At 53.4% G+C, this 57,671-nt stretch carries 26 protein-coding genes (2 of these 26 running past the window's edge); 10 read left to right on the top strand and 16 right to left on the bottom strand.

The features are described 5' to 3' along the window. From J4E05_RS21630 to J4E05_RS21610, 5 genes are all read left to right on the top strand, one after another. Positions 1-1,273 carry the 3' portion of a type VI secretion system Vgr family protein gene (locus J4E05_RS21630; RefSeq protein WP_085594627.1) on the top strand. It extends 833 nt beyond the left edge of the window, so only the last 1,273 of its 2,106 coding nucleotides appear in the window; the start codon falls outside the window, past its left edge; the stop codon is at positions 1,271-1,273. A 3-nt stretch (positions 1,274-1,276) separates the two neighbouring features. Further along, on the top strand, positions 1,277-1,534 hold the full coding sequence (locus J4E05_RS21625) for a PAAR domain-containing protein (RefSeq protein ID WP_085594629.1): 258 nt from the start codon (positions 1,277-1,279) through the stop codon (positions 1,532-1,534). Positions 1,535-1,820: 286 nt separating this feature from the next. Further along, positions 1,821-2,909: an AraC family transcriptional regulator gene (locus tag J4E05_RS21620; RefSeq protein ID WP_349600055.1), complete on the top strand. Its 1,089-nt coding sequence runs from the start codon at positions 1,821-1,823 to the stop codon at positions 2,907-2,909. A gap of 707 nt (positions 2,910-3,616) precedes the next feature. Further along, the gene (locus tag J4E05_RS21615; protein ID WP_349600053.1) at positions 3,617-29,437 is read left to right on the top strand and encodes a filamentous hemagglutinin N-terminal domain-containing protein; all 25,821 of its coding nucleotides are present in this window, start codon (positions 3,617-3,619) and stop codon (positions 29,435-29,437) included. 89 nt (positions 29,438-29,526) lie between these two features. Beyond that, a complete protein-coding gene (locus tag J4E05_RS21610; protein WP_349600051.1) occupies positions 29,527-31,320 on the top strand; it encodes a ShlB/FhaC/HecB family hemolysin secretion/activation protein in 1,794 nt (597 codons plus the stop codon). An 81-nt stretch (positions 31,321-31,401) separates the two neighbouring features. Here the strand turns inward: J4E05_RS21610 and iolG are convergent, their stop codons facing one another. The 10 genes from iolG to J4E05_RS21560 all read right to left on the bottom strand — a co-directional run bounded on the left by iolG (position 31,402) and on the right by J4E05_RS21560 (position 43,352). After that, positions 31,402-32,394, bottom strand: a complete 993-nt coding sequence (iolG, locus tag J4E05_RS21605) for an inositol 2-dehydrogenase (RefSeq protein ID WP_349600049.1) — start codon at positions 32,392-32,394, stop codon at positions 31,402-31,404. Positions 32,395-32,405: 11 nt separating this feature from the next. Beyond that, positions 32,406-33,908 (bottom strand): CoA-acylating methylmalonate-semialdehyde dehydrogenase, encoded by a 1,503-nt coding sequence (locus J4E05_RS21600; protein WP_349600046.1) that lies wholly within the window; start codon positions 33,906-33,908, stop codon positions 32,406-32,408. Between the two features lie 44 nt (positions 33,909-33,952). Next, the gene (iolB, locus tag J4E05_RS21595; protein WP_349600043.1) at positions 33,953-34,756 is read right to left on the bottom strand and encodes a 5-deoxy-glucuronate isomerase; all 804 of its coding nucleotides are present in this window, start codon (positions 34,754-34,756) and stop codon (positions 33,953-33,955) included. Continuing rightward, on the bottom strand, positions 34,756-35,661 hold the full coding sequence (gene iolE / locus J4E05_RS21590; RefSeq protein ID WP_349600040.1) for a myo-inosose-2 dehydratase: 906 nt from the start codon (positions 35,659-35,661) through the stop codon (positions 34,756-34,758). The genes iolB and iolE overlap by 1 nt, the downstream gene beginning before the upstream one ends. A gap of 6 nt (positions 35,662-35,667) precedes the next feature. Continuing rightward, positions 35,668-37,497 carry a 3D-(3,5/4)-trihydroxycyclohexane-1,2-dione acylhydrolase (decyclizing) gene (gene iolD / locus J4E05_RS21585; RefSeq protein ID WP_349600037.1) on the bottom strand — a complete coding sequence of 610 codons (1,830 nt, stop codon included), beginning with the start codon at positions 37,495-37,497 and terminating at the stop codon, positions 35,668-35,670. Then, entirely contained in the window at positions 37,494-39,404 is a 1,911-nt protein-coding gene (locus tag J4E05_RS21580) for a bifunctional 5-dehydro-2-deoxygluconokinase/5-dehydro-2-deoxyphosphogluconate aldolase (protein WP_349600034.1), read from the bottom strand. The genes iolD and J4E05_RS21580 overlap by 4 nt, the downstream gene beginning before the upstream one ends. Beyond that, on the bottom strand, positions 39,404-40,183 hold the full coding sequence (locus J4E05_RS21575) for an ATP-binding cassette domain-containing protein (RefSeq protein ID WP_085594025.1): 780 nt from the start codon (positions 40,181-40,183) through the stop codon (positions 39,404-39,406). The genes J4E05_RS21580 and J4E05_RS21575 overlap by 1 nt, the downstream gene beginning before the upstream one ends. Further along, a complete protein-coding gene (locus J4E05_RS21570) occupies positions 40,183-41,280 on the bottom strand; it encodes an ABC transporter permease (RefSeq protein ID WP_085594027.1) in 1,098 nt (365 codons plus the stop codon). Before J4E05_RS21570 ends, J4E05_RS21575 begins: the two co-directional genes overlap by 1 nt. 88 nt (positions 41,281-41,368) lie before the next feature. Then, positions 41,369-42,319: a sugar ABC transporter substrate-binding protein gene (locus J4E05_RS21565; RefSeq protein WP_085594076.1), complete on the bottom strand. Its 951-nt coding sequence runs from the start codon at positions 42,317-42,319 to the stop codon at positions 41,369-41,371. Between the two features lie 208 nt (positions 42,320-42,527). Then, positions 42,528-43,352, bottom strand: coding sequence for a MurR/RpiR family transcriptional regulator (locus J4E05_RS21560; RefSeq protein WP_349600029.1), 825 nt, complete (start codon positions 43,350-43,352; stop codon positions 42,528-42,530). 101 nt (positions 43,353-43,453) lie between these two features. Between J4E05_RS21560 and J4E05_RS21555 the strand changes: the two genes are divergently transcribed. The 4 genes from J4E05_RS21555 (at position 43,454) to torA (ending at position 49,849) form a co-directional block, all read left to right on the top strand. Then, positions 43,454-44,584 (top strand): Gfo/Idh/MocA family protein, encoded by a 1,131-nt coding sequence (locus J4E05_RS21555; RefSeq protein WP_085594031.1) that lies wholly within the window; start codon positions 43,454-43,456, stop codon positions 44,582-44,584. A 407-nt stretch (positions 44,585-44,991) separates the two neighbouring features. After that, positions 44,992-46,683, top strand: coding sequence for a c-type cytochrome (locus tag J4E05_RS21550; RefSeq protein WP_349600026.1), 1,692 nt, complete (start codon positions 44,992-44,994; stop codon positions 46,681-46,683). Continuing rightward, complete coding sequence (locus tag J4E05_RS21545; RefSeq protein ID WP_349600024.1) at positions 46,680-47,342, top strand: TorD/DmsD family molecular chaperone; 663 nt, start codon at positions 46,680-46,682, stop codon at positions 47,340-47,342. Before J4E05_RS21550 ends, J4E05_RS21545 begins: the two co-directional genes overlap by 4 nt. A gap of 20 nt (positions 47,343-47,362) precedes the next feature. Further along, the gene (torA, locus tag J4E05_RS21540; RefSeq protein WP_349600022.1) at positions 47,363-49,849 is read left to right on the top strand and encodes a trimethylamine-N-oxide reductase TorA; all 2,487 of its coding nucleotides are present in this window, start codon (positions 47,363-47,365) and stop codon (positions 49,847-49,849) included. 317 nt (positions 49,850-50,166) lie between these two features. Here torA and J4E05_RS21535 read toward each other — a convergent pair whose 3' ends face one another. Further along, positions 50,167-50,631 carry an Lrp/AsnC family transcriptional regulator gene (locus J4E05_RS21535; protein ID WP_085594037.1) on the bottom strand — a complete coding sequence of 155 codons (465 nt, stop codon included), beginning with the start codon at positions 50,629-50,631 and terminating at the stop codon, positions 50,167-50,169. Positions 50,632-50,773: 142 nt separating this feature from the next. Between J4E05_RS21535 and hppD the strand changes: the two genes are divergently transcribed. After that, positions 50,774-51,886 carry a 4-hydroxyphenylpyruvate dioxygenase gene (hppD, locus tag J4E05_RS21530; protein WP_349600019.1) on the top strand — a complete coding sequence of 371 codons (1,113 nt, stop codon included), beginning with the start codon at positions 50,774-50,776 and terminating at the stop codon, positions 51,884-51,886. Positions 51,887-51,949: 63 nt separating this feature from the next. Here hppD and J4E05_RS21525 read toward each other — a convergent pair whose 3' ends face one another. The 5 genes from J4E05_RS21525 to J4E05_RS21505 all read right to left on the bottom strand — a co-directional run. Further along, on the bottom strand, positions 51,950-53,578 hold the full coding sequence (locus J4E05_RS21525; protein WP_349600016.1) for a WG repeat-containing protein: 1,629 nt from the start codon (positions 53,576-53,578) through the stop codon (positions 51,950-51,952). Then, positions 53,575-54,747, bottom strand: a complete 1,173-nt coding sequence (locus J4E05_RS21520) for a hypothetical protein (protein WP_349600013.1) — start codon at positions 54,745-54,747, stop codon at positions 53,575-53,577. The genes J4E05_RS21525 and J4E05_RS21520 overlap by 4 nt, the downstream gene beginning before the upstream one ends. 187 nt (positions 54,748-54,934) lie before the next feature. After that, positions 54,935-56,248, bottom strand: a complete 1,314-nt coding sequence (locus tag J4E05_RS21515) for a TRAP transporter large permease (protein WP_349600011.1) — start codon at positions 56,246-56,248, stop codon at positions 54,935-54,937. After that, positions 56,248-56,784: a TRAP transporter small permease gene (locus J4E05_RS21510; RefSeq protein ID WP_085594046.1), complete on the bottom strand. Its 537-nt coding sequence runs from the start codon at positions 56,782-56,784 to the stop codon at positions 56,248-56,250. The genes J4E05_RS21515 and J4E05_RS21510 overlap by 1 nt, the downstream gene beginning before the upstream one ends. Further along, positions 56,781-57,671: the 3' portion of a TRAP transporter substrate-binding protein gene (locus J4E05_RS21505; RefSeq protein WP_085594048.1), read on the bottom strand. The gene runs 168 nt beyond the window's last position; 891 of the gene's 1,059 nt are visible here — the last part of the coding sequence; its start codon lies beyond the right edge, outside the window; it ends in the stop codon at positions 56,781-56,783. Before J4E05_RS21505 ends, J4E05_RS21510 begins: the two co-directional genes overlap by 4 nt.

The raw sequence follows: 57,671 nt of genomic DNA, 5'->3' as shown, positions 1-57,671 counted from the left end.
GCGCTACAAGGACCCGCGTGTGGGGGCACCTTTTACCAAACATCGGATCGAAAGTGTACGGGTAGACGCAACCACCGGTCACGGTGAAACCAATAATATTCAGCTTTGCCCCGGTTTTCATTTTGAACTGACCGGGCATGATGATGGTGGTGCAAACAGCCGCCATCGCATTCTTTCTGTCCAGCATAGTGGTACACAATCGGCAGCCCTGGAAGAAGATGCGGGCGGGGGGGCGACAACCTACAAGGCCAGTTTCACCACCATGCCGGGGCATTTGCCCTATCGCCCGCCGCTGGCGCAAAAACCTTTGGTCGATGGCCCGCAAATTGCCCATGTGACCGGTCCGGAAGGCGAGGAAATTTACTGTGATGAATTTGGGCGCATCAAGGTCTGGTTTCCATGGGATCGTTACGGCGAGAAAAATGAAAATTCATCGTGCTGGATTCGCGTTAGCCAGAACTGGGCCGGTGGTGCATGGGGCCACATGGCCATTCCGCGTATTGGTCATGAGGTCATTGTTGATTATCTGGAGGGGGACCCCGATCAGCCGATTGTAACGGGGCGAACCTATCATGCCACCAACCGCCCGCCCTATGGCTTGCCCGAAAACAAAACCCGGATGACGATAAAATCCCAAACCCATAAGGGCGAGGGCTATAACGAATTTCGTTTTGAAGATGAAGCTGACCGCGAAGAAGTCTTTATGCATGCGCAAAAAGACCACAACACCATTATTGAAAATAACGAAACCCATCAAATCGGCAATGACCGGTCCAAAACTGTGGCGCATGACCAAAGCGAAAGCGTTGGTAATGACAAAACCATTACGGTCAAAAACGACCATACCGAGAATATCGGCAATGATATGACCTATTCGGTGGGGCGCAACCAACAGGAAAAATACGGCAAGGATCATATCCATACGGTTGGAAACATTCATAAACAATCGATTTATGCGGATCATTTATATGAAACCGGCCGTAATTATGAAGGTTCCGTTTCCGGGGCGTATAAGCTGGATGTCGGTAAAACCATTACCACCAATACGGGCACTCATACCCTGATGGCATTTGAGAAATTTGTCATTAAGGGGCCGGGTGGCAAGATCGTGATTGATTCATCGGGCATCACGCTGGAGGCGGCCAAAATTAACCTTAAGGGGGCTGTTTCAATGGGAGGTTCCGGCTCGGCCCAGGTTCCCACCCTGTCGATGGCAGCCAACGAAGGTCTGCCGATTTGTGAGGAATGTGCCAAAAAAGCAGCGGAGGAATAACAGATGAAACCGGTTGCTCGCGTTGGCGACAAGGTTGATTGCTCCAAACATGGCAGCGGTACAATTACAGCAGGCGGTCAATCTATTGTTGATGGCAAACCGGTTGCCCGGGTTGGCGATAAATGCAGTTGCGGCGGGAGCATTACCCAGGGTTCCAGCCAGTCGATGGATAACGGCAAACCCATTGCCTATGTTGGCTGTGCAATCAGTTGTGGTGGCACCGTTGTTTCAGGTTCGCCCACAGCAAAGGTAAAGCCCTGATTATGAACGATGTCGTTAATGTCTTGATAATATGCCGCCTAAGGCAGGGTTGTTCTATTGCGCGCGACGGCGGCAGTTCGGTTTTCTGATTTATTCTTCCGTATGCATCGCGGATTTTTAAGGATAGACCGAGCCATCAACGATGCCGGGACTTGATAAATGGTTGCCGGAAATTGGCCGATAATGGTAGAAAAGGTAACAAATAATAAGTCACCAGACCAAGTAGGTGTGTGACAGGTTGAAGCGATCAGACTGTGTAGTTTAACAGTTTTGACGGAAGGGGCCTATGCCCGCACAAGTGATTGAGAAATCGGTATTCGATACAGGAAGTATCGAAGAACGGTTGCGCTATGACGTTTGGCGCGAAAGTATTTCGTGTATTTTTAGTGTTGATGCCCCAAAGGAGCTGCGTGATCCGCGGCGCTTTAATGCTGTTATAAGGGCATTGCGCGTTGGCAACCTGATGCTGGCGGAAACGGCCACTGTCGCCCAGTGCTGGAAGCGACGCCCACTGGAAATTGCCCGCGACGGACTGGATCATTTTATGGTTCAGCTTTTCGTTAGTGGAAATATGACCTGGGCGACCCCGTATGGTGACCAAACGGCAGGGCCCGGCGACCTGGTGGTGTTTGATCTGGCGCGCGAAATGCAAAGCCAGACCAGTGATTTTAACCATCTGTCGCTAATTATACCCCGATCCAGACTGGTGCCGGTGCTTGATCATCCTGATCATCATCATATGCAATTATTGCCTTCTTCCTTGCCGTTAACCCGGATGCTGGCCGATTATATCGTGCTGCTCAATCGTAACCTGCCAACGCTGGAAGACGGGTGCGCCATTGATTTGATGCCCGCAGTCATTTCAATGGTGGCTGCTTGCCTTAATACTGCCGGGCCAGCAGGGGCGGCGAGACGACAGGATGGATTGGCTGTTGTTGACGATCTGATTGATGTGCGTATTCGATCGTTTATTCAGCAAAACATGGCTGATGCCGATTTGGATGTGAACCGGATTTGCGATGAATGCGGAATTTCACGCAGTGCACTTTATCGGCTTTTTCGGGAAGAAGGTGGTGTGCGCCATTTTTTGCGGGAACAACGGCTTGGCAAGGCCATGCGGGAATTATTGTTTGATTCTGAAACCCAGGTGTCCAGCATCGCGCGTGCGAACGGGTTTAGCCATGCCAACGATTTCAGTCGTGCTTTTCGCCGCCGTTTCGGGATGACGCCCCGTGACCTGCGGGCCACACAGGCGCGTCATAGCAAATCTGATGCATCCCTGCCTTGCGAGGAAGGACGCGAATACGAACAATGGCTGCGCCAGATTGGCCGAATAGGCAGCCTTGATAGATTTTCTTCTTCGCCCGTTCCTTGAAAACAAAATATTTCGCAAATTGTTTACCGATTGGGCGGCAATGAATGAACTGCGACTGTCATTGCCGCCGGGTGAAATGTTCGATGTTCGTGCTGCGTCTAAAGGTCGGGAAAATTTAAAGAACACCATGTGCCCGCAAATGATTTTTTGTTGGTAAGAAACGGGTGAAATTTGAAATTTTTCTAACAATACGTCCCATATGTTTTTCAATCTTAAAAGAACATTGTATTAGTAAATTGGTATTGAAAAGATGGGGAATGTGCATACAGGGTATAACAGCACAACAACCAGATCCAATCGCAGGGTTGGGTTTTAACGGGTGCTGTACTGTCGGATGAACGGATATTTTTGGCCGTAAATCCGGCAAAAAGGGCTTCTCGTGGGGCCAGGGGCCAGGGGCCAGGGGCCAGTCAGGAAGACTGGATTATTACAGGCAGGTAGGCTGTAGGGAGACAGGGACGCAGAAACATATCGGCTATCCGAAAGGATATCGCCAGGGATGTTGCCATGCGATCCGGTTCCCGCCCTTCAATCAGCTTGTTCCATATATCGATTGGTAAAACCCGTCGGGTTTTACAGGAAGAGTGCATGTATTGCACGACGGGAACGATAAGGGCAGTTGCACGTTAGTGTGTGCCGTCTGGTTGGGTATAGATATTGAAATTCTTGTCACACAGGGTGGTGGCAGGCTTGGGGAGCATGACAAGATGTTGGCGGTCGTTCGGGAAAACAAGCACAAGGTTATCAAACGGGCCTTTGCTTATGCGTTAACTACGACAACGTTTCTTGCCCCTGTTATGGCAAGTGCCACCCCCCAGATTGTGACCGACGGGCAAACCGCCACCAACCTCAATGTCCACGGGTCGGTAACGGATGTCACTACATCAACCATTCAGGGCAACAGCGCGTTAAACTCGTTTAGCAAATTCGATGTCTATCAGGGCAATACGGTAAACCTGTTTGTGCCCGGCCAGGCAGACCATTTGATCAATATGGTCAATGGCCCCAGGTCCCATATTGATGGCATATTGAATTCAATCAAAAATGGTCAGATCGGCGGCCAGGTTTATTTGCTGAACCCTAACGGGGTGGCGATTGGTGCGCAGGGACAGTTAAATGTCGGTAGCCTGACGATCATGGCGCCAAGCGAGGAATTTAGCGGCGCATTTTTTGATGCTCCGGGCCACGCCAATGAAGGCGCGTTACGGCAGCTTCTGGCCGGTAAGGTGCCGTTATCGGAAAATGGGTTGATCACGATTGACGGGTCGGTTCGTGCCACCCGCAAGGCCGCCCTGATCGCCAATGGTGTGCAGGTGGCGGGCAACGTTGTCGTTGGTGCCCAGGCCTTGAATCAGATTGCCTTTTCCGATGTGGTCAATGTCGAAGGCCTTGACGCCGGGCAGGAAGCCGTTGTTGACGAGAGTGGCTATATCGAAATCAAAGGCGGGCTTTCGGGCGTTGGTATTTCGGGTGTTCTGGCGGCTAACGGGGCCGACGGGCAAAATGCCGGCAAGATTGATGTGCGTGCGACCGGCGATATTTCTGTGCGTGCCGGGGCAGATATCTCTGCCCACGGCGTTGGCGCAGATTCCAGCGGTGGGAATATCACGATTTTCGCCGACCATAATGCAAGTTTTGAAACCGGCGCACATATCGATATATCGGGTGGTGACGTTTCGGGCGATGGGGGTTTTGCCGAATTTAGCGCCCTAAAATCAGTTGCGTTGAATGGTGGAACGTTTGCCGGTGGTGCTGTTAATGGCACGGCGGGTACTGTCCTGATTGATCCGGAAAATCTGACGATTTCGTCGGATCTCGCCAGGAATGACGGGACCAACTATGTTTTTGAAGCGGATGATACGATTACGCTTGCAGATGATGTGACGGTCTCGACGAAAACAGTAACGTCAAAGTCGGGCAATATCACTTTGACTGCCCGTAATATCTTCTTGGGTGATAGGTCGACCCTTAATGCCGGTGATGGTGGCGAAGACCATGGGGCGGGTGACATCATCATCAAGGCCGCAGGTTCTACCAGCCATTCCATTTCCATGACAGGCGCGTCGCTGACGGGTGCGAATGTTTCGATTACGGCCACGGCCATAGCTAATGACGGGGATCTGGTCCTTAACCCGCTATCCGATGTTTCGGCAAGCGTCACCCTGACCGATACTGTTATCAATGCATCAGGCAATGTGACGGTGTTGGCAAAGGCCGAGCAGGGCCTGCCAACCCTTACCGGACAAGTGTTTGACGCCCGCAGTGCCACTGCCAGCCTAACCATGACCAATGGTTCAATCACGGCGGGTGGCAATATCAGCCTTGCATCTTCAAGCAAAATAACCAGCGAAGTCATCGGGGCGTTGCTGGTAAGCCCGATCAACGCATCGGTTGCGGTGACAGACAGCACGGCGTCAACTTTGCTGACAGGTTCGGCAACACTGGCCGCTGGCGGTGATGTTGATGTGACATCAACCGCAATTACAGACTCAACAGCCGTTGCCAAATCGGTAGCAGCAGCCGTTGGTGTGACCACGGCAGTTTCCGTGATTGATAACAGCGCCACTACCCGCATGACGGGGACCGCCAAAATCACGCAGGCGAATGCCGTAACCGTCAGGGCGACGGGCAAAACACAGGTTGATACCATTGCTGATGCTGCCACCGTTGAAAGCGGCGGTTCCGGCGCGTCCATCGGTGTGGCAATTTCCGATGTCAGCGCCACAGCGATTGCCGAAATTGGCGAAGGTGCCACTGTTTCGGGTGCTAGCAGCCTGACGGTGAATGCACAAAATGTAACAACCCAGAATACCGCGTCCCGTGCCGGTGTGGCAGACGGGGCCGGTACGGCGTCAGGCCTGTTTGGCGATGCGCTGGACAAAACCGGGCTGGGCGACACTGAAAAAGACGAGCTTTCAGACCTGTTTGACGGCGTTTTGGGCCAGATAACCGACAAGCTGTCGGAAAAACCCAAAGAAGGAGAAGAAGGCAGTGGCGGCGCGCAGGTTGCCGGGGCGCTTTCCTATGTTTCAAGTGATTTTGACACGCAGGCCCTGATTTCGTCGAACGCCGATAAAACGCTGTCGCTGACAGGGGCGCTTGCCGTTAATGCCGAGGCCATCGCGCGTACCAATACCCTTGCCAGCGGAATTACGGCAGGCGGCAAAGCCGGTGGGGGGGCTGGTGTTGCTATCCAGACGGTGGACAACAAATTACTGGCAAGCATTGCGGCTGATAACACCAAAACGCTAACAGTTAATGCCAAGGGTGTTGCGGTGAACGCAACCACCAAAAGTATCGATACAGATATTACCGATGAAGATGGCAATTCGTTTGGCGTGCAAGCCTTTGCCGGGCAGGAAGCCGAAGACGTTGGTTTCGCCGGGGCCCTGGGCCTGTTGATTGTTAATTCCAACAGTTCCCTTGCGGAAATTGGCGATAACGTTGCCGTGGATGGTAAAGCCGGATCCATTGAAATTGTTGCGACCGGCGGCGCAGACGCCGGTGTGGTCGCCGATGGTGCGCCCGATGATGAAACGGTTATTGGTGCCTTGTTCGAGGCCTATGAAACCTATACCGAAACCGAAGAAGACGAGGACGCATCGCCCAGTGTCGGCATTGGTGCGGCCATCGCCATTAACATTTCCAATAGTACGGTTGATGCGGCATTGCGCGGCGGTGCCACCTTAACCAATGCGTCGGGGTTGACGGTATCGGCGGTGTCGAACGGGTCGGTTAAAACAACGGCCAATTCGGCAGGGGCCGGTGGTGTGGCGCTTGTCCCGGTTCTGGCGCTTTCTGTTGCGAATGATCATGTAACAGCAGGTATTGAAACATCGGATGCGGCTTTGTCGCTGGCCGGTGCCGTATCGGTAAAGGCCGAGCAAAATCTGGCAGTGTTGTCGGTTGGCAAGGCCGCAAGCGGCGATGCTGATGATGCGTCAAAAGTTGCAATTGGTCTGACCGTTGGCATTAGCACGGTTAACGCTGATGCAACCGCGATGCTGGACCGCGATTTGACAACCACGGGCGATTTGACCATTTCGGCAAAATCCGCACGCGATATTCGAACAGGGGCGGCTGCCGGCACAAATACCGACCCGGGCGATACCGGGACCGAGGACGAAGATTCCAGCGATTCAGCAAAAAGCGATGTTCTGGGAACCATCAAACAGGCCGCCGCCTTTGGGAACCTTTATTCCGCCGACAAGGACAAGGTGGATGGCGATAAGACGGCCAGCAAGGCCAATGTTTCGGCAGACAAGGGCGATGATGCGGACGAAGGTGGCAAGATTTCGGCCGCCGCGGCCCTGGGGCTGACAGTCGCCGACACCAGTACCACTGCTGGAATTGCGGCATCGCGGACCGTTTCGGGCGCAAATATCAAGGTGACATCGGCTGATAACACCGATAGCCAGGCCGCTGCCGATGGCAGTGCCGCCGAAGCGGACAATAATATCGGGGCGGCAGTGGCGTTGAACATCGCCAATGTCAGCAACAGCGCCACAATTGGCTCCAGCACCACGGTAACCGGTACGGGGCTAACCCTGTCGGCCTTAACCAACAGCTTTACTGTGCTGGATGAAGACGGCAATGCTGTTAAGGATGACGATGACAACGATGTTGTGGATGATGCCAATAAATATGTCACATCCGCAGTGGCGGGGGCTGGCGTAGGCAATTTGTCATTGGCCGGGGCGGTTGCCATCTCCCTGATTGATCAGACAACGGCAACCGATATTGGTGCCAATGCCGACATTACTGTTGGGGCAAGTGGTGCAGCGATTAATGCTGCATCCAGCCGCATCATAGAAACGATGTCGTCGGGGGCGGTTGGGGAAAAAACGCCAACGCTGGACGAATTTAAAGATCGTTACACAACACTTGGCGGTATGACGGCCCGAATTAATGGCAAGCTGACATCGCTTGGTGAAAAAATTGAAGCCGGTAAATCTGATTCCGATAGTGGATCGGGCGATGACAGCACGGGTGATAGCGGCGGCGGAAGCGGCAAACTGGGTATAGGGGCGTCGTTTGCCATTACGGTGGATAATACCGTTACCCGCGCGCGCATCAGTGACGGCGCAAAAATGACCACCACCGATACCGGTGATGTTGTGGTTAGTGCCACGTCTGCTGTTGAACAGACAACCCATGCCGAAGCGGCCAGTGCGCCTTCGACCGATCTTTTAAATCTTGAAGAAAAAAGCGATACATCGGCCTATTCGCTGGATGCGGCGGTGGCCATTGCGGTGAACAATGAAACCACCGAAGGCCGTATTGGCACGGATCAGGATACCCTGACATCGGATGGTAAGGTAAACGTTACCGCAAATTCGGATTCCGAAATACTGGTGCAGGCAGACGGCGAAGCCGCAGGCGACAAGGCTGCCGCCGGAGCGTCGCTGGCGCTGGGCATTACCAACAGCACAACCAGCGCATCATTGGCACGTTCGGTTGCGGCACAAGGGGCGATTACGGTTTCGTCTACAGCCCTTAGCAAGGATAGAACGCTGGCCCTGGCAACGGCGCGCGGAACGTTGCTTGAAAGCTATAAAAACAAATTTGTTGGCGCGACCGATGAATTGTTGTTGGCCGGTGATTTTGGCAATGAAGATGGTGGTGATAAAAAACCGCGTAGTGCCCAGGCCCTGACAGATCAGAAAACGTCTGGGAATAACAAAACCAGTTCGGTTGATGAAACGGGCAAAACAGACAGTTCAAAAAGCGGTAAATCGATCAGCATTGCCGCTGCTGTCGGTGTTGGTGTCAACAGCCGTAAAAGCAGTGCCAGTGTTGATGACAGCACCTTGACCGGGGCGTATAGCCTGTCATCGGGCGGCAATATTGATGTTACTGCCAAAAATGATGCCAATGCCCAAACGCAAGGTGTAGGTGCCGCTGTGTTGACCGACACAGCCATTGCGGTTGGCGTTGCGGTAACGGCAACAGACCATGAAACAACGGCCAAACTGGGCGATTACACGAAAATCACCGCATCTACCGGTGTAAATGTTACGGCCGAGGCCACACAAAACCAGTCGGCTGATTTTGCGAATAAACTGATGGCCGAGGCCGTTGCGGGCGCGGGTGCCAAAAAAACCGGTGTGGCCGGTGCGCTTAGTGTGATCAACACTGATAACGATACCGGTGCATCGTTTGGCAAAAATGTCGATGTTACCTCAACCGGTGCGGTCAATATTACCTCGACCGAGAAAAACCACATCGTCGCCCGTGCCATTGCCGCCACCATAAGTGCCGGGGCCGAAGCAAAAGCCGGTGTTGGTGCCACCTTTGCGTTGATTAATGCAGGGAATACCAACAAGGCCCTTGTCGATGAAGGTTCTAAAATCTTAACAACTGGTGATTTGACCGTTTCGGCCAAAAACCTGCGCCAGTCAGAAAGCAGCTTTGGCTTTGACGGTGATTATTCGCTGTTAAACCCGACATCGGTTTTCCAGACATCAAACTATTATACCGAAGCCCTGGCCGGTGCCGCATCCACCGGGAATACGGCCCTTGCCGGGTCATTTTCGGTAACAGTTACGCAGAACGAAACCACCGCCAGTATTGCCGACACGGCAACGGCCAGCGCCAAAGATATCACGCTGGAAGCCGAAAACCGCCAGAATGCCCGCACCTTGGGCGGCGCGATTAGTGCGTCGAAGAAAACCGGGGTCGGCGTTACGCTTAATGCTATGGTTCTGGCTGATACGGTTTCGGCACAGCTTGGCAAAACCGGCAGTGCGTCGGGTGCCAACCTGACCGCAAGCGGCGATGTTGCCATCACCGCCAAGGCCGAACAGGACCTTGGGTCAATACTGGTGGCGGGTTCCGTTGGCGGCAGCGGAACAGCCGTCAGTGGCTCGGTCGGGATCAATGTTATTGAAACCGAAGCAAACGCGCTTGTTTCGTCGCATTCAGCCATTTCTTCAGAAGGCGGCGTTGACGTTGCGGCGACCAGCAAAACCGGCATTTCCAGCTTTGTTGGTGGATTGGCAGTTTCGGGGCAAACCGGTGTTGGTGCCGGGATTGCCACCAACCTTATTTTGGCCGAGACCCGTGCCGGTATTGGCGATAACGCCGAAATTGATGCGGCCAATACCATTGCCGTTAATGCCGATGCCAGCGAGGATATTTCCGCCGCAACGGTAAGTGCGGCCGTATCAAGCGGTGGTACAACAGTTGCCGTTTCGTTAGGGGCCAATACGGTTAAAAGTGACACGACCGCCAGTGTTGGAAATGATGCCAAACTAAATAGCGGAAATACTGCCGGGTCGCGCAGCATTTCGGTTACGGCAAAGGACAAAACCGACATTGGTAATATCATTGGTTCCGGGGCGTTTGGCACGGGCACCGGGGTTGGTGGTGTGCTTGCCAGCAATGCCATTGCCAAAAATACCAAAGCCGTTTTGAACGGTACTGCCACTGCTGATACCAATGTGAATGTCACGGCAACCAGCGAACAAAATATTACGGCGCTGTCCCTTGGTGTTGCTGTGGTTGGTGGTACGGCGATCACCGGTTCGGGTGCCTTGGCCCTGATTGATAACACCACCACTGCTGTGATTGGTGAATTGGCCGAAAACGATGCCGATAACGTATCGCGTGCCACCGTTATTAGTGATGGCAATGTGGCCATCCATGCCAGCGATGAAACCGATGCCCTGATTTTGACCGGTTCGGGCGCCGGGGGTGGTGGCAATGCCGGTGGGGCGTCGCTTGGTGTTTCAACCTTTATTGGCGAAACAACCGCCTATATTGGCCGCAATGCCAATGTTACGGCACGTGGTAATGCCACCGGTCTTGATGTGATGACGGGCGGGGCAACTCTTTCAAGTGCCCTGTTTAACGGTCTTTCGACCCTGGATACGGATACTGCCGGGTCAAAACTGCAAACAACGTCCGATGACGCACTGGCGCTCAAGTCTTCCAGCATTGATGAGCTGAAAGATGGTGCATTCAAAAAAACGCTGACGACGGAAAAACGCAAGGGGCTATCGGTTACTGCCTATTCTGACCAGGATATTGCCAATATTTCGGCAACAGGGGCGGCGGGTGGCGGCACCGCAGTGGCCGGTGCTGTGGCTGTTGGTGTCGTTTCTGATACGACAAAGGCCTATATCGATAATGGTGCCAAAATTAACCAGGCCGCCGGCGCGGCTGGTACCGCCCAAACGGTTACTGTGCAGGCACAGGGCGATACCCTGTCTATTGATGTGGCGGGCGGCGTTGCTATTGGCGGCAGTAACGGCATTGGCGGTTCGATTGACAGTCTTACCCTGAGCAAAACCACCAGTGCCTATATCGGGCAGAATGCCGTAGTGGGGGCGAGCGATGATGTGGTCGTGGCCGCCGATCAGGCGACCCATGCCATTTCGGTTGCCGCCAATGTTGCGGCGGCGGGCAATGCCGGTGTGGGGGCATCGCTTTCGGTGCTGGTCGCTTCCAATGTGACAACAGCCTATATTGACGGGTTTGTTACCACGGATGGCGACATCACCCTTGATGCCAACAGCGATACCACTTTTGTTCAGGTCGCTGGCCAGATCAGCGCAGGTGGCAGTGCCGGGGTTGGCGGGGCGTTGGGTGTATCGGTGCAAGACAACACCACAACTGCCTATATCGACAGCCACGGCCAAACCAATGCCAAAGGCAAAACCACCGTTTCTGCCAGCGGCAAGGAACAGGAATATGCGGCAGTTGTTGCCGGTGCAGGTGGCGGCAGTGCCGGTGTGGCCGGTTCGGTGCGTGTCGGTGTGCATACTTCAACCACACAGGCCTATGTCGCAGGCAAGGTTAACCAGAACGCCGATTATTCGCTCAGTGGCCAAAACGTTAATATCGATGCTGACAGCTTTGTGCGCGTGGTGAGCGTTACCGGTGGGCTTGGCGGTGGCGGCGTGGCAGGTATTGGTGCCGCGGCTGATGTTATTGTTTTGCGCAATAATTCAAATGCCTTTGTTTCCGGCGGCAGCGTTGTTTCTGCGCATGATGACATTTCAATTTCCGCCACGTCGGAAAAACAGTTGCTGCAGCTTGGCGTTGCCGGGGCCGCAGGCGGCCAGGTCGGTGTGGCCGGGGCGTTAACCGTGGCCTTTGTTGGCGGGATCATTGATGATGACGCCAAATCACATCTTTCGAGCAGTGACGAGGACAATAGCGGTGATACATGGTCGGCTGCCGATGAAGCCACCAACAAAAACCTGATCGGCAATGCCCTGGGCGACCGCGAGGAAGCCACCACCGCGAATAATGCCGCCGGTGCGCAACGCAGTAAAAATCAGATCACGGATGATTTTAACGCCACAGCCGAGGCATCACGCAACGATACCAAGGCCTTTGTCGGGCAGGGTGCAACGCTGATTGCAGGGCAGGATGTTTCCATTACTTCGGCTGATACATCAAAGGTCATTGCCGGTACGCTGGCGGTAGCCGGCAGTGGTGGTGTGTCTGTTGGCGGTGGCATTACCATCACCACGGTCGATAGTTCGGCCCAATCCTATATTGGCAATCTGGCCTCGGTCGATGCAACGCGTGCTATTTCAATCAAGGCGGCCAGCCATGATAGCGTTATAAATGCTGCGGCTGCTGGCGGTGGGGCATTGTACACGGCCATCAATGGTTCGGTGGCGATTACGACCTTGCTGTCTGATGCAACGGCTTATATCGGGGATAATGCCAAGGTCAATCAGGACGATGACGTTACCGATGGTAGCAGCCAGGATGTTGTAATTGATGCCAAAAGCGACAGCAATGTCGTTACGGTTAGTGGTGCCGCTGGTGGTGCCATTGTTGGCATCGGTGCCGCGGCAAACGTGACGACAATTGCCAAGCAAACCAACGCCTGGATTGGCAAAAATGCAAAGGTCGATGCTGCCCGTAATATTACCCTTGATGCGACGTCGGACGACAACCTTGTTGCTGTGACTGTTAGTGTGCAGGGCGGGCTTGTCGGTGCCGGTGGTACGGCAGCAATCAATACGATTGTATCAGATACCGCGGCCAGGGTTCTCGAAGGTGCCGCCATTAACGCCACGGGCAGCATGCGGGTACAGGCCCTGAATGATGCCGAACTTGACGATATTTCAACATCGGTTGCGGTTGGCGGGGCTGCCCTGGGCGGGGTTGTTTCGGTTAACACCGTTTCCGCCACAACCGAGGCGACCATTGCCGATGGTGCCAAACTTAATATTCTGGGTAATGGCAGCGGTATTAACATTGCGGCCGCCGGTGGATCGCGGAGCGACAGCACAGAAACCGCACTGGCCAAAACCACCCAGACCAATGACGATGACAGTACCCTGACGGTATCTGCGATTGATGTGGACCGTTCGACCCTGACGCGCAATTCGGAAACCATTACCGGTCTGGCGGTTGTTGCCCGGTCCGATCAGGATGTGACAGCCCTTCCGATTAGCGCCGGGGCCAGTGCCGCCGGGGCGTTGTCGGGTGTTGCAACGGTTAATGTTATTGCCGGGTCAACATTAGCGCAAATTGGCAGCAGTGCAGTGATTAATGCTGTTAATGCCGGTGCGTCCGATAATCAGGATGTGCTGGTTGCTGCCTATGATAGTACCGATCTTTCGACGGTTCCGGTTACGGTTGCTGTTACCGGGACAGGCCCGGCGGTTAGTGCTGCGGCTGCGACCAATGTTATTGCCAAAACCCTGTCGGCCAAAATGGGTGGCACGGTATCAGCCAAAGATGACATTACGGTTTTGGCTGTTTCGGATCAGGACCTCGACAGTGTTTCGGCAAATGGCGCGGTAAGTGCGCTGGCCGGACATAATGTGTCGCTGGGGGTAGATGTTGTCGATAATACGGTTCTTGCCGAATTGTCCGATAGTGCCATTGTTACATCTGGCGATGACCTTGGTATTCGTGCCACGGAAAACACCGATTTTAGCCAAACCATTGGTTCGGCATCGGTTGGCGGTGTAACGGCGGCGGGCGGTGCCATCGGGGTGGCTGTTGCGTCGTCCGATGTAACAGCCCGGATTGGCAAAAACGCCGTTACCAACGCCGATGGTACCACATCGGTAGCGGCAAATTCTGCGCAAACCATGACCCAGCACACTGTTGCCGGGGGGGCATCTGCCGGGTTGGCATTGCAGGGCGCGATTAGTGTGCGCACTGCTACGGTTAAAACACTGGCCGAAATTGGCGATGGCGCCAAAATCAACCAGACCAGCGTTACCGCCGATGATGACCAGGCGGTTCTGGTTTCCGCCAACAACAGCCTTACTGTTGGCGGTGTCACCGGTGCAGGTGCCGTTGGCGGTGTCGCCGGTGTTGGCTTTGGCATGGACATTGCCGTTGCCCGTAATTCAACTGCGGCCCGTATCGGGCAAAACACGCTGGTTTCGGCCACAGACGATGTATCGGTTACGGCACACGCGCAAAAAGATATTTCTGCAACTGGTATTGCCGGTGCAGGCGGGCTGGGGGCAGGCGTTGCCGGGTCCGTTGCCATTGCCATATTGGGGGGTGATGCCGACAGCCGGGGCACCGATCAGCTGACGTCGGACAACGGAAGTATCACTGATCAGGTCAATAGTGACGCGGGAACAGATCGCAGTGCCGACCTTACCAGTTCGGATGCCGGTAAACTCGCACATTCGCAGGCTGGGGATGCCAACAGCGATCGCACTACGGCAAAATCCAAAACCCGGAACGTTATGGGGGCGCTGGATTCCAGCAATGGCACATTTGACGATGGTGTTTCCGCCGTTATCGATCAGAACGCGACGGTTAAAGCTGGCGGCAATATTAATGTGACCGCCAAGGATGAAAGCCGTGTTCGGGCCTTTGCCGGTGGTGCTGCGGTTGGTGCTGTTGGGGTTGGCGGCTGGGTTGCTGTTGCCAGTATGGGCACAACTGCCCAGGCGTTGATTGGCCAGAATGCCGATCTTGATGCTGGCGACACGATTACAATTTCGTCCGATCTGCTTGATAAAACCGACCGTTCCAAGGTCGAAGCCTATGGCGCGTCGGCCGGTGTGGTGGGTGTTGCGGCAACAATTGCGGTACTGGATCGTTCAACAACCACCCAGTCACTGGTTGGCAGCGGGGCAAATATTTTTGCCGATAAAGCCGTGTCGATTACGGCACAAAACAGTTCGGGCGGACAATCCCGGGCGATTGCCGGGGCGGCGGGTTTTGCGGCTGCGGGGATTTCGGTTGCAGTTACCAGCTCTGACGATGACGTAAAATCCGAAGTCGGTGCCAATGCCAAGATTGGCAAAAAAGGTGACCCGGCCGGGTCCATAACGGTTTCTGCCACTAACGGGGGCAGTTTTGATGCCTATTCTGTTGGCGCGTCATTGGGGTTGGTCGGTTCAGGTGCCGGGGCAGATGCCACTGTTGACCTTGACGGGGATACCACAGCAAAAATTGGCACCGGTGCGACCCTATATAGCGACGGTGATGTTCTTGTTGCCGCCAGCGACGAACCTCATGCCAAGGCACAGGCCATTGGTGCATCGCTAAGTGCGGGTTACAGCCTGGGTGTTTCCATCTCTCAGGCCCTGGTGGATCGCAATGTTGCGGCCCTTGTTGACGATAACGCCAGTGTCACCGGCGATACCATTACCCTTGATGCCAAATTGCTTAAGGGGGCAGCCAATAACGCCGATGCCACGGCCACGGCAGGCAGTGGTGGTTTGCTGATTGGGGCGGCTGGTTCGTCGGCGGTCACAACGCTGGACGGCGACGTAAGCGCATCTACCGGCAATAACGTTAAACTTTTGGGGATTGAACGTACCCAAACCGATGAAAACAATGTAACGACGGCGGTTGCAGACCACGGTATTTCGTTAAATACGCGTAATGAATCTGCTGCAGAAGCCCGCGCGATTGGTGTTACCGCAGGGGCGATTGCGGTGGGGGCCCACAGCGCGGTTGTTGATGTGACAACAACCAGCAATGCCTTGCTGGGCGCCGGTACAAACGCCATCACGATGGCCGATTTGTCGATTACGGCTGTTGGGGCGGAACATGCCTATGGTGATACGATTTCCGGTGCGGGTGGTGTTGGTGTGGTGCAAGCTGGCCTTACCAAGGTGGACCTTGATAGTACGGTCAAGGCGGGCACGCGGGATAATTCGGCCCTGACAACGTTAAGTGCGGATGGCACAACCACCATCAGCGCCACATCAAGTGGCAAATATGATGGCAAAATTGATACGACCGGGGCCGCATTGGCACAGGCCGCGGCCGGGGCGCTGGTGGTGAATGGCACCAGCGATGTCTGGGCCGGGTTTGGGGCAAAAACCGGCCTTCGCACCCATGAATTGTCGCTTTTGGCTTTAAATGAACTCAGCAAGGATCTGGTTTCGGATGCCAACTTTAAAACCAGCCAGGGTGGCGGGTTTAACATGGCGGTCGGTGTTTCCAGTGGCACGATGAATGCCAGCACCAATATTTCGGTTGGGGCAAATTCCAATGTGTATGTGTTTGGCACATCGCAAAATCAGGGTGTCGCATCGGTTCAGGCAAAAACCAATGTTACCGTCGATGACGAAAGCAGTTTTGATAGCGGTGGTTTGATCAGCGCGCCAATTGCAAGCACAATTCAAACGGCCAATCTTTCGAGCAACGTTACGATGGGGGATAATGCCTCCCTGCAAACCCAGGCCGGCGACCTTAGCGTTGCGGCACGCAGCGATGCGAAAATGAGCGCGCGTGCCCGCTCCGTTACCTATGGTTTTGCCGGGGCGGCAGGCGGTGTTTCCAAGGCATCGGTTACGGCCAACGATGCGGTGACAGTGGGATCAAACACCAATCTTGTCGGGGTTGGTGATGTTGAGATTTATGCGGGTGCCGATGCAACCGGCCTGGGTATTATCGAAGCCAAGGCTGATACGCGCCTGTTTAACAAAACAGCTATTTCCATTCCCACCCCGCCAACTGCCGATGCGTCGGCAATTCATAACAGCAAGGTCACCATCGGCAGTGGCAGCCTTGTTGCATCGGCCAAGGATTTGCGGGTTCAAGCTACCGAAGGCCACTTGTTTGCCAATGGTGTGGGACGTGCAACCGACCTTGCCAAAAAGGCGCTTGAGGCAATTGGCGATGTGTTTGGCGCAGATACCGAAGGCTCGCTTGAAGTTGTGGGCGGTACCAGCAAAAACGAAGGTGTTGGTGGTATCAAGGTTGACGGTGAACTTCGTACCGGTATTCGCAATAAGCGTTATATTACCTTTGGCACCAGTTTCAGTTCTTATGTCGCTGATTCCGATGGCAATATGGTTCGGTATTACCCCAGTTATGATACCGACAATGACCAGTGGGTTTTGGCCACCGAAGACCCGGATAACCCCGGTGTTCCCAAAATCATCAAGGTCTTTACGCCCGAAGAAATCAGTGAAGGTATGGGCTTTAGCATTCTGGCTGATCAGAATTTGGGCCAAAGCCTGCAAACCGAAGTTGCCCGTCTGGAAAATGTCCTGTTGCGGTATGGCAGTTCCACCGATGCCAACAGTGTTCAAATCAAATCCGATATTGAAAGCCGCCTGACCATTTTGCGTGCGGCCATTGCCAGCCGTAAATCTGATGAATATGTCGATGTTATCCAGGTGGACCCAACTGAAGCCGCCACCGGGAATGTTGAACTGTATTCCGATTATGTTGTTGGCTCGGGTAAAATCAACAGCCCTGGCGATGCTGAAATCAAGATCATTAACAACTCGCCGATGCCGATCCGCATCGCCGAAATGACTATTCCCGATGAACTGGGTGGTCAAATTCTGTTTAATGGTCAGTCGGTGTTAACCGCGACCGATATTAATGCCCGTAATTCCAATGCCGATGGTACGGCGACGATGGAAATGGTCAGTTCGGTTTCCTCGGATGCCCCGAAAATCATTATTGAAAATAACTTTGACCCGGATTCAGGGGTTTATAACCCTGGCAATAAGCTCAATATTGCCGCACCCGATGTTATTCTGGCCGGGCAAATCAATAATATTAATGGTCTGATCAAGGTTACAAGTGACCAGGGTTCGATCTATTCTGTTGCCAGTATGCGCGGGGAAACCGTTGAAATTTCCACCGGCGGCGACTTTGTCTTTGATTCTCCTGAAACCCTTCTCAATATCGGGGCGCATCCCGATGCCGGGTTCGGATCTCTGGTCAACCAGTATGAAAATGGCAGTGCAACCAGTGGCAGCGCCAATAACGTATCGCAGGCCGCAGATGACAGCAGTTCGACCATTGCGGCGAACAATGTTTTCATCAATGCAGATACCATCAACATCAATGGTGTGATCCAGTCCGGTATTGCGGACAAGGAAATTACCATCAACCAGTCTGACGTTGATGCGGCTTATGCGGCAGGCAATAGCAGCGGTGCACGCTATGTTGAAGTCAAAAATGTTGGCATCAGCATGGGATCGGGCCGGGTTGGTGTGGGCGGCATCAAGGCGGAACTTGACCGGGTTACCGGTGAAATTCGCATTCTCGATGCCAAGGTTGAAGGTGGCACCGTTCTGCTTAGTGGTCGTCTGGTTTCAACCGGCAACGGCAAAATCAACGTAATTGATGGCTATGGCCGGATTACCATCAATAATAACAGTACCAATACCGTGCTGCTTGATGACGTCGATACCGGCGGGATCGAAGGTCAGATCACGCTAATTGATAAAAGCAAGGATAATGGTACTGGCCGCGCCCTTATCACGCGGTATGAACGCATTGGCGACAGCCTGAAGGTTTACAGCAACGCGGGCACAGACAGCGCGCAGGCTACCAAATTACAGTCATCAAATAACGGGCGTACATCCACCTATGCCATGCAAGATGACATGCGTTATTACTGGATGGCGGGTAAATCAACCACCACCCAAACGACAAAAGCATATAGCAAGCAGCAGAAAAGCCTGTTCGGGTTTATTCCGATTTCCGAACGGGAATTTTCGGATTCTAACCTTGTCTCCGGGTATCCCCAATCGCACGATCTTAGCCAGGCAGATTTACCCGAAGGCGATTATGTCGCCCAGCATGGCGGTCTTGCGGATTATACGTTTAATTCGGCGGATGAAGAAACATCGAACAAACAGATTTATCAGGGTGATTCTGAACGCAGCTGGGGCAGTGATTGTGCGTGGTTTGTTTGTTTCTCGCGCACATACGAATTCAAACGTACAACCATCACCGAAACCGGCACCAACACCTATTATTACCACTCGGTCGCGGCTGACAAACCAATCGACATCGCCTTTATCGGCTATGATAGTGGCGCGGTTGAGGTAACATCAAAGGGCAGCATTGCCCTTGGCGGCAGCTTGCAGAACGTTGGCGGGGCAACCACGCTAACGTCAACCGCCGGTGACATTTACAGCAATGGTGGCGCGGTTCAGTCGGGGAATCTGGTTCTTTCCGCGGCCAACGGGTCGGTTGGCCGGGCGGATAATTACCTTAACCTGGTGCAAAAATCGGGCGATCTGGTTTCGGTTACGTCGGGTAAAAACATTTATCTTGATGCCCCGGGTGGCAGCCTGGTTCTCAGCAACCTGACGGCAGGTAGCGGTTCTATCGGGTTGCGGGCCGATTTTGATATTATCACATCGGGCAGTGGCGTGATTAAGGGCCGCGATGTTGAACTGATTGCGCGCAATGGCAAAATTGGCACCAGCGATGGCGTTCTGAAAGTTGACACCGATGCTGCAAATGGCGGCAAATTAACCGCCAAGGCCGCACGCGGCGATATTAATGTCGAGGAAGTCAGTGGTGATCTGATCGTCAACCGGATCGAAACCGTTGGTGATGTGTCGATCAAGGTTTCAGACGGCAATCTGATTGATGGCAATATCGACGAAACCGAAGACACCGACACGACGGACCAGTTGCTGGCCCTGTTTGACAGCCTGGATCTGACTGGTGCGGATGCCGATGCGAAAAAGGATGCGCAGGTTAAGGCGTATGAAAATGAACAGGAAACGCTTTACGATGATTATTTCACCCTGCGTAACCTTCATAAGGATGGCGACGGCAACTATGTTGCCGATGCCGTTGATGCTGATTACACCTATGTTGTTAGCGATCAGGAACGCAGCAGCCTGACCGATGCCGGACTGGATAGTGATGCCATTCAGTCTTATGCAGATCGTCAGACCGAACGTTATCGGACGGCCTATGATAAATTTGGCGATGTTACCTATAACGCCGACTACAGTTATACTGCCACCAGCGACGAAATTGCGGCAGTAACCGACGGGTACAAATGGACACAAAAAGAACTGACCAACCTGTTGCCTTCCTTTGCGTTCAAGGAAACGACAGATACGACCACGGTTGTTGAAACGGCCAATGTCTCCGCGCGCAATGTAACGATTGATGTTAAAGGCAATTTGGGCAGCCATAATGGCGATATTGTTCTGGATCTGACGAAATCAAACGACCTGACCGATGAAGTTAAAGTGGCAATGGCTGCCGCTGAGCGCGACGATATCATCCGTGATGATACCAACCACACCCTGACCATTGTTCAGCGCGAAGATTTTGACATCGACGCGACAGGAACAACCACGATCAAGGCTGGTGGGGATCTGTTCCTCGGCTCGGAAAATGATCTGAACGTGTTTAATGCGTCGGGCCAGGAAATCCGCGTTAAAATTGGCGGCAGCATTACCAATGGCCGTGATGGTGACGGTGCCAACTTTGAGGGCGGCCGCATGATTTTTGAAGCGGGTGACGGCCATATTGGCACGGCATCTGCCCCGATCATGATTAACCAGACCGACGGTAGCTTGCTTACTGCGCGTGCAGCAGACGATATTTATATGCACGAAATCAGCGGCAATATTTATGTTGATGGCCTGTTCTCCAGCCACAATGTCAATCTGTCGGCAGATAATGGCAGTATTCTTGATGGTGCGAATGATGCCATCGCCGATATCGTGGCCCAATCCATTACCCTCTCGGCGTCCAAAGGCATTGGCAGCACGGCAACCGGTGGGGCGCTTGATGTTGGTATCAACAGTGCCGATGGCAGCCTGATTCTGACCACTGCTGATGGGGGGGCTTATCTGTCCGGTCCGGGGCGGTTTTTGGCTCTTGGCGCTGTCGATGTGAACGGTGTTTTGAATCTTAATGCCGATAATGGCATTACGCTGCGTTCCAGCGTAAACAGTCATGGCAACGCCCAAACCTATCAGTCCGCCAGCGATATCGTGATGCTCGCGGCCAGCAGCATTTCATCGGGCGGTGGTGCTGTTTCCATGACCGCCACCACAAGTGATATTACCCAGGCTGATGGCTCTAAAATCAGTGCCGGTTCCGGGACAATCAGTCTGACAGCCGCGGGTGACATTACCCTGGCGTCGCTGGTGACCAGTAATGCCAGTTCCAGTGCCATATCCGTTGATGCCGGTGGTCAGATTATCGATGGGGGGGATACCGATGACGACATTACCAGCAGCAATGACAATGGTATTGTCAGCCTGACAGCAGATGAAGGCATTGGCCGTGCCAACGCAATTGATACCAATGTGACCCGGCTAAGCCTTGCCAACAGCGACAGCGGCAAAATCAACATTGCGGAAAAAGACAGTCTTGTTTTGCAAACTGTGGCAATGACCAGTGCGACGGACACGACAGTCATTACCCAGGGTGATTTAACCCTGGCATCAAGTGGTATGCTTGAAACGAATGGCTTAACTTTCCTGACCGCACAAAATAACGGGTCGCTGGCAATTGATGGCGTGTGGACGTCATCTGCTGGTGCGGCAACGTTGGTGGCTGATAAAAACATTACATTCGGTGCCCTTGGTTCTATTGCGATGACAGGCAATGGTGACCTGTCATTGACGGCGGCCAAGGCCGGTGAAAATGGCGGCTATATCCTTCAGACCGATGGGGCGTCCATTAATGTTGGCACCGGCAAGGCAACCCTGGTGGCCGATGGCGATATCGGGCTTGCCAATCTTGTCTCCAATAATGCCACGCTTGATGCGATTGTTCTTACAACGGCACATGGCGGTATCACAGATAGCGGTGATTCCAACATCGACCTTGTTGCCAACGCCGTTGGTGCCGGTGTGACAATCAACAGCGCCACCGGTATTGGTGCGGACAATGCGATAGAAACAAATCTGGCTTCCCTTACGGCCACCAACACTACCAGTGGCGCGGTGGCACTGAACGAAACCGATACGCTGAACGTAACCAAAATTACCCAGCAGGCCGCAAATGGTGCGGTTACCGTTACCGGTGGCACGGGTCTTGTGATCCATGAAATCACGGCACCGGGGGCGGTATCCCTTAACACCACAGCAGGCGACATTGTTGATAAATTCACCAACAGCATCACAGCAGCTTCGCTTAACCTTGATGCGGGTGGCAATGTTAATCTGGTTACCACGGTGTCAACGCTGGATAATGTCATCATCCGTGATGGCAAATTGACACTTGAAAATACTCAGAACCTGAACATTAACCGTGTGTCGCAACAAACAACTGATGCCAATAAATCCGGCATCGATATTAATGCGAGCGGCAGCATATCGGTTGCCAACGCCAAGGGCGGCATTTCGGCAAATGTTGGTAATATTACCCTGAAAGCCAGTGCGCTAGAGAGCGTGATTACCGTTTCCGATGCCATTGCCACCACAAATGGTGACATTGAGCTACAAGCGGCAAAACTCATTGATCTAAATGATGCGCTGGCTGATGTGACATCGCAAAACGCTGGTATGGTGTCGCTAAGCGTACTGGATGGCTCAATCTCCCAGACCGATGGTTCCACCATTGACGGCGGGACGGGCAAGGTCTTGCTGGTTGCTTCTGGCAGCCTGACACTTGACCAGGTTAAAACCACCGGTGCAGATATCGTTATTACCGCAAAAAACGGGTCTGTTACGGCAAAGGATTTCATCACCACCAGTGCTGCCAAAATCGACATTACAGCAGCACAGAATGTAATCTTTGATAATGGTGAAGCTGATGTAACCTCGACCGGTTCGGGCGCCATTACGGTTATCGCAACGGCCGGCTCCATCGAACAAAAAGACGGTTCGACTATTGATGGCGGGGCGGCAAATGTAACGCTTACTGCCGGACAAAATCTGGTTCTTGACCAGATCAGGACCAGCAATGCCGATATCACACTTGAGGCACAAGGCGACACGCTTGATGCCTATGATTTCATTCAGACTGAAAATGGCAAAATCGCCATCAAGGCCGCAAAAAAAGTCACGCTGCATAATAGCAATACAAATATCGTTTCGTCCGGCAGCGGTGATGTTGAAATTACATCGCTTGGCGATAGCCTTATGCAATATGATGGTACTATTGATGGCGGTACCGGCAATGTTACTTTGCTTGCCAATCAGGCGCTGGTGCTTAATGAAGTTAAAACCGGCAATGCTGATATTTCCCTTACCGCGCAGACCAACGCTATTGCCCTGAACAATGCGGTTAGCACCGATGGCGGCAATATCATCATCAAGGCGGCAACTGCGGTTAATTTGTTTAATGCAAATTCCGATGTTACGTCTGCCAATGGTGGCACCGTCAGCATTACCGCCACTTCGGGAAACATTTTACAAAACGACGGATCCCGTATCGATGGCGGGACCGGCGCAGTTACTCTGTTTGCCGGCGGCAACGTCACCCTCGATCAGGTGCAAACCAGCGATGCAGCCATCGAAATAACCGCAGATGGCGGTTATCTCGAAGCCAATGATTTCATCACAACCTCGGCGGCGGATATAACGCTTGTCGCTGAAAACGATGTTCATCTGAACAATGCGAAAGCCGATATTACGGCATCGGGCTCCGGTGCAATATCAATCAATTCACGCACCGGTTCCCTTACCCAGACCGATGGTAGCACGATTGACGGCGGTTCGGGTAAAGTCACATTGGCTGCCGATCAGGATGTGACGCTTGATCAGGTCCAAACGACGAATGCCGCAATTGTGATTATGTCGCGTTCCGCTTCGATCGTTGCCAGGGATTATATCACGACCGATGCTGCAAACCTCGATATGTCGGCGGCACAAAATGTGACGCTGTTTAACGATGAAGCTGACGTTACCTCGACCGGCTCCGGTGATGTGACCATCACCGCAACGGCGGGTGATCTTTATCAGGAAGATGAAAGCACCATTGACGGTGGAACCGGCAAAGTCACTTTGACTTCCGGGAAAAAGGTGACCCTTGATCGGGTTCAGACCACGAAGTCTGCCATCCAGATTACCGCACAGGGTGGTGACGTTGTTGCCAATGATTTCATTAAAACGTCGGATGCGACGATCGATATCACCGGCGACAATGATGTGTCCTTCAGCAATGGTCTTTCGGATGTGACCTCGACAGACACCGGTGCCGTAACTGTCATCGCGACCAAAGGCTCAATCACGCAGGCGGATGGTTCGACCATCGACGGTGGCAGCGACAAGGTCACGTTGACGGCAGGTGATAGCCTGACGCTGGATCAGGTGAAAACTGTTGGTGCGGATATCGCGATTACAGCGCAGAATGGTTCTGTCAGCGCAAAGGACTTTATTACCACTAGCGGTGCCAAAATTGGTATCACGGCGGCCCAGAATATTGGTTTTGATAATGAGGAAGCCGATGTCATGTCCACGGGCAGTGGCGATATCGAAATTATTGCGACCGCTGGTAATATTACGCAGGCCGATGGTTCGACCATCGACGGTGGCAGCGACAAGGTTACGCTGACGGCAGGCGATAGCCAGACGCTGGATCAGGTGAAAACGACCGGTGCGGATATTGCGATTACCGCTCAAAATGGCTCGGTTACTGCGAAAGACTTCATCACGACCAGCAATGCCAATATCGACATTACAGCGGCACAGAATGTGACGCTGTTTAATGGTGAAGCTGATGTGACCTCGACCGGCTCGGGTGATGTGACCATCACCGCAACGGCAGGCGATCTCTATCAGGAGAACGACAGCACCATTGATGGTGGTACAGGTAAAGTTACCCTGACGGCGGGCAAGAAAATTACGCTCGATCAGGTTCAGACGACGACCTCTGCCATTGTCATTATGGCTCAGGGCGGGGACGTTGTTGCCAATGACTTCATCAAAACGTCGGATGCGACGATTGAGATCACCGGCGACAATGATGTGTCCTTCAGCAATGGCCTTTCGGATGTGACCTCGGCAGACACCGGTGTTGTAACCGTCATCGCGACCAAAGGCTCAATCACGCAAGCCGATGGCTCGACGATTGACGGTGGCAGCGACAAGGTAACCTTGACCGCTGGCGACAGCCTGACGCTTGATCAGGTCAAGACAAGCGGTGCGGATATCGTTATTACGGCGCAGAATGGCTCGGTTACTGCGAAAGACTTCATTACCACCAGCGGTGCCAAAATTGGTATCACGGCGGACCGGAATATTGGCTTTGATAATGAAGAAGCCGATGTCATGTCCACGGGCAGCGGCGATATCGAAATTATTGCGACTGCTGGTAATATCACGCAGGCCGATGGCTCGACCATCGACGGTGGCAGCGACAAGGTTACGCTGACGGCAGGCGATAGCCAGACGCTGGATCAGGTGAAAACGACCGGTGCGGATATTGCGATTACCGCTCAAAATGGCTCGGTTACTGCGAAAGACTTCATTACCACCAGCAATGCCAATATCGGCATTACGGCGGCACAGAATGTGACGCTGTTTAATGGTGAAGCTGATGTGACCTCGACCGGCTCGGGTGATGTGACCATCACCGCAACGGCAGGCGATCTCTATCAGGAGAACGACAGCACCATTGATGGTGGTACAGGTAAAGTTACCCTGACGGCGGGCAAGAAAATTACGCTCGATCAGGTTCAGACGACGACCTCTGCCATTGTCATTACGGCGCAGGGTAGCGACGTTGTTGCCAATGACTTCATCAAAACGTCGGATGCGACGATTGAGATCACCGGCGACAATGATGTGTCTTTCAGCAATGGCCTTTCGGATGTTACCTCGTCGGGTACCGGTGCTGTGACCATCATTGCAACCAAGGGCGATATCACGCAAGCCGATGGCTCGACGATTGACGGTGGCAGCGACAAGGTCACGTTGACCGCTGGCGACAGCCTGACGCTTGATCAGGTAAAAACCACCGGTGCGGATATCGCAATTACCGCTCAAAATGGTTCGATCACTGCAAAAGACTTCATCACCGCCAGCAATGCCAATATCGGCATCACGGCGGCACAGAATGTGATGCTGTTTAATGGTGAAGCTGATGTGACCTCGACCGGTTCGGGTGATGTGACCATCACCGCCACGGCAGGCGATCTCTATCAGGAAAACGACAGCACGATTGACGGCGGTACGGGCAAAGTCACCTTGACCGCAGGCAAGAAAGTTACGCTCGATCAGGTCCAGACAACCACCTCTGCGATCCAGATTACCGCACAGGGTGGTGACGTTGTTGCCAATGACTTCATTAAAACGTCGGATGCGACGATTGAGATCACCGGCGACAATGATGTGTCTTTCAGCAATGGCCTTTCGGATGTTACCTCGTCGGGTGCCGGTGCTGTGACCATCATTGCAACCAAGGGCGATATCACGCAAGCCGATGGCTCGACGATTGACGGTGGCAGCGATAAGGTAACCTTGACTGCTGGCGACAGCCTGACGCTTGATCAGGTCAAAACAACCGGTGCGGATATCGTTATTACGGCGCAGAATGGCTCGGTTACTGCGAAAGACTTCATTACCACTAGCGGTGCCAAAATTGGTATCACGGCGGCCCAGAATATTGGCTTTGATAATGAGGAAGCCGATGTCATGTCCACGGGCAGTGGCGATATCGAAATTATCGCGACTGCTGGTAATATCACGCAGGCCCATGGTTCGACCATCGACGGTGGCAGCGACAAGGTTACGCTGACGGCAGGCGATAGTCAGACGCTGGATCAGGTGAAAACCACCGGTGCGGATATCGCGATTACGGCGCAGAATGGTTCGATCACCGCGAAAGACTTTATCACCACCAGCAATGCCAATATCGGTATTACAGCCGCACAGAATGTGACGCTGTTTAATGGTGAAGCTGATGTGACCTCGACCGGTTCCGGTGATGTGGCCATTACCGCAACGGCGGGTGATATTTATCAGGAAGATGGCAGCACCATTGATGGTGGTACCGGTAAAGTCACCCTGACGGCGGGCAATAAAGTCACGCTCGATCAGGTTCAGACGACGACTTCAGCCATCGCCATTACGGCACAGGGTGGTGACGTTGTTGCCAATGATTTCGTTAAAACGTCGGATGCGACGATTGAGATCACCGGCGACAATGATGTGTCCTTCTCCAATGGCCTGTCTGACGTTACCTCGTCGGGTACTGGTGCTGTTACCATCATTGCAACCAAAGGCGATATCACGCAAGCCGACGGCTCGACCATCAATGGTGGCAGCGACAAGGTTACGCTGACGGCAGGTGACAGCCAGACACTGGATCAGGTGAAAACCGCCGGTGCGGATATTGCGATTACAGCGCGGAATGGTTCGATCACTGCAAAAGACTTCATCACCACCAGTAATGCCAATATCAGCATTACAGCCGCACAGAATGTGACGCTGTTTAATGGAGAAGCTGATGTGACCTCGACTGGTTCGGGGGATGTGACCATCACCGCAACGGCGGGTGATCTGTATCAGGAAGATGAAAGCACGATCGATGCTGGAACTGGCGATGTCATCCTGAAAGCAGGAAACGACATTACCCTTGATCAGGTTCGTACCAATACTGCTGATATTACTGTTACGGCCGATAACGGGTCCATTCTGGCGAATGATTTTATTCGCACCAGGGATGGGTCGATTACATTACTGGCCAATAAGGATGTGACCCTGAATAATCCGGAATCCGATGTGATTTCCGAAGCATCAGGCAGCATCGATATTACCGCGACCACTGGCAAGATCGTGCAGAATGATGGTTCGGAAATTGATGGCGGTGATGGTCGTTTGTCGCTGAGCGCAGCACAGGATATGCGTATAGCCACCCTGCGGACCGGGGCGGGCACGAGCGGTACATCCTATGATGGTGTCACCCGCATGATCGGCATTTCGCTGCGGTCGGTTGCCGGCACGATCTCGCTGGGTGAAATTAGCGCGACCAACCATATTGATATTGTCGCGGGGAACTCGATTGTTGAATCGAACGCCTTTGTCGATCATGGCAGCGGGTCGGTCCAGCTTTCAACTGCCGTGCTGAAGGGCGATACGATTGCGATGATTGCGGAAGGCGGCACCATTGGCACCTCTGCATCGGACCGTTTCGAGGTGCAGACCACGGCACAGGATGGCAGTGAAATTGCGGTCGCCCGTGATCAGTTTGCCACCAAGCGCCGTTACACAACCCTGCAAGCCCGTGACGGCATTTATATGGCCGAAACCAGCGGTGATCTGAGTGCGGATCGTATTGTTGCCGGAACGGCAAAGGGTGGTAGCAATGACAATGCTGAAATTGCCCTTGCCATTCGCAATGGCAGCAGCGATATCGGCACGGTTTCGGCACCCGAAAAAATCGATATGCGGGCCAGCGGGCAGGATATTCAGATTGAAAGCCTGACCTCGCGCAATGCTGATTTGTATGTGGAAGGAAGTGACGGACGCCTTGATATTGAAAAAGGCAGTCTTGGTGAAAGCACGGTCATGGAAGCCCAGCATATTTCCCTGACCAGGCTGGAAAACTACGTCAATAGCGCGCAGTTGCTGATGAAGGTGACGGGCCTGAATGGCAGCCTGGCACAGACGGTAAATGCAAATATCAGCGCACCCAAAAAGATCCAGTTTGATCTGTTGCGGACCAACAAGGCAGTGTTTGATGTTCAGTCTGTCCAAACCCGTATCGTGACGGGGCAGATTACCGGTGACATGATCATGTCACTGCCATTTGCCAAAATGCTAATGGATAACGTGACCCAGAAAATCCGTCTGGGGTATCAGTTGCAGCTGTTTGACAATGACACATATTTTAACGAACTGTCGTTCGATGATACCGATTTCAACCTGCCGGTTGATACCCGTATCGTCACCATGGATGACACGATTTTCCATGGTCCGATCGTGATTGACGACCCCGAAGACCGCATTGGCCGTATTACCGCGACCACACCCACCGAAACACCACGCCCGACAACGGGTAACCAGACAGCCGGTATTCAACCGAGCACCACCACACAGGTGGCACCGGCAAGTGTAACGGTGGGAACGGGAAGCATGGTTGCACTTGGCCGTCCGACTGGGGGCGCTGGTGGTGCGGTTGTTACGGGTCAGGGCAATGGGGCGACCAACGGTAACGGTTTCCGGAATGCAGCCTTCCAGCCGAGCATTTCGGTTGGTAATTTAACACCGGTAACGCCTGTATCGTCGACCGGTTCGGGGACGACGCCATCTGCCAATACGCCATCTGTACCTGTTAATCCTTCTACGCCAACGGGCAGCACGGCGGGAACCAGCGCAGGTAACGCTGCCGGGCAGCCGGAATCAAATGGGGATGCCGGTACTGTGAACAGGTCGGACGAACAGGACCAGTAAAAGAACGAAGTGGCGGTGCGGCCGCCACTTCGAAAATTGACGATACGTGCATAAACAGCGCCGGGGCGCTGTCTTTGGGGGACGACATTTTGGCAATTTTTAGCCGTACCATACCGGGTGTTTCCGGTTTGACCGGAAAAGGGTCGTTGCGCCCGATGGTTCACGCCATGAAGGCTGTGTTGAGGGCCGGGGGGATGAGTGGGATTTGTGTGCTGGCACCGTTGGCCGCACACGCCCAGCAGGCCCCCAACAGTGTTCAAAGTGAACAACAAAGCAATCCGCTGGAAAATGTCATCCGTCAGGAACAGCGTCAAAAACAGATCAACGAATTCAATGGTTTTGAGCTGCCTGAAATCGTTGATGGCGGCCCGGATTTTACCCCGCCAAAGGCGGGTGCGGGGGCGAAATTTACGGTTCAGCGGTTTGACATCAACCGGTCCGAAATCCTCGAGGATCAGACCATTCGTGATGTTTTGCAAAAATATGTTGGCCGTTCGCTTTATCTGGCGGACCTGTATGACATGCTGGCCGAGTTTAACGAGCTTTATCACGAAAAAGGTTTTGTCACGGCGCGGGCCTATATCCCGCCACAGAAAATTGCCGGTGGTGAAGTCCGTGTCATTCTGGTTGAGGGGCGGGTAGGCCGTCTGCGCGTCGAGCAGAATGACTATATGCTTGAAGATTATATCACCAGCAGCCTTCATATTCAGGAAGGTGATCTTGTTAGTCTGGATGTTTTGGAAAAGGCATTAAGCCGTTTTAATCGGCTGCATCAGACAAAGCTGACCGCCAGGCTGGAACCGGGCGAGAATTTTGGCCAGACCGATATTGTCGTTACGGCAAAAGAGCCGGACCGCATGGCCTATTCCCTGTTTATTGACAATTATGGTGCGCTATCGACAGGGCATCGCCGGAGCGGGGGTTATGCCCGTGCCAACAGCCTGTTTGGCATAGATGACCCGTTAACCGTGGGTGTAACGGAGTCTCGCGGGTCACGGTCGGTGTTTACCTCATATGAATTGCCGGTTAATTCATATGATACGCGCCTGTCGGTGGGGTATACGCAAACGCGTATCCATATCATCGATGGTCCCTTTGCCGATGACCCGGCCGATCCCGATGTTTACGGCCAAACACAGTTGATTACGGCCTCGTTAAAACAGCCGTTCATTTTATCGCCGCACTGGTTGATGAATGTCGATTACAGCTATAATGGCAATATTTCCTATACTACATTCGGGGCGGCATTAACCGAAACATGGATTAATCGTCATTCAATCGGGGTTGATTTTAACTATCTGGGCGATACCGGCTTTTATTCGTTCGGTTTACGCGGACACCGGATGTTTTCCCATATTCGTCAGGCCGCAACAGAATATCGCGTAACCAGCAAATACACTGCCAATGCCTTTGCCTATCAGCAACTTGGCGGGCCGTTTACGGCACAGGTCACGGCGGGCGGACAAATGACAAAAGACCGTGTGTTGCCGCCAGCAGAACAGTTTTCGGTCGGCGGCGTTGGCACCATGCGGGGCTATGAACCCGGTGCGTTCTCAGGTGACGACGGTTATTTCATCGATACCGAACTGCATTACAATTTCAATTTCCCTACTGCGTTCTGGAAGGGGCAACCTGAAAACACCCAGGCCAGTGTTTATGTGTTTTTTGATCATGCCGGTGCTTTTCGTTATCGCGATGGTTCACAAAATGACCGTTATCGTCGCGAAGATTTCACCAGCGCGGCAGGTATTGGTGTGCGGGTAAATAATTTTGTCGGTATTGGTTCGCTGGATGCCGCGTTTTTCCAGGATCTGGATTACAACACCAATAATGAAGAAGCCCGTAAACCCAGTTTTCTGATCAGCCTGCGGATGAACTTTTAGGCGCAGTTAAAGACGTTCAGAATTATAAAAGCCCGGCAGGATGTCACCTGCCGGGCTTTATTATGTCAGGGTCACGATCATTCAGGCGCCAGGTTTTACAGCCGACCCAGTTTTAAGGGACTGAACGGCGGCATCGGCCAGTTCAAGGGCTTTCAGGCCGTCATGCCCGCTTGGGAAGGCGACATTTTCGCCGCTGAGCATGTTGCAAAACGTGGTCAGTTCAAACCGGTACGCATCGGCATAACGCTGCATGAAAAAGTCCAGCAGTGGTTCGGTGGTATAACCGTCGCCATTGGCAATCGTTACCGATGTTGCCCGGTGGTTTTCAGCCTGCACCATGCCCTTGGAGCCATGGACCTCAACACGCTGGTCATAACCATAGGTCGCCCGGCGTGAATTGGTAATCACGGCCATTTTACCACTGGCGGTGCGCAGGGTTGCGGTGGCGGTATCGACATCGCCGGTTTCCTTGATTGCCGGGTCGGTCAAAACGGCGCCGGTGGCAAAAACCTCGGTCACCTCTTCGCCGAGCAGAAAGCGCGCCATATCAAAGTCGTGAATCATCATGTCGCGGAATAATCCGCCAGACCGTTTGATATAATCAACCGGCGGGGCACCCGGGTCGCGTGAGGTGATTTGCACCAGTTCAACATCACCAACATTACCCGCACGAATTTCGGCATGGACGCGGGCAAAGCTGGGGTCAAAACGGCGGTTGAAACCCACCATCAATTTGGTCCCGGTTTCCTCGACAACCTTCAGGCAGGCACGCACCCGTTCTGCCGACAGGTCCACCGGTTTTTCGCAGAAAATCGCCTTGCCAGCCCTGGCCGCCAGTTCGATCTGATCGGCATGAAGGTCGGTCGGGGTGGCAATAATGACGGCACCAATGCTGGTATCGTTCATAATTTCTTCGACCGAGGCGCGTTTGGCCCCGGTTAGCGCGATGGCAGCATCCGCCGCAGCATCCACGGGGTCATAAACCGCGGCGATTTTTGCATTGGGCACGCCCAGCACCGCTTTGGCATGGGTGATGCCGATACGTCCGGCACCGAGCAATCCGATATTAAGCATGGCTATGTTCCTTAACCAAGGGTCGGCATGGTGAATTCAGGGTCGGTCCGCTGGCCGGTTGGCCACCGGGTGGTGGTGGTTTTAAGGCGGGTAAAGAAACGAACGCCTTCCATGCCATGCATGTGGTGATCGCCAAAGATCGATGATTTCCACCCACCAAAGGAATGGAACGCCATTGGCACCGGAATTGGCACGTTAATGCCGACCATGCCAACCTCGATATCCTGGCTAAAGGCACGGGCAACGTCACCGTCGCGGGTGAAAACTGCTGTGCCATTGGCGTATTCGTGGCTATGGATCAAATCAACCGCCGCCTGGTAATCGGGGCGACGGACGATGGACAATGCCGGGCCAAAAATTTCCTCGCGGTAGATTTTCATTTCCGGGGTGACGTGATCAAACAAGGTGCCACCAATATAATAGCCGTTTTCATAACCTTGCTTGTCCTGGCGGAAGGTGCGACCATCGACAACAATTTTGGCCCCTTCGGTTTCAGCCGAATCAATATATCCGCGTACTTTTTCAAGGTGCTGTTTGGTGACCAGCGGCCCCATATCGGATGATTTATCTGCCGCCGGGCCAATTTTAAGGGCGTTGATTTTCGGCACCAGTTTTTCGACCAGCGCATCGGCAACGGCATCGGTCACGGGCACCGCCACCGAAATCGCCATGCACCGTTCCCCGGCCGAGCCATAGGCCGCGCCCATCAGGGCATTCACCGCCATATCCAGGTCGGCATCGGGCATAATCACCATATGGTTTTTTGCCCCGCCCAATGCCTGCACACGTTTGCCATTCGCTGTGCCGGTTGTGTAAATATATTTGGCAATCGGCGTGGAACCGACAAAGCTGATAGCCTTGACATCCGGGTTGTTCAAAAGGGCATCAACCGCTTCCTTGTCACCCTGCACCACGTTGAAAACACCGTCCGGTAACCCAGCTTCGGTTAGCCAGTCCGCCATCAGAAGGGACGCAGAGGGATCGCGTTCGGACGGTTTAAGGATGAAAGTATTGCCGCATGCAAGTGCGACAGGGAACATCCACATCGGCACCATTGCCGGGAAGTTGAATGGCGTAATGCCGGCGACTACACCCAAAGGCTGGCGCACTGAATGGCTGTCTACGCCGGTGCCAACATTTTCGGTAAATTCGCCTTTGAGCAGGTGCGGGGCACCGGTGGCAAATTCCACCACTTCCAATCCACGGGTCACTTCACCCAGGGCATCGTCGTGGGTTTTGCCATGCTCGGCACTAATGGCTTCTGCCATCTTATCGGCGCGTTCCCACAAAATGGTTTTGAACCGGTCCAAAATACGGGCGCGGCGCAGCGGCGGCGTTTTGGACCAATCACGCCATGCGGCTTTGGCAGCGGCAACGGCCTGATCAATTTCGGCAGTTGATGCCAGGGCAACGGTTTTTTCAACATCCCCGGTCGCGGGGTTAAAGACTTCCTGCGACCGGCCCGACGTGCCAGCAACATGTGCGCCATTAATGTAATGGGCAATCTCGGTCATGGGTAAAATCCTTTGGTTCGGGGCGTTCATTCATTCGCGCCAGCTTATTTGCTGTCGCGCTGATAAATCCAGTCGTGATCGGGGTGGTTCTGGAACCGCCATTTGCGCATCGGCCCGGCCATGACATTAAGGTAATACATTTCATAGCCATAAGGGGATCCGCAGGGGTGATGGCCCTTGGGCACCAGCACCACGTCCCCGCTTTGCACGGCCATGGTCTCATCCAGTTCGCCGTCTTCGGTGAAAACACGTTGAAAGCCAAAACCCTGTTCCGGGTTCAAACGGTGATAATAGGTTTCCTCAAGATAAGTCATCTCGGGGTAATTATCTTCATCGTGGCGGTGCGGCGGATAGGACGACCAGTTGCCTTGCGGTGTGAAAACCTCGGTCACCAGCAGGCTGTCGGCCACATCGGATTCCTCCATCGCAATCGGATGGATATATCGGGTGTTGCCACCTTTGCCGCGCTCTACCATTTCTATGTCGCGAATAACACGGGCGGGATAATTGCCTTTGCCCGGTGCCGTGCAAACCGCAAGGGTGCATTTGGTGGTGGCCTGTGCGCTCCAGGTGCTGTCATTCGGGGCATAAACGCAATGGGGGGATTTGCGTTCAAACACACTCATGCGGTCGCCAAGTTCGCCAAAATTCTGGTCATCGACCGAAATGTCGGCTTTGCCCTCCACCAGTACCAAAATAACTTCGCGATCATTGGTAGGTTCACTGGCGGTTTCGCCCGGCTCCAGGTGATAAAGCCCAAATCCGACATAACCCCAATTCGCCGATTGGGCGGTAATGTCATGGACTTTGCCATGTGTGCCGTTGGGTTTGCGTAGAAGGTCGGCCATCAGGCGTCTCCTTTATCCAGTCCGGTTTCTTTGGCCATCGCGCGCAGCGATTTCAGGCCAAGGGTTTGATATTCAAGCGGGTTGCGAACGGCAGGATCCTGTTCGGCTTCAATCACCAGCCAGCCGCTATAGCCATGTTCGGCAGCAATTTTTAATACCGGTTCAAAGGCAACTTCGCCGTCGCCATCACCGGGTACAGTAAACACGCCGCGTCGTACGCCTTCCAGGAAGCTGAGTTTTTCACCTTCGACCTGCTGGCGAATGACCGGGCGCACATTTTTGCAATGAATATGCCCAACGCGATCCATATATTTGCGCGCGACTTCTTCAGGGTTGGCACCGCCAAACAGGGCATGCCCGGTATCAAGCAACAAATGCGTTGCCGGGCCGGTATGGGCCATAAAGGCGTCAATCTCATCGCCACTTTCAACGATGGTGCCCATATGATGATGATAGACCAGCGTAATGCCCTGATCGGCGCAATGTTGGGCAATGGCTTCCACATCGGCCCCAAATTTTGCCCATTGGTCGGCCGGCAAAACCGGGCTGTCGGCCAGGGAAGCAGCATCATTGCCATGAATGGCATTGGATGTTTCGCACACAATGCACACCTTGCAGCCCATCGCCTTGAGCAGGTCCAGATGCGGCTGAATGGCCTTTTTTTCGTCTTCGACCGAATGGGTCAAAAGATTGAGCGAATGCCAGCCGGACACGAATTTAAGGCCGTTTGGCTCAAGGGCTGCTTTTAGAGCAGCCGGTTCGGTCGGCATTTTGTGGCCTTTTTCAATGCCGTCAAAGCCGATCTCGCCTGCCTGGCTCAGGCAGGTTTCAAGCGAAATATCCGCGCCAAGCGTTTGGTCGTCATCGTTGGACCAGGCAATCGGGTTGGTGCCATAAAGAATCATGGGGACTTAATCTCCGGGGCGCTGGTTTTTCAGCGCGTTTTGGTAATTTTCGTGGGCTTCATTCACACTGGGGCGCACCGAGACCTCGGGTATGGCAACGTCCCACCAATGACCACCGGCCTCGGTCGAAGGCAGGGGATCGGTATCAATGACAATGGCATAGGATTTATCGGCCGCACGGGCGCGGACCATGGCTTCTTCCAATTCGGTAATGGAGGAAACCTTTTCGGCAATTGCGCCCATCGATGCCGCATGGGCGGTAAAATCAATCGATGAAGGTTCAACATGGCGGGCGGTATCAAGCAGGTTGTTAAAGCTTTCCCCGCCAGTGGCCATTTGCAGGCGGTTGATGCAGCCAAAGCCACGATTATCGAGAATAACCGTGATGATCTTGTGGCCCAGCATCACACTGGTCGCGAGTTCGGAATTCATCATCATATAGGAGCCATCGCCAACCATCACGACAACCTCCTGATCGGGGCGGGCCATTTTAACACCCACGCCGCCAGCAATTTCATAGCCCATGCAGCTGTAACCATATTCAACATGGTAGCCATTGGGTTTTGCCGTTTTCCAAAGTTTGTGCAGCTCGCCGGGCAGGCCGCCGGCGGCACAAACCAGAATGCCGTCTTCGTCCAGGCTGCGCTGAACGGCACCAATCACCTGCGCATCGGTGGGCAGGTGATTGCCGGTGGGGGTGGCGGTTGCCGCATCAACAGCGGAAATCCAGTCCTGTTTAAGGGCGGCATCGGGCCGGTCAAAGCAATGGTCACCCAAGGCGCGGGAAAGTTCTTCCAAGGTGGCCTTGGCATCGCCAATCAGCGGCAGGGCATTGTGTTTGGTGCCATCGAAGGCGGCAACGTTAATGCCCAAAATACGCCGATCCGGGTGTTTAAACAGCGCCCAGCTACCGGTGGTGAAATCCTGCAAGCGCGTGCCAACTGCGATGATCAAATCGGCATTTTCGGCAACCGCATTGGCACTGCTGGCCCCGGTAACACCAATGGAGCCCAAATTGAGCGCGTCATCCCACGGCAGCGCCGATTTGCCAGCCTGGGTTTCACCAACGCCAATGCCGTGTTTATGGGCAAAGTCGCGCAGGGTTGTGCAGGCATCGGCATAATGCACGCCGCCACCGGCAATAATCACCGGGCTTTTCGCCTGTTTAAGGGCGGTAACGGCAGCATCAAGTTCGTCCTGGTCCGGCCGCGGGCGGCGCGGTTTCCAGGTTTTGGGGGTAAAAAAGCTTTCCGGCCAGTCATAGGCCTCGGCCTGCACATCCTGGCAAAAGGCCAGTGTGACTGGGCCGCAATCGGCGGGGTCGGTCAGGGTGGCCATGGCGCGCGGCAGGGCGGTTAATAAATGTTCGGGCCGTGAAATGCGGTCAAAATAACGGCTGACGGGTTTAAAGCAGTCATTGGCGCTAATCGTGGCGTCGTTGAAATCCTCGATCTGCTGCAAAACCGGGTCCGGCGCACGGTTGGCAAATACATCACCCGGGATCAGCAAAACCGGCAGGCGGTTGACATGGGCCAGGGCCGCTGCCGTTATCATATTGGTCGCACCCGGGCCGATGGATGTGGTTACAGCCATGGCGCGTTTGCGGTTTGATGCCTTGGCATAGGCAATCGCGGCATGCGCCATGCCCTGTTCATTATGGGCGCGCCATGTTGGCAGGGCATCGCCAATACCATGCAGGGCTTCGCCAATGCCGGCAACATTGCCATGGCCAAAAATGGCCCAGCAACCGCCGAAAAACGGCACGTTATCGGCGTTATATTGCACACTTAAATACCGCACCATTGCCTGGGCGGCAGTCAAACGAATGGTGTTCACGCCGTTCCTCCGCTATTTTTTCGTGCCTGGTCCCATGACTGGCACAGGGCACGGTATTTGTCGGCCATTTGTGCAATGGCCGTTTGATCATCAATCGTCCCGGTCAGCCATTCACGGGCTGTTCCGGCAAAAATCGTCCGTCCCACGGCAAAACCGCGCACCAGTTCGTGGCGGGCTGCCGCTTCAAAGCTGGCGGCGAGTTCCTCGCTGGGGGCTTCCAGGCCCAGAACCACCACACCCCGGCAATAGGGATCATTCTGTGCAATCGTGTCGCAGGCATGGCGCCATGCGGCATCGCTTTTCATCGGTTCCAGTTTCCACCAGTCGGGGTAAACGCCAATGTCATAGAACCGCTGAATGATCTTTGCCGTGGTCTGATCATCGCATGGCGCAACCTTTGATGGAATGATCTCCAGCAAAAATTCCAGGCGATTGGCCCGTCCGGCATCAAAAAGGCGTAGAATGGTTTCTTCCTGCTGGGCCTTCATCGCGTCATCATCATCGGGATGATAAAAACACAACACCTTGATGACATTTTCCACCGGCCATTCGGCCAGCTTGCTGCCCAGATCCGGGCCGATTTCAAGCTGCAACGGGCGTGATCCCGGCAGTTCAACCGGGCGACCAATCCAAAGCCCTTTGCCCGCTGCGGCATAAAGCGCATCGCGGCCCAAACGACCATCGCATAACAGGCCATAACCGGGTTTGCCGTCGGCCACGGTTTCAACCGCGTTCAGGCACAGTTTCTTAAACGGACCAATTTTATCGCGTGATACGCCCAGTTCATCGGCCATATCTTCCAGTTGCATGCGGTGGTCAAAGGCAAATACCCGCATTTCGGGCCAGTCACCCGTGCGGTTGGTGGCCCAATGAACCTGTTCAAGTTCCGCATCATGGCGGAGCGCCGGGGTTTTCATGCCGCGTTTAAAGAAAAACTGCAATTCTTCCCAACTGGGATAGGCCGGGGTGCAGCCATGGCGCGACACGGCAAAGGCTCCGCAGGCATTGGCATATTTAAGGCTGGTTTCCCAATCCTCGTCCGTCAGCCAGCCTTTTAACAGGCCCGACATAAAGCCGTCGCCCGCCCCCAATACGTTAAAAACATCAACCGGGAAGCCGGGGCCGGAAATACCATCATCCAGGCTGTTGCCAATGTCGCCACTAAAGGCCGAAGCCCCCATGGGGCCGCGTTTGCATACCAGTGTGGCCGATGAAAGGGCGCGGACATTGCGCAGGGCGGCCAAGGTATCGGTCGTGCCCCCGGCAATATGGAATTCTTCCTCGGTCCCGACAATCAGGTCAAACAGATGCAGGGTGGCCTGCAATTCCGCCGTGACCTTTTCCGAGGCAATGAAACGGTTTTCACCATCCCCATGCCCCGAAAGCCCCCATAAATTGGGCCGGTAATCAATATCCAGGGCTGTTTTGGCCCCGTTGGCACGTGCCAGCTCCAGCGCCTTTAACACGGCCGCACGGGTGCGCGGATGCGAAAGATGGGTGCCTGTTACGGTGACACAGCGGCTTTGGGCGATGAAATCGGGGTCGATATCATCTTCACACAGCGCCATATCGGCACAGTTTTCGCGGTAAAATATCAGCGGGAACTGTTCCTGGTCGCGAATGCCCAATAAGACAAGGGCCGTCAGGCGTTCGGGGTCGGTAATAACCCCTTGCACATCAACCCCTTCGGCAATCAGCTGTTCGCGAATGAACCGGCCCATATGTTCGTCGCCAACCCGGGTAATCAGGCCCGATTTAAGGCCGAGCCGGGCGGTGCCACACGCCATATTGGTGGGCGATCCACCAATATATTTGTTGAAGGATGCCATGTCCTCCAGGCGGCCGCCAATTTGCGCTCCGTACAGGTCGACCGATGATCGGCCGATGGTAATGACATCCAGGGTCATCAAATGGTTCCTCCCAGCGATCCTTCAAGTTCGGCCAGTTCCTGCCCGCCTGCCATCAAATCCTGCAATTCTTCGGGTTTGATGTCGCCGCGCATGGCGGTGCCGTGGGTTTGCCCGCGATTAAGCACGGTAAACCGGTCGCCAACGGCCATGGCATGACGCACATTGTGGGTAATAAACACAACGCCGATCCCGGCCTTGCGTACCCGGTCAATGGTGGCCAGAACGTTTGATGTTTGCCGCACGCCCAGGGCCGATGTTGGTTCGTCCAAAATCAACACTTTGGCCCCAAAATGAACAGCACGGGCAATAGCAACACTTTGGCGTTCGCCCCCCGAAAGGGTGCCAACGGCCTGATCTGCTTCGCGCAGATTAATGCCCATGCGGGCCATTTCTTCAAATGTGATGCGGTTTGCTGTTTTAAAATCGATCCATTTAAACGGACCAAACCCCTTGCGCGGTTCGCGTCCCATCCAGAAATTGCGGGTAACCGACATCAGCGGAATCATCGCCAGATCCTGATACACCGTCGCAATCCCGGCGGTCATGGCATCGCGCGGGGTGGCAAAGCTGACTTCCTTGCCATTGACGCGCATCACGCCGCCGGTTGGTTTATGCACGCCCGACATGGTTTTAATAAAGGTCGATTTCCCGGCACCATTATCGCCGAGAAGGCAGTGGCATTCACCGGCATAAATATCGAAGGACACGCCACCCAGTGCAATCACGGGGCCAAAATTCTTTTTGATGTTGTCCATTTCCATCAAGGGTGTTGCCATCACCGTTCTCCTGTAATCATGCGGCGGATATAGGTGTTCATAATCACAGCCAAAATCAGGATCGTGCCCAGGAATACCCGGAACAACGAACTTTCGGCCCCGGCAAAAAACAGCCCCTGTTGCACAACACCAAATATCAGGGCCCCTAACGCCGCCCCGATGACAGAGCCATATCCACCGGTCAAAAGGGCACCGCCGATAACCACGCAAATGATGGCTTCAAATTCCTTAAGCAAGCCTCGGTCCGCTGCGGCCGAGCCAAACTCCATGACCTGACAGGTGGCAAAAACAGTGGCGCAAAAGGCGGTGAACATGAACATCAGGATTTTTACCCGATCGACCGGCACGCCCACATAACGGGCTGCCTTGGCATCCCCGCCGGCGGCGAAAATCCAGTTGCCAAAACGTGTGCGGGTCAGCAGGAAATGCCCAAAAATGACCAGCACAATCGCCCAGACGACCAGCATCGGAATGCCTTCAACAATCGGCTGTCCGGCCCGTGTGCCACGGGTAAAGGTGCCAACCCAGCCCATATCGCCGAACCACTGGAACAAATCCTTGAAAATCACGCCACCAAATAAAAAGGCCAGCGGGTCGCCCACGGCGGCTTCTTTTACACCGCCAATAATGGTTTGGCGGGTGGTGGTGATGGATAACCAGATGGTTAGGCCGCGCAGAATATATAAAAATGCCAGGGTAACGATAAAACTGGGCAAGCCGGTTTTGATCACCAGAAACCCGTTTAATGCGCCAATTGCCATTGCAATAACAAAGGCAGCAATGATGGCGGCCCATACCGGCCAGCCCATATGTACGGAAAGAATGGCGATAACCACACCGGAAAAACCGATCATGGAGCCGACGGAAAGGTCAAACTCGCCTGCAATCATCAACAGGCAGGCACCAACGGCAATGATGGCAAATTGTGCCGAAACCACGGTCCAGTTTTTGATGCCTTCCGGCGCGAACATGCCGCTATCGCCTGCAATCATCAAAAAGAACACAAAAACCAGAATTGCACCGCAAATCGCGCCCAGTTCGGGCCGGATCATGGCACGACGAAGGCTTGAGACTTGCTTTAATCGCTCGTCCGTCATGGCATTACTCTTGTATTTTGGGAAGGGAGAGTTGCCAGGGGGCGGCGGTGTTTGCACGCCCCCTGACGGGAGGAAAAAGGTTCAGGTTTTAACGGTATTCGCCCGCATATTTTTCAACCAGGCCAATATTGTCTTTGGTAATGAAACCGGGGCCTGAATTGATGTCGCCCGACGGAAGGACGCCATAACGGACATAGTTGGTCAGGATCACAACCGGCAGATAACCTTGCAGGTAGGGCTGTTGGTCAATTGCAAAGTCGATATCGCCTTTTTTGATGCCATCGGCAATTTTGGCCGACAGATCGAACGTGCCAAACGGAATGGCACCGTTCATGCCCAGTTCCCGCAGGGCATCAAGGGTCGGTTCAGCCGAATTCGGGCCAAGTGCCAAAACAGCGCCAACGTCCTGATGGGAATTAAGATAAGCCGAAACCTTGTTTTTCACTTCCGACGGGTCCATGCCGGTATCAATCATCTGGTCGCCCAGTTTGGTGCCAATCGCTTCGGCAAAGCCACGGCAACGTTCAACCGATGCCGGGTTGGTGATGTAATGGTTCACACAAACAAATGATTTAACACCTTTGGCCGCCATGCGCTTGCCTGCACCAAAACCGGCATCATATTCCGGCTGGCCGACATGCATCAGCGCGCCAAGCTCGTGCGATTGTTCGATCGTGCCGGAATTAATCGTGATGACCGGGATGCCTTTGGCAATGGCGTCTTCGACCGGGCCTTTCAGCACATTAAAATCGGCGATGGTAACAATGATACCATCAGGGTTGGATGCCGCTGCCTGTTGAACAATGCGGGCCATGTCGGCAAGGTCGCCGGTGGGCGGGTTGCGGTATTCAACATTCACGTCCATCTGGTCGCCGGCAATTTTGATGGCGTTTTTGATCACGTTCCACCAGCTATCTGAGTCCGGTGCATGGCTGATCAGAACAAAATTTTCGCCGGCTGCCTGCGCACTGGTGGCAGATGTGGCCAACCCGGCAAATGCCACGGTTGCGGCGGCAATCGCGGTCAGTGTCTTTTTCATTTTCATCTTGGTCCTAGCCTCCCTATCGGCTTTTGGTCGGAACACCGTTGTAGGATCGGTGCGATGGTTCTGTGCCGTTGTCTCGGCATTTTGCTTTACGGCTTCTTGTTGCGGCGGACCGCTTGGCAAAAAAGGAAAGTGTTTTGCTTTCTCTTCATGTTTCGGATGGAATTTTTATTCCATTAAAAATGAAATGCAACAGAATTTTCTATTTTTCTGTTTGGTCACGTCGCGCCCCAATCGCAACTGCAAGGGAAATAGCCAGCGACAGCGTTGCCGAAAGGGCGCGAAACGCCCCGACATCGACCTCGGTGACGTGCAAGGTCAGCGCACGCAATTTCTGAAGCGGGCTGGTGACGGTGTCGGTTATGGCAATGACTTCATTGCCGAGTCCGCGGGCATATTGTGCGAGTTCCACGGTTTCCTGCGAATAGGGGGCAAAGGTAATGGCGATGAGAACGTCGCCTTTACGAATGGTGTGGCGGTGGTTCAGTTTGCCAACGCCATCGTGGAAAACGGCGGGAATATCCATTTTTTCCAGCGCATAGGACAAATAGGACGCGACTGGAAAGGCCCGGCGCAGTCCGATGATGTGGATCATGGGCGCATGGGCCAGCAAATCGACCGCCTGTTCCAGCGTTTCCGGGTTGATCGAGGATGCCAGATTTTCCAGCGACAGCCGCCCGGCCTCGACAAATTCGGCCAACAAGGCCGATGGGCTATCGGCCCCCGATGCCTTTAAATTATCCAGCCGTGTGGCGTAATCCGGCCATTTCAGGGCATAGGTTTCGCGAAACATTTTTTGCATGTCGCTAAAGCCGGAAAAGCCCATTAACTGGCAAAACCGCATAAAGGCCGATGGCTGCACACCGGCGGCAGCAGAGAGTTCGGCGACGGTAGAAACTGCAATGCGGTCGGTGTTTTGGGCGATGTAATCGGCACATTGACGCAGGCGTTTGGGCATCGATTCGGAGATATCGAGCAAGCGGTGATTAAATTCTTCCAACGAAACGGGGGCGGTTTGATCGCTCATGTCGTGCCTTTTTTGTTTTTTCTTGACGAATGACATGTTCCATGGTCATCCAGATTATAGAACAAAAATTCTATTTTTATTTGGGCGAGGAGTCTAGGAAAATGAGCAGCATTGGCGTGGGCCTGATTGGAACCGGTTTTATGGGCAAGGCCCATGCGCTGGCTTATGGGGCGGCAAAGGCCGTTATGGGGGATGTGCCCGACATTCGGATGGAAGTTTTATGCGAAACGCCGCTTGATAAGGCGCAAAAAATGGCCGACCAGTTTGGCTTTGCGCGTGCCACCGATAACTGGCGCGATTTGCTGACCGACCCGGCGATTGATGTTATTTCCGTTACTACGCCCAATATGCTGCATCATGAAATGGCGCTGGCCGCGATTGCGGCGGGCAAACATGTCTATTGCGAAAAGCCACTGGCCTTAACGTTGGATCAGGCGCGCGCAATGCGCGATGCCGCTGTCCGCGCCGGGGTGAAAACGATGGTCGGTTATAATTACATCCATAACCCGGCCTTTACCCATGCCTGTCGGCTGGTAAAATCGGGGGCCATTGGCCGGGTGGTGCATTTTCGTGGCTGGGTAGACGAAGATTATCAGGCCGACCCCAACCTTCCCTGGACATGGCGCAGCACCATTGCCGATGCCGGGTTGGGGGCCTTGGGCGATATGGGCTGCCATCTGGTTTCTATGACCTATGGCTTGCTTGGTCCGGTCAACAGCCTGATTGGCGATATGCAAACCGTGCACGAAACCCGCCCGCTGGCCGATGGTTCCGGCCATGCCCGCGTTGAAAACGAAGATACCGCAACCGCGCTGATCCGCTTTGAAAGCGGGGTGCAGGGCAGTATATCAACATCACGGTCGGCCTGGGGGCGCAAAAGCCGTCTGGCATGGGAAGTTCACGGCAGTGAAGGCATGATTTGTTATGATCAGGAACGCATGAATGAATTGCAGCTTTATCAAAATACCGGCAACCCGGCCGAGCAGGGCTTTAAAACCATTCTGACCAATCCCCATCATGCACCTTATGGTCACTTCTGCCCCGCACCGGGCCATCAGTTGGGCTTTAACGACCTTAAGGTCATCGAATGTGCCACGTTCCTGTCTGCCCTTGCCAAGGGCGAGGATGCCTATCCGAATTTCAACGATGCCTTTGAATTTGAAAAGGTTATTCATGCCGTTGCAACCTCCGCCCGTGAAGATCGGCGCGTAAAACTGGCCGATTTTGACTGAGCCATTTTATCAGCGAGTCGTTTCATCGGAATGTCTGAAAGTTAGATAAATTCCCCGTTCTTCCCTTTTTGTTGGCTGTTCGACCCGGGTGGATTTGATCTGGTGGTTGGCGAGACCATTTTAATAGAAATGGAATTTCAACCTGCCGGTTCCTCCCCTGTGGTCGGTCAGGCCCCCTTTTGCGCCTTTTTGTCAAGGAAGCGTACTTTCCCCATCTCATCCGCATAATCCTTGGTAGGGGGGCGAAGAAAATTACATCTTTGCGGCGAAATAACCTTACTTGGTATAGGGATATTTAGGTTTATAGTGCGGCGCAGGATTTAAAACATCAATTGATTTCAATGAGTTGTTCATTGTTATCATTCCAATGTTTTGCATTGCAACAATGGGTGATGGGGAAGATTAATATGTTTCGAAAATCGTCTGGACTTGCCAGGAAATTATCCATTTGGCTTGCCGCGCTTGCTATTTTGGGCGTGGCTGGATTTGTCGTCCTTACGTCTCCCTGGACCTGGTCACTATTTTACCCGACGCCTGATGTTGCGGATGCGGGCCCGGCGAACCTGGAGAATGGCCGCGAGATGTTTCTTGTGGGGGACTGTTCGACATGTCACGCGACGCCAGGCAAGAAAGACCCGCTTGATCTTGGGGGTGGGCACGCGCTCACAACTGATTTTGGTACTTTCTATATGCCAAATATCTCGCCCGACAAGACAGATGGTATCGGGAACTGGACCCTGGCTGAATTTACCCGTGCATTGCGCGAGGGTGTTGGCCCGGACAGTATCATGCCAGATGGTGAAAACCTTTATCCGGCGTTCCCTTATACGTCCTATCAGCATATGACGGCCAATGATGTGCGCGACCTGTTCGCCTATCTCAATACCCTGGATCCCGTACAAAGCCAGGTGCCGCCACATGACCTGAAATTTCCCTTCAATATGCGTCGCGGCGTTGGCGTTTGGCGCCTGGCGTTCCTCAACGGCAAGCAAGTTGTTGACGGCCAGCCAAAACCGCTGGAAGTCGCACCCGTCAATAACGACCCGATGAAGCCGGTTGATATTCTGTCGAAAAGTGAAGATATTCTGGCGCGCGGTCGTTATCTGGTAGAAGGTGCCGGGCATTGTGCCGAGTGTCACTCGCCGCGTACCATTGCGGGCAATATCCCCTCGGACATGCGCTTTAGTGGCGGGCCGCAAGTTTCGGGCGTTGGCTATTATCCGAATATTACGCCGTCCGAAACCGGCATCGGTTCATGGACTGCCAATGAAATCACCAATTACCTGAAAAGTGGCGTAAGCCCGGTGGGCCAGATTGCAGCAGGCGACATGGCCGAGGTGATCGAAAACACCTCGCAGCTTTCTACTGCTGATCGCTACGCGATTGCGGTCTATCTCAAGACCTTGCCCGCAGTTGATCATCCTGCCCCTGGCGTGCCGGAACCGAACCGGACATCTAAACTGGTCATGCTGCCCAAGCAGAAGGCCAAGCCGGTAGTCCTTCCTGTTTCTTCTCCGGAAGACATCGCGCAGGCAAAAACCGTGAATGTGGTTTACACCAAATCGCTTTTCCTTGACCCGGCAGATGTGACCAAAGCGGATGCCGAACCGGCAGGCAAGCTGATTGGTGGCACCGAAATGGAAATCCTTGAACGCAAGGACGACCTGATCAAGGTGAAAATCACCGGTTGGCAGCCCGAGGGTGTTAAGGCTGTGCTCTATGCACTAAAGGGGCAGCGGATCCTGGAGGCCGTTCTCGATAAGTCGGCAATCGCAGCCCTTGAGACCGGCAAGACGGAAATTTCTGCCAATACCGGACAGACGTGGGGTCAGGCCTCGTTGACGGGGTGGACAAAGGCCGATGGCGTCATCGTGAACACCGAAAAATTGTGGGACTTCTCGTCGGCATTGTTCAACAAAACATGTTCTGCCTGCCATACCCAGCCCGAAACAGGCGCCTATCTTGCTAATCAATGGGTCGGGACCATCAACGCAATGCGGCGTTTCACGTCTCTTAATGATGACCAGTACCATCTTGTCCTGGCCTATTTGCAGAACCATTCGAAGGATGTGAACCCGGACGGGGAGGGCGAGAAATGAGTATCGCAGTAGCCCGTGAGACCGAAACTTTAATGCACGTGCCCCATCCTGATCGTGAATCGACTGCTTTTTTTGCCGATTGGCTGGCAGGGCTGTTTATGGGGCCGCTTGATGCCGAGGCGATTGCCGCCTTTCAGAACGGTTCGGCGTCGGAACTTCTGGATGCCTTCTGCGCAGCTTTTGGCTGCGAGGAGGCCGGTGCAAGGTTGCAAACTGCCTTGGCCGGTCCGGCATCGGAAACTGCGCTGGCGTTATCGCGTCGTTTTCTGCGCATGTTCGAAGGGCTCGCCGGTCCTGAAATGATCGTTCTTTATGAAAGCGGACATGTCGGTAACGGCCTGTTGTTTCAGGAACCGGTTACCAGAATGCGTGAAGTTTTACGCGAGATCGATATGTGGGTTGCGCCGGATTGTTGTGAACCTGCCGACCATCTTTCGATCGAACTGAGTGCGCTTGCCGAGGCACTTCGGCAAGGCCGGGGCGACATTGTTTCTGCCCTGGTTCAGCGATTGCAAAACTGGGTGCCCGGTCTTGTTGCCAAAATTCGCAAAACGGATCCACAGGGTTTTTATGGCGCTGTGGCCATTATTCTTTCTGCCTTCCTTGTCTGGCTGGCAGATGATCGACTGTACTTCTCGCAAGGGGATGAGACGTTATGAGCAAGGAACAGAAAAAATCTATGTCCAGCAATAATGGATCGTCAACATTTCCGTCGATATCGCGTCGGCGCTTTATGCAAAGTGCTGCTGCTTTGGGCGCGCTTAGTGCTGTCGGAACACCTTTGCTTGGCCGGGGCGCTTTTGCCGCCGAGCCGAAAAAGGCAACACTGACAGGCAGCCATTGGGGCGCCTTTCGCGGCCATGTCGAGGATGGACGGTTTACCAGCATAACGCCGTGGGAGGGCGACAAATACCCGTCTCCCCAGTTGGCGGGGGTGCGTGATTCGGTTTATTCGCCGTCACGCATCAAATATCCGATGGTGCGTCGGGCATGGTTGGAAAACGGTCCTGGTGCCGATCCGGCCGGGCGCGGTACGGATGATTTCGTTCGGGTAAGCTGGGAGAAGGCTGTTGAGCTTGTTGCCAACGAACTCGTCCGGGTAAAAGAGAAATATGGGCCGACCGCAGTCTATGGTGGCTCCTATGGCTGGAAAAGCCCGGGCAAGATGCACAACTGCCAAACGCTTTTGCGCCGTTTGTTGAACCTTAATGGCGGCTTTACCAACTCGTCCGGTGACTATTCAACCGGTGCTGCCCAGGTTATCCTGCCTTACGTTGTTGGCTCGATCGAAGTTTACGAGCAATGCACAACCTGGCCGGTTGTTGCCGAGAATACCGAACTTATGGTGTTCTGGGGATCCAACCCGTTACGCAATTCTGAAATTTGCTGGGCCGTTGCCGATCACGGGTCCTTTGCTGGCATGGACCAACTTAAAAGGGCAGGGACCAAATCGATCTGTATTGATCCGATATACACCGAAACCGCGCAGAAGCTGGGATCGGAATGGATCAAACCGCGGCCGCAAACCGACGTGGCGATGATGCTGGGCATTGCCCATACGCTTTATAGCGAAGGGCTGCATGATCAGAAGTTCCTCGACAAATATACTTCCGGTTTTGATCTTTTCCTGCCCTACCTTCTGGGCAAGGATGACGGACAGCCCAAAACGGCCGAATGGGCTTCGGAGATTTGCGGCGTCGATCCGGAAACCCTTAAGGATCTGGCCCGTCGCTTTGCAAAACAGCGCACCATGCTGGCCCTGGGCTATTCCACCCAGCGTCAGCACCATGGTGAGCAAGTACACTGGATGCTGATTACGCTGGCCTCCATGCTGGGCCAGATCGGTCTTCCTGGCGGTGGTTACGGTCTGAGCTATCACTATGCATCGGGCGGTGCACCAACGCATACGTCGCCGTCTTTGCCTGCAATTTCGGATACCCCCGGCGCGGTTGCACCAAGTGGCGGTCCTGCCTGGCTTGCCGGTGGTGGCGCTGCTTCGATCCCGGTTTCCCGGTTCGCCGAAACGTTGCTTAACCCGGGCAAGACAATGGATTTCAATGGTGGCCAGGTCACCTTGCCGCTTATCAAGCTGGCTTACTGGGTTGGTGGGAATCCTTTCTCGCATCAGCAGGACCGCAACGAGATGGTCAGGGCCTGGCAGCAACTCGAGACGTTCATCGTTCACGACTTCCAGTGGACGGCAACAGCACGTCACGCGGATATTGTCCTGCCTGCCACCACATCCTACGAACGTGATGATATTTCGGTTATCGGCGATTATGCGATGAGTCATATCTTGCCGATGAAAAAAGTCGTCGATCCGGTTTTCGAGGCAAAGTCGGATTACGATATCTTTACCGCCATCGCCCAGAAGATGGGCCAGGGCTATACCTATACCGAAGGCAAAACGCCGATTGACTGGATCCGTGGTTTCTACGAGGCCGCCAAGATTGAATCCCGTGCTCGTGGTATGGAAATGCCGGTTTTTGAAGTATTCTGGGAGAGTAACGAGGCGCTTGAATTCCCGCTGGCGGACGCAAATAAGAATTACGTTCGCTATGCGGATTATCGCAAGGATCCGTTACTCAACGCGCTTGGCACCGCAACCGGCAAGATCGAGGTCTATTCCCACGATATTGCCAAAATGAAGTATGATGACTGTCCGCCCCATCCGACATGGATGGAGCCGGTCGAGCGTCTTGGCGGGCCAGGCGAGGCATCGCAGAAGTATCCTTTGCATGTTGCGGCAATTCATCCGGTCTTGCGTTTGCACTCCCAGCTTTGCGGAACTTCCCTGCGCGAAAGTTATGCTGTGCAGGGGCGTGAACCTTGCTGGATGAACCCGGAAGATGCCAAGGCCCGTAACCTGAAGGATGGCGATTTGGTTCGGGTCTTTAATGATCGGGGGCAAATCCTTGCCGGTCTGGTGGTGACAGATGTCATTATGCCAGGTGTGATTCGCATTGACGAGGGCGGCTGGTACAACCCGGTTGACCCGCGTACACCGGGCAGCCTTGATAGCTACGGTGATGTCAACAATCTTACCGTCGGTATTTCGACATCGAAATTGGCTCAGTCAAACTGTGGTCAAACGGGTAACGCCGAGGTCGAGAAATTCGAGGGTGTTCCGCCCAAGGTAACGGTGTTTGACGCTCCGGCCGCCTGATCGTATTGTGTGAAAGCGTAAGCAGAAAAAGCCCCGGGGTCAGTTTAAAGACCCCGGGGCTTTTGGTTGTGCTTTGATCAGGAACGCATGAACGAATTGCAGTTTTATCAAAATACTGCCGATGGCCCGGCGCAGGTTTTAAAACCATCATCACCAGCCTGCTCAACACTCCTTATGGCAACTTCCATCCGCGAAGTTTGGCCTGTGCGCCTGGCCGATTTTGATTGACGGTCTGTTTATCGCGTGTTTTTGGCCAGCCTGGAAATATTGTGCAACGGGCGGTCACTATGGCTGCCCATTGAAGTTTTTATGCACATTCATTGCACGGCCAAACCTTCAAAATCCTTCAGCACATTCAGGACAATGGATGTTTTAACGTGTTGAACCGAATCATGGGGCAGCAGCACGTCATTCACAAAACGCGATAGGTCATTCAAATCGCGGGTGACAACTTTCAGGTGATAATCCATCTCGCCGGTCAGGGCATAGGCTTCCAGCACTTCGGGTAAATCGGCCAGTAATTCGCCAAATCGTTTGGCATTGTCGCGGTTATGGGTGGCCAGTGTCACCGAAATCACCACCATCAGGCCCAGCCCCAGTTTCTGTCGGTCAATTGCGGCGTGATAGCCGGAAATAAAGCCTTCGGCCTCCAGCCTTGTCCGCCGGCGAGAACATTGCGAGGGCGACAGCGCGATGCGATCCGAAAGCTCGTTATTGGTCAGGCGGCCATCTTTTTGTAGTTCGGCCAGAAGCTTCAGGTCCATTTTATCAAGATGCGTCATGTGTGCGCCATTTTGGGTTTTAATGCGTATTTCATGCAAAATTTTGCCAGAAGTGCCCAAGAATGCAAGCACATTGCACGGGTTTAAGTGCAAGATTGAGGCAAGTTAATAATTAGACAAATACAAAATCAGGAGACTTCCTATGGGTCCGTTCCCGCACGATGCCCCTCGCGCCACCATTAGCGATGAAAACCCCGCTGGTACCGATGGTTTTGAATTTGTTGAATTTTCCCATGACGATCCAGAAAAGCTCGCCGTGCTCTTTGATCGCATGGGTTATGTGCCGGTTGCCAAACATAAAACCAAAAACATCACCGTTTGGCGGCAGGGCGATATCAACTATATCGTCAATGCCGAGCCAGGCTCGCATGGCATGAAGTTTGTGGAAAAGCATGGTCCGTGCGCGCCTGCAATGGCGTGGCGTGTGGTGGATGCCAAACATGCCTTTGATCATGCGGTTGCCAATGGCGCCGAACCCTATAAAGGCGATGATAAAACCCTGGATGTTCCGGCCATTGTTGGCATTGGTGGTTCGCTGATTTATTTTATCGATAAATATGGTGAAACCGGTTCCACCTACGACGCCGAGTTTGACTGGATCGGCGAACGGGACCCGAAACCCGAAGGGGTTGGTTTCTACTTCCTCGACCATCTGACCCACAATGTCTTTCGTGGCAATATGGACAAATGGTGGGATTTCTACCGCAATCTGTTCAACTTCAAACAGATCCACTTTTTTGACATTGCGGGTAAAATGACAGGGCTGGTCAGCCGTGCCATCACCTCGCCGTGCGGCAAAATTCGTATTCCACTTAATGAATCGACCGATGATAACAGCCAGATCGAGGAATATCTGAAAAAATACAAAGGCGAGGGTATTCAGCATATCGCGGTTGGCACCGATGGCATTTACGAAGCGACCGACAAACTGGCCGCCAACGACCTTAAATTCATGCCCGGCCCGCCCGAGGTGTATTACGAGCAGTCCCATGAGCGCGTAAATGGCCATGATGAACCGATTGAGCGGATGAAAAAACACGGCATCCTGATTGATGGTGAAGGGGTGATTGATGGCGGCATGACGAAAATTCTGCTGCAAATCTTCTCGAAAACCGTCATCGGCCCGATCTTTTTCGAATTCATTCAGCGCAAAGGCGACGAAGGCTTTGGCGAAGGCAATTTCCGCGCCCTGTTTGAAAGCATTGAAGAAGACCAGATCCGCCGGGGTGTTTTGAAGGTGGATGCCGCAGAATAAAACCGTTCGTACTGGTGCCAGAGGTGCGTGAACAGGTGCGCCTCTGGCTTTTTGTTTTCGTGTTTATCTCACATAATGTCCATTTTTATCAAAATACAGTACGTCACCATCTGAAAATTCGACCCGGGCAAGTCCCTTTTCAAACGGATCGGCGTCTTTCGCCTCTATGGGGGCAAAGGCAAACTGGCCGTCAAAACCGTAATACCCAAACAAATACTCGTCATCATCATTTCGGTCGGCGTTGGACTGAAGCACGAATAACCCTTCCGAATAACCCTGATAGTGCCAGTTCTCGGGCAGGGACATTTTCAGCTTCATTCGGGTATCGTACACAAAGTCCTGTTCCACATCATTTTCTTTCCGGGTCAGAACCAGATAACCGTCATAGAACCTGAAATCTGATGGTTCAAAGCCAAAGAAGTCTGCGGCATTGCCTTCCTGCACCAGGGTCTCGCCGCGCGAATTAATGATCGTCCATTTTTTGATATTTTCTGTGAATGTTGTGTGCGAGACGGTGCTGCCAGAACAACGCCCGCTGCAAAGTCCGAACATTGGGACGTCTATTTCCCGCGTGCCGACAATTTTTTTAACAAGGCCAATTCCGTTCAGGCTTGCGCTACAGTTTGTATATTCCGCCTCCAGCACAACCTTGCCCTGCTTATCCTTGTACCCACAGCGATAGTCATTTCCGTCGTCAACTGAAAAATCAACAAGTTCATCGAGCGGCGAGGGCAGGCAAGCGCGATAACCGACAAGGGCTTCGGGGGCGTCTTCAAACCCATCGGGTTTATGAAAAGCCGGGCAGTTTTCAATTTGTTGTTTTAGATCTGCCGCCCGCGCCATCAAAGCCTCATTCACCGGTATATCGGTTGGAAAACGGTCCTGTATTTGTTCTAGGCGTTGTGTGCGAAACGTGCTTTCAAACAGGTTCTGGATGTCTGCTTCGCTGATTTCTTTTGCCGGGTCGGCGGGTATGTCGTTTTGGCGCGTGCGGGCCTGGTCGAGTTTGTCCTGTGCTATTTTCTGGTCGCGCTTCGCAAGCCATTCTCCAACCGCATACAGATTAATGTGCGACTTTTGCACTTCGTGCAGTGCGTTAGTTTGGACCTTGCCGGTTTTTAACAGGTCTCGATAATAGGATTTTGCGCGTGTTGAGGCGTCTGAAAGTTCAAATCCGCTGCTTTGGAATAGATCGTCCCAGCTTGGACTGCCGGGGATATTAAAGCTAACATCCGGGTCACCCGAGGCCCCAAAAATACCGGGGTCACATTCGACCCACACATTCTCAAAAAGGCTTGGGGAAAATTTCAGGTCAACGCTGTAAAGCTCGATCTCTTTGGCAATGTCATCAGGCACATAGGTGCCGACACCTTTTATGGTCGAGACAAAACTGTTGTTGGTTTCGGCTTTTTTGAAAGTCCAGTTTGCCGTGCAATAAACAACAGGTTCCCCCCACAGGGTATAAATTAGCAGTTTTGCCCGAATATCAACCCAGGCCGTTCCTTCCCCTGTTGCGTCCCATCCGTCTAACATTGGCGCGGGGAAACGAACCTGCACATCTTTAAAGGTAATGACGTCGGATTCCACGCGGTTAATACGGGTGATGTCCTCGTCATCGGCAAAGGCGGAGGTATGGAAGTGTAAAATCAGGGCAATGATTAAAAACACAAACCGGATTGATGCAAATTTCACAACTCGTTCCCCCGGGCAAGTATCTGGGCCTCGTTCTTAAAAGCAGCGCAGTCTCCCGACAGGGCGAGATAGGTATTGGCATAATCTTTGGTGTATTGTGCAAAAAATTCGGTTGATGTTGAATATCGTTCTGAATGGGAAAGTTTTTGCACCATATAGGCGTAATAGAAATAATAGCTGCCCGGCAGATCGCTGGTCTCTTTGCGGGCGCGCCCCATATATTGCAAGCCCAGTTCGAAATCCTTTTCTTTAAAGGCATACGCCGCAAACCGAATAAGGTTTTGGGCAGCTGTTTTTTTATCGTCAAAAAGGATTTGTTCGACTTCCCTGGCGTGGGCAATTTTTTTGTCTGTCAGGTTGAACGTAAGGTATTTGGGTAAAGTGACTTTCGGTGTTTTCTTTTGCAACAGGCCCAAACGATACATCAGGGCGGGAAGGGCCTTTGGGGTGCAAGATGCGTTTTCTGTGTCGGAAACACTTTCCGGGACCATGACCATAAGGTTTTTACGAAAGATCCTGGCGTCCCAGATGTCAGAATAAACAAGGACCGCCATCGATAAAAGCGGAACGGCAACTATGCAACACGCTTTGAAAAATCTGCTGACCCGATAGGCATCCTTATCGCGACCGGTAATAAGCCGTAAAAGCCCATAAAACGCCAGCAAGATGGCAAAGGCGGCCAATATTTGCTCGATAAAAAGCCAGTTCCCCTTGCCAAGCCATTTGGTGGCCAGCATCAAACCGACAATGATTGTCGCCCAGCCGATGTTTTCGTTTCGGCTGAGCAGGAAATTGCCGGTCACAATGACCGCTATAAAGGCAATGATGCGAAAACTGGTATCAAGAAACGTATCTGGACCAAATTGCGTGATCAACCACCCGTTTGCCAGCAGAACAAGCCACAGCGCACCTGGTAATATGATATCGGTTATCTTGTTTTCGTATGTTGGTTGATTGGCTTTGGCCTCTGGTGCGGCAGGCTTTTCTGTTTCTGTGTTGTCCGGTGTTTCGTCATTTTCTGTTGCCAGATCAATAAAACCGGCACTGGCAGAATAGTGAAAATCACTTTTGCATAACGGGCAAATGATTTTCAGGACTTTATCCCTGAGGGGTATTCGGGTGGGTTCATCGCACACCGGACAGTTAATAACGATCTTCTGCTCATCCATTACCAATGTCCGATTTTGTACTATAGGATTGTATAATCCTATATATCGATCCGGTTGATTTTGGAATGGATTATTGCGATTGAATCAGTGTGTTAGATAATCATTCGACTGGTTTTTTCTTGATGAAAAAACAGAACCCCGGATTTTACCCGGGAAAACCCGGGGTTCACAACATCTCGTCGACAAATCAATACCCGCCAAGTCCCAGCATTTGTGGCAACCACATGATCAGGCCGGGAATGGCGATCATAAGCACCACACGAATAAAATCAGCCGCCAGAAATGGCAGAATACCGCGCGTAAGGGTGGTGATGGTCATATCGGGGGCAACGCCCTGAATGATGAACAGGTTCATGCCGATCGGCGGGGTGATCAGGCCAATTTCAACCACTGAAACCAGCAGCACACCAAACCATACCGGGTCGTAACCAACACCGGTAATCACGCTATAGGCTGGCACGACGGTTAACAAAATCATCGACAGGCTGTCCATGAAACAACCCAGCACGACATAAAAAACCAGCAATGAAACCAAAACCGCAAGCGGGGAGAAACCTTGACTGGTAATCCAGTTCACCAGTGTTTGGGTCAGCCCGCTGGTTTCGATGAAAAAGTTAAATAAAGATGCCCCGATCAGAATCAGAAAGATCATCCCGGTCATGCCAGCGGTTTCACGAATACCGCTGCGCAGTACCGTCCATGTCAGTTTTTTGCGGATAAAGGCAAACAGTAATGCGCCGCCCGCGCCCACGGCGGCGGCTTCGGTGGGCGAAAACAGCCCGGCATAGATGCCGCCAATCACCAGCAGGATCAGAACAATCGCATCCCACATTCGCCAAAGCGCGCCCCAGCGTTGCGACCATGGGGTATAATTGCTGACTGGCGCCAATTCAGGTTTGCGCATGACTTGCAAACGGATCGAGATGATATAGAGAACCGTTGCCAAAACACCGGGAATCATGGCCCCGGCAAACAGCGCCCCAATCGACTGTTCGGTCATCAATGCATAAATCACCAGCAAGATTGATGGCGGGATTAACACGCCCAATGTGCCGCCTGCCGCAATCGACGCCCCGGCCAGGCTTTTGGCATAACCCCGGCTTTGCATTTCGGGCAGGGCAACGCGGCCCATCGTTGCACAGGTCGCAAGCGATGATCCGCAAATGGCGCCAAAAATGGCACTGGCCCCAATGCTGGATGCGGCCAACCCGCCCCGGCGATGGCCGGCAAAGGCTGTTATGCCACGAAACAAATTACCCGACAGGCCGGAATGGGAGGCAAAAACACCCATGAAAATGAAAAGCGGCACCACCGACAGGCCGTAGGGAAATATCGCCTCGAACGGCAGGCTTGCCATCACATAACTGGCCGATGTCCAGTCCATCAGCATCAAGGTGCCACCAATGCCAACCAGCGCCATGGCAACGGCCACCGGTACCCGTAGCAATGCCAGGCCAAGGGCAACTACAAAGCCGATTAATCCTGCCCACTCAGTCGCCATTAAATCGTCTCGCCCGTAAAAACAAATTTCAGAAACTTCACAAAACAAACCAGTGTCGAAAGGGCCAGCCCGCTTAGCAAAAACACCCAGAACAAAATCATAGGGATCGCCAGGTTTTGCGATACATCGCCATAGGCCAATTGTTCCATCGCCCGGCCCCATGACAGGTAAAACAAAAACGCCATTAATGCCGCGCCGGTCAGCGGGATCAGGGTATCGACCACGCGGAAAAACCCGCGAAAGGTGCGTTTGCCAAACAGGTCGACGGTCACATGGGCACCTGTGCTAAAGGCATGGGGAATGGCCCAGGATGCCGCCGCCATTACGCAAAACTGAGTTAAGTCGACAGCACCGATAAATGACTGCCCGCCAATGCGCCGCCAAACGATGTCGGCAACGACAACGGCAATTGCACCGATCAGGGCGGTCATGCCGGCAAAGGCGAAAATATCGGTGATGCGGGTCATGATATGGTCAAGGCGGCGAACCGCAGCACGAAGCTGCGGTTCATCACGAAAGTTGGCCGATTGGGTCATTTGTCGCCAGCGTGATATTTGGTGTCAAATTGTGCAACCAGTTCCTGGGCGCGTTTGTAAATGGCTTCGGGGTCTTTCACGCCTTTGGCTTTCAGGCCTTCAAGGTAATCCTTGATCATGGGCTGAACGGCGTCTTTCCATTCTGCACGGGTTTTATCGTCAATTTCGATGATTTCATTGCCATGCTTAACGGCATCGGCTTTGCCTGCGGCTTCCCATTTGTCCCACCAGTCGCCAAATTTTGCGACCAAAGGATCGCCTGAAATTTCATCAATCGCTTTGCGAACATCTTCAGGCAGGGACTCAAACTTTTTCTGGTTCATCAAAAAATAGAACCCGGCCACATAGGCCCCGGCATCGGTGTGGTATTTCAAAAGTTCGTTGGCTTTAACCGCATTGACCAGGTCCCAGGTGGTCACCAGCCCGTCAATATTGCCTTTTTGCAGGTTTTCATAAATTGCCGAGGGCGGCAAACCAACCGGTGACGCCCCATAAGATTCCAGCATGGCGGAAACTGCGGGGCTTGGCGTGCGTAAACGAAGACCTTTCAGGTCATCAAGCGACCGTACCGGCTTATCAAGGGTATGGATCAGGCCGCCTTCATGGGTAAACAGGGCCAGAACCTTGAAATCCTTGTAATCGCTGCCCAGCATGCCTTCCTTATACAGGTTCCACAGGGTTTCTGATCCTGAATCTGCATATTTGACCAGAAACGGCATTTCAATAATTGAAGCCGCCGGGTAACGGTCACGCGGAATCCCGTTAAGGCCAACGGCCATGTCAATCACACCGGCCCGAACCTGATCGGCCTGACGGTCAATTTTGCCAAAGGCCGAGGTGGCGTCATAGATTTTTACCTCAACCTTGCCATTGGTTTTTTCTTCCAG

This window comes from Thalassospira sp. NFXS8 (assembly GCF_040148805.1).
Taxonomy (GTDB): Bacteria; Pseudomonadota; Alphaproteobacteria; order Rhodospirillales; family Thalassospiraceae; genus Thalassospira.
Note: the sequence above shows the minus strand (reverse complement) of the source record. Positions and strands in the feature narration are given on the sequence as shown.

Bases quoted from the DNA above. Each gene is read 5' to 3' on its own strand.
- J4E05_RS21600 (WP_349600046.1), bottom strand. From the start codon at position 33,908: ATGACCGAGATTGCCCATTACATTAATGGCGCACATGTTGCTGGCACG.
- J4E05_RS21510 (WP_085594046.1), bottom strand. From the start codon at position 56,784: ATGACCCAATCGGCCAACTTTCGTGATGAACCGCAGCTTCGTGCTGCG.
- J4E05_RS21575 (WP_085594025.1), bottom strand. From the start codon at position 40,183: ATGGCAACACCCTTGATGGAAATGGACAACATCAAAAAGAATTTTGGC.
- J4E05_RS21545 (WP_349600024.1), top strand. From the start codon at position 46,680: ATGAGTATCGCAGTAGCCCGTGAGACCGAAACTTTAATGCACGTGCCC.
- J4E05_RS21580 (WP_349600034.1), bottom strand. From the start codon at position 39,404: ATGACCCTGGATGTCATTACCATCGGCCGATCATCGGTCGACCTGTAC.
- J4E05_RS21520 (WP_349600013.1), bottom strand. From the start codon at position 54,747: ATGGATGAGCAGAAGATCGTTATTAACTGTCCGGTGTGCGATGAACCC.
- J4E05_RS21570 (WP_085594027.1), bottom strand. From the start codon at position 41,280: ATGACGGACGAGCGATTAAAGCAAGTCTCAAGCCTTCGTCGTGCCATG.
- hppD (WP_349600019.1), top strand. From the start codon at position 50,774: ATGGGTCCGTTCCCGCACGATGCCCCTCGCGCCACCATTAGCGATGAA.
- iolE (WP_349600040.1), bottom strand. From the start codon at position 35,661: ATGATTCTTTATGGCACCAACCCGATTGCCTGGTCCAACGATGACGAC.
- iolG (WP_349600049.1), bottom strand. From the start codon at position 32,394: ATGCTTAATATCGGATTGCTCGGTGCCGGACGTATCGGCATCACCCAT.
- J4E05_RS21565 (WP_085594076.1), bottom strand. From the start codon at position 42,319: ATGAAAAAGACACTGACCGCGATTGCCGCCGCAACCGTGGCATTTGCC.
- J4E05_RS21615 (WP_349600053.1), top strand. From the start codon at position 3,617: ATGTTGGCGGTCGTTCGGGAAAACAAGCACAAGGTTATCAAACGGGCC.
- J4E05_RS21515 (WP_349600011.1), bottom strand. From the start codon at position 56,248: ATGGCGACTGAGTGGGCAGGATTAATCGGCTTTGTAGTTGCCCTTGGC.
- J4E05_RS21625 (WP_085594629.1), top strand. From the start codon at position 1,277: ATGAAACCGGTTGCTCGCGTTGGCGACAAGGTTGATTGCTCCAAACAT.
- J4E05_RS21620 (WP_349600055.1), top strand. From the start codon at position 1,821: ATGCCCGCACAAGTGATTGAGAAATCGGTATTCGATACAGGAAGTATC.
- J4E05_RS21555 (WP_085594031.1), top strand. From the start codon at position 43,454: ATGAGCAGCATTGGCGTGGGCCTGATTGGAACCGGTTTTATGGGCAAG.
- J4E05_RS21560 (WP_349600029.1), bottom strand. From the start codon at position 43,352: ATGAGCGATCAAACCGCCCCCGTTTCGTTGGAAGAATTTAATCACCGC.
- iolB (WP_349600043.1), bottom strand. From the start codon at position 34,756: ATGGCCGACCTTCTACGCAAACCCAACGGCACACATGGCAAAGTCCAT.
- J4E05_RS21535 (WP_085594037.1), bottom strand. From the start codon at position 50,631: ATGACGCATCTTGATAAAATGGACCTGAAGCTTCTGGCCGAACTACAA.
- torA (WP_349600022.1), top strand. From the start codon at position 47,363: ATGTCCAGCAATAATGGATCGTCAACATTTCCGTCGATATCGCGTCGG.
- J4E05_RS21550 (WP_349600026.1), top strand. From the start codon at position 44,992: ATGTTTCGAAAATCGTCTGGACTTGCCAGGAAATTATCCATTTGGCTT.